At 74.4% G+C, this 57,671-nt stretch carries 43 protein-coding genes (1 of these 43 cut by a window edge); 25 read left to right on the top strand and 18 right to left on the bottom strand.

Annotated elements, in window-relative coordinates:
• Positions 1-145: 145 nt before the first annotated feature.
• Complete coding sequence (locus tag ACFVUY_RS23290) at positions 146-556, bottom strand: organic hydroperoxide resistance protein (RefSeq protein ID WP_355266881.1); 411 nt, start codon at positions 554-556, stop codon at positions 146-148.
• 169 nt (positions 557-725) lie between these two features.
• Here ACFVUY_RS23290 and ACFVUY_RS23295 point away from each other — a divergent pair, with 169 nt between their 5' ends.
• The 3 genes from ACFVUY_RS23295 (at position 726) to ACFVUY_RS23305 (ending at position 2,928) form a co-directional block, all read left to right on the top strand.
• On the top strand, positions 726-1,199 hold the full coding sequence (locus ACFVUY_RS23295) for a MarR family transcriptional regulator (protein WP_359903964.1): 474 nt from the start codon (positions 726-728) through the stop codon (positions 1,197-1,199).
• A gap of 350 nt (positions 1,200-1,549) precedes the next feature.
• Entirely contained in the window at positions 1,550-2,122 is a 573-nt protein-coding gene (locus tag ACFVUY_RS23300) for an RNA polymerase sigma factor (protein WP_387687592.1), read from the top strand.
• On the top strand, positions 2,119-2,928 hold the full coding sequence (locus tag ACFVUY_RS23305; RefSeq protein ID WP_387732737.1) for a hypothetical protein: 810 nt from the start codon (positions 2,119-2,121) through the stop codon (positions 2,926-2,928). Before ACFVUY_RS23300 ends, ACFVUY_RS23305 begins: the two co-directional genes overlap by 4 nt.
• 99 nt (positions 2,929-3,027) lie before the next feature.
• On the opposite strand, the gene ACFVUY_RS23310 is transcribed toward ACFVUY_RS23305, so the two are convergent.
• The 3 genes from ACFVUY_RS23310 to ACFVUY_RS23320 all read right to left on the bottom strand — a co-directional run bounded on the left by ACFVUY_RS23310 (position 3,028) and on the right by ACFVUY_RS23320 (position 6,172).
• The gene (locus ACFVUY_RS23310; protein ID WP_387732739.1) at positions 3,028-3,696 is read right to left on the bottom strand and encodes a GAP family protein; all 669 of its coding nucleotides are present in this window, start codon (positions 3,694-3,696) and stop codon (positions 3,028-3,030) included.
• A 192-nt stretch (positions 3,697-3,888) separates the two neighbouring features.
• Entirely contained in the window at positions 3,889-5,301 is a 1,413-nt protein-coding gene (argG, locus tag ACFVUY_RS23315; protein WP_387732742.1) for an argininosuccinate synthase, read from the bottom strand.
• A gap of 211 nt (positions 5,302-5,512) precedes the next feature.
• Positions 5,513-6,172: a rhomboid-like protein gene (locus ACFVUY_RS23320; protein WP_387732745.1), complete on the bottom strand. Its 660-nt coding sequence runs from the start codon at positions 6,170-6,172 to the stop codon at positions 5,513-5,515.
• Positions 6,173-6,476: 304 nt separating this feature from the next.
• Here ACFVUY_RS23320 and ACFVUY_RS23325 point away from each other — a divergent pair, with 304 nt between their 5' ends.
• A complete protein-coding gene (locus ACFVUY_RS23325; RefSeq protein ID WP_387687605.1) occupies positions 6,477-7,187 on the top strand; it encodes a rhomboid-like protein in 711 nt (236 codons plus the stop codon).
• Positions 7,188-7,291: 104 nt separating this feature from the next.
• On the opposite strand, the gene ACFVUY_RS23330 is transcribed toward ACFVUY_RS23325, so the two are convergent.
• From ACFVUY_RS23330 to ACFVUY_RS23360, 7 genes are all read right to left on the bottom strand, one after another.
• Positions 7,292-7,672 carry a VOC family protein gene (locus tag ACFVUY_RS23330; protein WP_387732748.1) on the bottom strand — a complete coding sequence of 127 codons (381 nt, stop codon included), beginning with the start codon at positions 7,670-7,672 and terminating at the stop codon, positions 7,292-7,294.
• Positions 7,673-7,867: 195 nt separating this feature from the next.
• Positions 7,868-8,770 carry an STM4011 family radical SAM protein gene (locus ACFVUY_RS23335; RefSeq protein ID WP_387732751.1) on the bottom strand — a complete coding sequence of 301 codons (903 nt, stop codon included), beginning with the start codon at positions 8,768-8,770 and terminating at the stop codon, positions 7,868-7,870.
• An 11-nt stretch (positions 8,771-8,781) separates the two neighbouring features.
• Positions 8,782-10,125, bottom strand: coding sequence for an STM4012 family radical SAM protein (locus ACFVUY_RS23340; protein WP_387732754.1), 1,344 nt, complete (start codon positions 10,123-10,125; stop codon positions 8,782-8,784).
• On the bottom strand, positions 10,122-10,964 hold the full coding sequence (locus ACFVUY_RS23345; RefSeq protein WP_387732993.1) for an STM4013/SEN3800 family hydrolase: 843 nt from the start codon (positions 10,962-10,964) through the stop codon (positions 10,122-10,124). The genes ACFVUY_RS23340 and ACFVUY_RS23345 overlap by 4 nt, the downstream gene beginning before the upstream one ends.
• Positions 10,965-11,011: 47 nt before the next feature.
• Positions 11,012-12,136, bottom strand: coding sequence for an STM4014 family protein (locus ACFVUY_RS23350; protein ID WP_387732757.1), 1,125 nt, complete (start codon positions 12,134-12,136; stop codon positions 11,012-11,014).
• A gap of 15 nt (positions 12,137-12,151) precedes the next feature.
• On the bottom strand, positions 12,152-13,087 hold the full coding sequence (locus ACFVUY_RS23355) for an STM4015 family protein (protein ID WP_387732760.1): 936 nt from the start codon (positions 13,085-13,087) through the stop codon (positions 12,152-12,154).
• 80 nt (positions 13,088-13,167) lie between these two features.
• A complete protein-coding gene (locus ACFVUY_RS23360; RefSeq protein WP_387732763.1) occupies positions 13,168-14,145 on the bottom strand; it encodes an STM4015 family protein in 978 nt (325 codons plus the stop codon).
• Positions 14,146-14,346: 201 nt separating this feature from the next.
• On the opposite strand from ACFVUY_RS23360, the gene ACFVUY_RS23365 reads away from it, so the two are divergent.
• From ACFVUY_RS23365 to ACFVUY_RS23380, 4 genes are all read left to right on the top strand, one after another.
• The gene (locus ACFVUY_RS23365) at positions 14,347-14,673 is read left to right on the top strand and encodes a hypothetical protein (RefSeq protein ID WP_359904002.1); all 327 of its coding nucleotides are present in this window, start codon (positions 14,347-14,349) and stop codon (positions 14,671-14,673) included.
• 127 nt (positions 14,674-14,800) lie between these two features.
• Positions 14,801-15,919: a DUF6745 domain-containing protein gene (locus tag ACFVUY_RS23370; RefSeq protein ID WP_387732766.1), complete on the top strand. Its 1,119-nt coding sequence runs from the start codon at positions 14,801-14,803 to the stop codon at positions 15,917-15,919.
• Between the two features lie 114 nt (positions 15,920-16,033).
• Entirely contained in the window at positions 16,034-16,873 is an 840-nt protein-coding gene (locus tag ACFVUY_RS23375; protein ID WP_387732769.1) for a MerR family transcriptional regulator, read from the top strand.
• Positions 16,870-18,087: a glycosyltransferase gene (locus ACFVUY_RS23380; RefSeq protein ID WP_387732772.1), complete on the top strand. Its 1,218-nt coding sequence runs from the start codon at positions 16,870-16,872 to the stop codon at positions 18,085-18,087. The genes ACFVUY_RS23375 and ACFVUY_RS23380 overlap by 4 nt, the downstream gene beginning before the upstream one ends.
• A 236-nt stretch (positions 18,088-18,323) precedes the next feature.
• Here the strand turns inward: ACFVUY_RS23380 and ACFVUY_RS23385 are convergent, their stop codons facing one another.
• Entirely contained in the window at positions 18,324-19,097 is a 774-nt protein-coding gene (locus ACFVUY_RS23385) for a class I SAM-dependent methyltransferase (RefSeq protein ID WP_387732775.1), read from the bottom strand.
• A 979-nt stretch (positions 19,098-20,076) separates the two neighbouring features.
• Between ACFVUY_RS23385 and ACFVUY_RS23390 the strand changes: the two genes are divergently transcribed.
• From ACFVUY_RS23390 to ACFVUY_RS23405, 4 genes are all read left to right on the top strand, one after another.
• Positions 20,077-21,282: a phosphatidylserine decarboxylase gene (locus ACFVUY_RS23390; RefSeq protein WP_387732778.1), complete on the top strand. Its 1,206-nt coding sequence runs from the start codon at positions 20,077-20,079 to the stop codon at positions 21,280-21,282.
• 27 nt (positions 21,283-21,309) lie between these two features.
• A complete protein-coding gene (locus tag ACFVUY_RS23395) occupies positions 21,310-22,722 on the top strand; it encodes a hypothetical protein (RefSeq protein ID WP_387732780.1) in 1,413 nt (470 codons plus the stop codon).
• Positions 22,719-23,450, top strand: coding sequence for a pyridoxamine 5'-phosphate oxidase family protein (locus ACFVUY_RS23400; RefSeq protein ID WP_387732782.1), 732 nt, complete (start codon positions 22,719-22,721; stop codon positions 23,448-23,450). Before ACFVUY_RS23395 ends, ACFVUY_RS23400 begins: the two co-directional genes overlap by 4 nt.
• Positions 23,451-23,598: 148 nt before the next feature.
• Entirely contained in the window at positions 23,599-24,360 is a 762-nt protein-coding gene (locus tag ACFVUY_RS23405) for a class I SAM-dependent methyltransferase (protein WP_387732783.1), read from the top strand.
• Positions 24,361-24,416: 56 nt separating this feature from the next.
• On the opposite strand, the gene ACFVUY_RS23410 is transcribed toward ACFVUY_RS23405, so the two are convergent.
• Entirely contained in the window at positions 24,417-26,018 is a 1,602-nt protein-coding gene (locus tag ACFVUY_RS23410; protein ID WP_387732785.1) for an ABC-F family ATP-binding cassette domain-containing protein, read from the bottom strand.
• A 272-nt stretch (positions 26,019-26,290) separates the two neighbouring features.
• Here ACFVUY_RS23410 and ACFVUY_RS23415 point away from each other — a divergent pair, with 272 nt between their 5' ends.
• Positions 26,291-27,211, top strand: a complete 921-nt coding sequence (locus ACFVUY_RS23415; RefSeq protein ID WP_387732788.1) for a RimK family alpha-L-glutamate ligase — start codon at positions 26,291-26,293, stop codon at positions 27,209-27,211.
• Between the two features lie 65 nt (positions 27,212-27,276).
• On the opposite strand, the gene ACFVUY_RS23420 is transcribed toward ACFVUY_RS23415, so the two are convergent.
• Positions 27,277-28,611, bottom strand: a complete 1,335-nt coding sequence (locus ACFVUY_RS23420; protein ID WP_387687643.1) for an NAD(P)/FAD-dependent oxidoreductase — start codon at positions 28,609-28,611, stop codon at positions 27,277-27,279.
• 540 nt (positions 28,612-29,151) lie between these two features.
• On the opposite strand from ACFVUY_RS23420, the gene ACFVUY_RS23425 reads away from it, so the two are divergent.
• Positions 29,152-30,315 carry a magnesium and cobalt transport protein CorA gene (locus ACFVUY_RS23425; RefSeq protein WP_387687645.1) on the top strand — a complete coding sequence of 388 codons (1,164 nt, stop codon included), beginning with the start codon at positions 29,152-29,154 and terminating at the stop codon, positions 30,313-30,315.
• A 199-nt stretch (positions 30,316-30,514) separates the two neighbouring features.
• Positions 30,515-30,676, top strand: coding sequence for a hypothetical protein (locus tag ACFVUY_RS23430; RefSeq protein ID WP_387687647.1), 162 nt, complete (start codon positions 30,515-30,517; stop codon positions 30,674-30,676).
• A gap of 3 nt (positions 30,677-30,679) precedes the next feature.
• Here the strand turns inward: ACFVUY_RS23430 and ACFVUY_RS23435 are convergent, their stop codons facing one another.
• Entirely contained in the window at positions 30,680-31,036 is a 357-nt protein-coding gene (locus ACFVUY_RS23435) for a hypothetical protein (protein WP_387732790.1), read from the bottom strand.
• 121 nt (positions 31,037-31,157) lie between these two features.
• On the opposite strand from ACFVUY_RS23435, the gene ACFVUY_RS23440 reads away from it, so the two are divergent.
• From ACFVUY_RS23440 to ACFVUY_RS23455, 4 genes are all read left to right on the top strand, one after another.
• A complete protein-coding gene (locus ACFVUY_RS23440; protein WP_359900727.1) occupies positions 31,158-31,754 on the top strand; it encodes an XRE family transcriptional regulator in 597 nt (198 codons plus the stop codon).
• A gap of 63 nt (positions 31,755-31,817) precedes the next feature.
• Positions 31,818-32,876 (top strand): signal peptidase I, encoded by a 1,059-nt coding sequence (gene lepB / locus ACFVUY_RS23445; RefSeq protein WP_387732793.1) that lies wholly within the window; start codon positions 31,818-31,820, stop codon positions 32,874-32,876.
• A 190-nt stretch (positions 32,877-33,066) separates the two neighbouring features.
• Positions 33,067-33,360, top strand: coding sequence for a hypothetical protein (locus ACFVUY_RS23450; RefSeq protein WP_387732795.1), 294 nt, complete (start codon positions 33,067-33,069; stop codon positions 33,358-33,360).
• A gap of 94 nt (positions 33,361-33,454) precedes the next feature.
• On the top strand, positions 33,455-34,114 hold the full coding sequence (locus ACFVUY_RS23455) for a zinc ribbon domain-containing protein (RefSeq protein WP_359900736.1): 660 nt from the start codon (positions 33,455-33,457) through the stop codon (positions 34,112-34,114).
• A gap of 82 nt (positions 34,115-34,196) precedes the next feature.
• On the opposite strand, the gene ACFVUY_RS23460 is transcribed toward ACFVUY_RS23455, so the two are convergent.
• Entirely contained in the window at positions 34,197-35,855 is a 1,659-nt protein-coding gene (locus ACFVUY_RS23460) for an LCP family protein (protein ID WP_387687657.1), read from the bottom strand.
• A gap of 225 nt (positions 35,856-36,080) precedes the next feature.
• Here ACFVUY_RS23460 and ACFVUY_RS23465 point away from each other — a divergent pair, with 225 nt between their 5' ends.
• Together ACFVUY_RS23465 and ACFVUY_RS23470 are read left to right on the top strand one after the other, a co-directional pair.
• Entirely contained in the window at positions 36,081-36,485 is a 405-nt protein-coding gene (locus ACFVUY_RS23465) for a hypothetical protein (RefSeq protein WP_387732798.1), read from the top strand.
• A gap of 220 nt (positions 36,486-36,705) precedes the next feature.
• Positions 36,706-37,914 carry a trans-sulfuration enzyme family protein gene (locus tag ACFVUY_RS23470; RefSeq protein ID WP_387732800.1) on the top strand — a complete coding sequence of 403 codons (1,209 nt, stop codon included), beginning with the start codon at positions 36,706-36,708 and terminating at the stop codon, positions 37,912-37,914.
• 145 nt (positions 37,915-38,059) lie between these two features.
• On the opposite strand, the gene ACFVUY_RS23475 is transcribed toward ACFVUY_RS23470, so the two are convergent.
• Positions 38,060-39,829, bottom strand: coding sequence for a SpoIIE family protein phosphatase (locus tag ACFVUY_RS23475; RefSeq protein WP_387732803.1), 1,770 nt, complete (start codon positions 39,827-39,829; stop codon positions 38,060-38,062).
• Positions 39,830-40,122: 293 nt separating this feature from the next.
• On the opposite strand from ACFVUY_RS23475, the gene ACFVUY_RS23480 reads away from it, so the two are divergent.
• Positions 40,123-41,346: an ROK family protein gene (locus ACFVUY_RS23480; protein ID WP_387732806.1), complete on the top strand. Its 1,224-nt coding sequence runs from the start codon at positions 40,123-40,125 to the stop codon at positions 41,344-41,346.
• A gap of 208 nt (positions 41,347-41,554) precedes the next feature.
• Positions 41,555-42,082, top strand: a complete 528-nt coding sequence (locus ACFVUY_RS23485) for a hypothetical protein (protein WP_387687667.1) — start codon at positions 41,555-41,557, stop codon at positions 42,080-42,082.
• 130 nt (positions 42,083-42,212) lie between these two features.
• Here ACFVUY_RS23485 and ACFVUY_RS23490 read toward each other — a convergent pair whose 3' ends face one another.
• Positions 42,213-42,617: a winged helix-turn-helix transcriptional regulator gene (locus ACFVUY_RS23490; RefSeq protein WP_387732809.1), complete on the bottom strand. Its 405-nt coding sequence runs from the start codon at positions 42,615-42,617 to the stop codon at positions 42,213-42,215.
• A gap of 109 nt (positions 42,618-42,726) precedes the next feature.
• Here ACFVUY_RS23490 and ACFVUY_RS23495 point away from each other — a divergent pair, with 109 nt between their 5' ends.
• Both ACFVUY_RS23495 and ACFVUY_RS23500 read left to right on the top strand, forming a co-directional pair.
• Entirely contained in the window at positions 42,727-43,407 is a 681-nt protein-coding gene (locus tag ACFVUY_RS23495) for an NADPH-dependent F420 reductase (protein WP_387732812.1), read from the top strand.
• A 708-nt stretch (positions 43,408-44,115) separates the two neighbouring features.
• Positions 44,116-57,671 carry the 5' portion of a type I polyketide synthase gene (locus ACFVUY_RS23500; protein ID WP_387732814.1) on the top strand. The gene runs 796 nt beyond the window's last position, so the window shows 13,556 of its 14,352 coding nt (coding positions 1-13,556); its start codon is at positions 44,116-44,118; its stop codon lies off the right edge, out of view.

Here is a 57,671-nt window from a genome sequence, read left to right on the forward strand (position 1 = left end):
GGGGCTCTGGGGCGGGTGGCCACCCCCCCCGCCCCCCCCGGCGGGGCCCCCGCCCCCTGGGGCGGGCGGGGGCCCTCCCCCCTCGCCGGGGGCGGGGCCGTGGTCGGCCGGTCGGGGGGGCGGTGACCGGCCGATGGCCGGGTGCCTACTCGACGACCAGCTCGACCGGGATGTTGCCCCGGGTGGCGCGGGAGTACGGGCAGACCTCGTGCGCCTGCTTGACCAGCAGCTCGCCGGTCTCGCCCGCGAGGGACTCGGGCAGCTCGACGCGCAGCACGACGGCGAGGCCGAAGCCGGCCCCGTCCTTGCCGATGGACACCTCGGCGGTCACCGAGACCTCACTGGTGTCCACCCGGGCCTGCCGGCCGACCAGGCCGAGGGCGCTGGCGAAGCAGGCGGCGTAGCCGGCGGCGAAGAGCTGCTCGGGGTTGGTGCCCTGGCCGCTGCCACCGAGCGCGGGCGGCATGGCGAGGGCGAGGTCCAGCTGGCCGTCGGAGCTGACGGCACGGCCCTCCCGGCCGTTGGCGGTGGCGGCTGCGGTGTAGAGCGCGTCCATGGTGGCGTCCCTTCAGGTCCTGGGTGTTCCTGCGGCCGGTGGTCCGGGCGGTTGCCGGTCCGGCGTGCTTCGCGGCGGCCGCTGGGTCGTCGCTGCGCTGTGACCAGTAGAGCACGCAATTCAATTGCGCACAACTCAATGGCGTGATGGTGATCGGTACCATGGGTCCATGACCACCCATTCCGGCATGGCCGACGAGGAGCTGCTCCGCCTCGACCGGCAGATCTGCTTCTCGCTCAACGCGGCCTCCCGTGCCTTCGGAGGCGTGTACCGGGTGCTGCTGCGGGACCTCGGGCTGACCTACCCGCAGTACCTGGTGATGCTGGTGCTGTGGGAGGAGGGCGAGCTGCCCGTCAAGCGGATCGGCGAGCGGCTGCGGCTGGACTCCGGGACGCTCTCCCCGCTGCTCAAGCGACTGGAGGCGGCCGGACTGGTGCGCCGCGAGCGGAGTGCGGAGGACGAGCGGTCGGTCACCGTCCGGCCGACCCCCGAGGGGTCGGCGCTGCGTGAGCGGGCCGGGCAGGTCCCGCGCCGGCTGCTCGCGGCGACCGGACTGCCGGTCGAGGACCTGGCCGCGCTGCGCGGACTGCTGGACCGGGTGACCGCCGCGCTGGACGCGGCGGAGGTGGAGCCGGCCCCGTAGGGGGGAAGCGGTCCGTGCTCGTGCGCGGGGGTGGCGCGACGGCGCGACGGCTCGCCCGGTGGGTCGGCGGGCCGGTGGGGCGTGGGAGTCGGGGGTGCGGTCGTGGGGCTTGTCAAGCCATCCGCCCGCACCCTGTGATCTGGGTCACATTGTTGCCCCTCGGGTCGGGCTCGTGAGGGCGAAGCGGCAGGTCAGCCACGCTGTTCGGAAGTGAACGGAAACGTTCGGCAATTGTCCGCCCGATCCGGTCAACAACCCGGAGCTCCCGGACGGTTACACCACGAGCCCCCAAGGGGCCGTCGGCGTGCCACCCGGTGGGCCGGCCAGCCGACCGATGAAAGGGGGGCCGCGTGAGCACTCCCGGGCCGGGCGAGGAGCGGGGCCTGCGAGCCGACCCGCTCGGCGACCTGCCGAACGACTTCGAGGCCTTCTTCACTCGCGAGAACTCCGGGTACCTCCGTTACGCCCAGCAGCGGCTGCGGCACCGTGAGGACGCCCAGGATGCCGTCCAGAACGCGGGCACCACGCTCTACAAGAACTGGCGCCGGGCCCTGGCCAGCCCCGATCCGCAGGCCTTCGCCTTCAAGATCGTCAAGGACGCGGTCGTGGACGTGCTGCGCGAGCGCCGCCGCGCCGAACGCAAACGACTGCGGGTGATCGCCCAGCGCCGTCCCGACACCAGCCAGGACGAGCTGAACGAGCTCGCCGAACTGGACGCCCTGGACTGGGCGATGGAGGAGCTCGCGCGGGCCGCCCCGGTCCAGGCCGACGTGGTCCGGCTGCGCCAGGCGGGACTGTCCTACCACGACATCGGACGGTCCCTCGGCATCGCGCACACCACCGCCCGCACCTACTACAGCCTCGGACGGCGCCACCTGGAGTACCTGTTGGAGCACCCGGACGACGACGGGGCGCGGACATGAAGGTCGTTGACCTGCTGCGCGTGCACGCCGGTGAGCTGGCCCGGGAGTTCGACGACCACGATCCGGTGGACTTCACGCGCCGGCTGGCCGAGCGGCTCGCCGCCGTTCGACGGCCCGCCCCGGCCGTGCGCGAACGCCCCGCCAGGCCGCCCGCCGGTGCCCGGCCGCCGCACGCGCCGGCCTCGGGGCCGAGCCCGGGACCGGTGGCGGGGACGGGGACGGGCGCCGGGCCGGCCACGGGCGCCGGGGCGGGCGCCGGCTCCGGTCCGGGGGCGGGACCCGTTCCCGGGGCGCTCCCCGGGCAGACCAGGTGGGCCGGAGGGCGGGCGGAGCTGCGGCGCGACCTGCGGCACCTGTGCGCGGGGGTGGCGGGCGCGGTGGAGCCGGGCGAGCTGGCCCTGGACCTCGAACTCGCGGAGAAGACCGCCTTCCGCACCCTGGGCTGCCTGCTGTACGGCATGGGCCGCACGGCGGACGGCGTCTTCTGGTGGCGGATAGCAGCCCAGTACGGGGACCAGCTGGCCGTGCACTGCCTGGCGGTGCACTACACGGCCGAGGGCGAGCGGTGCGACGCGGCCCACTGGGCGGCCCAGGCCCAGGACCTCAGCGCCCCGGGCCGGCTGCCGGAGCTGGCGCCGGACGTCCGGCCGGGCGGGGCGGCGGAGCTGGCGCGGGTGCTGGCGGAGCGCTACGACGGCGAGATCCTGCTGACCGTGCGGGAGGCGGTCGCGGCGCGGCCGAGGGCCGACCCCGGTCGGTTGGCGGTCCGGGCGGTACGGGGGCGGGGAGTGGTGCGGATCCGGTGACCGGGTGCGGCTGCCGGGGCGGCCGGGGTCGGGGGCGGGGCGTGTCCGGGAGCGCGCGGGCCGAGGCCGTCGCCGGGGCCGGGGGCCGGAGGCAGGGGGTCAGGTGAGCCCGGAAACGGCGGCGCCCAGGTACTCCGCGCCGAGCAGCAGCGGGACGACGACCATGATCGCCGCGTTGTGGGTGGCCGTCCAGGCCCGCAACTCGCCGAGGGAGCGCCGCGCGCGGTCGTCGGCCCGCAGGTGGACCGCGAAGGGCACCAGGGTGCCCAGCGAACCGAGCAGCACCAGCAGGGCGGCCGCCACCGCCGCTTCCCGGCCACCGGTCGGGGCGGCGGCGATGGAGGCTGCCCCGCCGACAGCGGGGACGAGGGTGTTCGGACGGGTCATGACCAGGACCACGGCGAGACGGGCGGACCGGGCGGCGGACAGCCGGTCGATCGAGAGCAGCCAGACCGGCGGCGCGGTGACCCGGCCGGGGCGCGGCCGCTCGCGCCACTGCCGGGCGGCCAGCAGGAGGAGCACGACACCGAGGGCGAGCTTCAGCCAGGACGGCCAGGTCGGCGTGGTGCGGGTGGGGTTCCACGCGGTTCCCGCCGTCACGACGGCGGCCACCACCGCGGTCAGGCCGAGCAGCCAGCCGGCCGTGAAGGCGATCCCGTTGGTCCGGCCGCGCGGTGAGGCGAGGATCAGGAGGAGGGCGATCAGCGGCAGCGGGGAGAGCGCGACCGCCACCGCGGAGGCCAGCATCGGGCCGATCGCCTCGCCCATCCCCGCACCTGCCCTTCCCGCCGCCGTGCGCCGTCCGCCATTCAGCTACCGACGGGCGGGCGGCGCACGGCCGGTGCCGCCGTTCGGGTGAGCGCGGAGCGGAGCGCGGGTGCGGGCGGAGGGTGCGGCGGAGAGCGACGGAGGACCGCCGCACCACCGGGGTGCGACGGCCCTCCGCGGGCACGGGCTGCGTCAGTCGGTGCCGGACTCGATCGCCGCGAGGTCGAGCGCGGTGGGGTCCTTCTCGTCACCGCTGCCGGCGGCGATGGGAGCCGCACCGCCCGGGGCGAGCTCGCCGATCAGTCCGCTCCACGGTGCCAGCTGGCCGTGCACCGCGTACTGCTCCAGCTTGCTGCGCGAGTCGGCGATGTCGAGGTTGCGCATGGTCAGCTGGCCGATGCGGTCGTCCGGGACGAAGGCGGCGTCGACGCTGCGCTCCATCGACAGCTTCTCCGGGTGGTAGCTGAAGTGGGGGCCCTGGGTGTCGAGGACCGAGTAGTCCTGGCCGCGCCGCAGCCGCAGGGTGACGCTGCCGGTGACCGGGTGGCCGATCCAGCGCTGGATGCTGTCCCGGAGCATCAGCGACTGCGGGTCGAACCAGCGGCCCTCGTACAGCAGCCGGCCGAGCCGCCGACCCTGGGTGTGGTACGTGGCGATGGTGTCCTCGTTGTGGATGGCGTTGAGCAGCCGCTCGTAGGCGATGTGCAGCAGCGCCATGCCGGGGGCCTCGTAGATGCCCCGGCTCTTGGCCTCGATGATGCGGTTCTCGATCTGGTCCGACATGCCCAGACCGTGCCGGCCGCCGATGGTGTTGGCCTCGCGGACCAGGTCGACGGCGCTGGCGAACTCCTGGCCGTTGATCCGGACCGGGCGGCCGAACTCGAACTCGACGGTGACGTCCTCGGTCAGGATCTCGACCTCGGGGTCCCAGAAGGCCACGCCCATGATCGGGCTGACGATCTCCAGGGAGGTGTCCAGGTACTCCAGCCGCTTGGCCTCGTGGGTGGCGCCCCAGATGTTGGCGTCGGTGGAGTAGGCCTTCTCGGCGGAGTCCCGGTACGGCAGGTCGCGCTCGGCGAGCCACTCGGACATCTCCTTGCGGCCGCCGAGCTGGTCGACGAACGCCTGGTCCAGCCACGGCTTGTAGATCCGCAGGTTGGGGTTGGCCAGCAGGCCGTAGCGGTAGAACCGCTCGATGTCGTTGCCCTTGTAGGTGGAGCCGTCGCCCCAGATGGAGACGCCGTCCTCCTGCATGGCGCGCACCAGCAGGGTGCCGGTCACCGCGCGGCCGAGCGGGGTGGTGTTGAAGTACGTCTGCCCGGCGGAGCGGATGTGGAAGGCGCCGCAGGCGAGGGCGGCCAGGCCCTCCTCGACCAGCTCGGCCCGGCAGTCGACCAGTCGGGCCTGCTCGGCGCCGTACGCGCGGCCACGGGCCGGGACGTCGGCGAGGTTCGGCTCGTCGTACTGGCCGATGTCGGCCGTGTAGGCGTAGGGGAACGCACCGTGCTCGCGCATCCACGCGACGGCGACGGAGGTGTCCAACCCACCGGAGAATGCGATGCCGATCCGTTCACCGACCGGCAGCTTGCTCAAGACCTTCGACATGGATGCACCCTTGACCCGCGTAGCGGGCCCCTGATCTAGCGATGTGTGACGGGAATCGGCGTAATCGATCCGATGCCCGAACTCTGGCATAGATTTGCAGAGCAATGCAAGAGCATACGAAAGCCTGGGTGGCTGCAGGGGGCTGCCCGGCCGCCGCGCGTCGGGCGGCGATCCGGCCGACTCGCTTGGCCGGACAGGTAGTTGGGGTCGATCAGGAGGTCAGGGCGGGCGCCCGGGTGCGCAGCCAGACGGTACGGGAGGCGAGCGCGCCCAGCCCGAGGGCGACCAGGTGGCCGGCGTCGGCCAGCTGCTGATCCAGCGCCCAGGCGGCGGCCAGGGCCAGGGCGAGCGCCGACAGTCCGTAGCGACGCAGCGGACGCGGGCCGAGCGCGAGGAGGCAGGCACCGGTCGCGACCAGGCCGTAACTGATGCCCACGTCCCGGGCGCGGGACAGCGCGCCCGGGATGCGGGCCGTCACCATCACCCACATGGCGCCCTCGGTGAGCAGGGTGGCGCCCAGGTGCCCGAGGACGAAGACCGCACCGGCCCGGGCCGGACCCCAGCGCCACTCGGCCAGGCCCAGGACGACGGCGACCGCCGCGATACCCGCCCAGGACGGGACCCCGTCGACCACGAGGCCGCTGGTGAACAGGGTCCACCACTTGCCCACTTCCAGGTGATGGACGTTGCTGCTGTTGTGCCGCACGAAGCGGGCCCGCTCGGCATGGCCCTGGCTCGCCAGCCAGGAGGCCGCCACGGTCAGCAGCAGGACGTACGCCGTGGTGAGGCGCAGCCGGACGGCGGCTCTCAGCGCCGGGTGCCGGGAAGCCGCGGGGCCGGTCGGTGTCCTCGTGGCGAGGCGATCGCTCATCGTGCCTGGTGCCCTTGTTCGGCGGTTCCCGGAACCGGCTCGCCCGGTGCGCGGCGGGAAAGGCCGCGGCCGGGACGGTCCGAGCGTCAGCGTACGCGAACGGCCGGAAGGCGCCGGGGCCGGAGGCGGGGGCCGGGAGGCGCGGTTCTCTCGTGCGGCTACGTCGTGGTGGCAGGACGTTGCGGGTGGCGGGCGACCCGGCGACCCGGCGACCGGTGGCGGGGTGGCGGGTGGCGGGTGGCGGGTGGCGGCGGGCGGGGGTGAGGGTGAGGGGGATGCTGAGGAGTGTCGCGAGGAGGCGTCGATGGCCGGCAGCACCGTCAAGGGCCCCGAGGCACACCGGCGGCCCCGGTGGGCGCGCGCCGCCCACGCGGTGTGGGCCTATGTCCGGCGCGCGCCGGGCACCTACATCTGGCTGGCGATCCTGCTCGTCACCACGCAGGTGATCCGGCACGTCGATCCGGCGACCGCCGACCGCATCCTGGAGCGGCGTTCGACCAACCTCCACCACCTCCAGGTCTCGCCGGTCCGTGTCCTGGTGACCAGTGCCCTGTGGATCGCGGGCGGCGGCTGGCTGTCCTACTTCCTGCTGTACAACCTCTTCCACGTGCCCGCCGAACGATGGCTCGGCACGCTGCGCTGGATCTCGGTGGCAGCGCTCGCGCACGTCGGCGCCACGTACCTCAGCGAGGGCGTGCTCGGCTGGGCGATCCACCGCGGGCTGGCCTCGCCGAGCGCCGTCTACACCCTGGACTACGGCGTCAGCTATGCGCTGGCCGGAGTGGTCGCGGTACTCACCTATCTGATCGTCCGGCCCTGGCGGTACCTGTACGCGGCCGGGGTGCTGGTGGTCTACGGGCTGGGCGTGCTGCAGAGCCGGGACTACACCAGCATCGGCCACTTCAGCGCGGCCCTGATCGGCTTCGCCTGCTACCCGCTGACCCGGGACCGCCCGGGTTCCTTCGACCCGGTCGCCTCGGCCCGCACGGTCTGGCGGCGGGCGCGCCGACGGTGACCGACGGCCGCCGATGGGACGGGTCGGCGGGCGGGTTCGCGGCGCCGTCCGCCGACCGGGCGGGTGGCGGCGGGTGGCGGGACGACTACCGGCCGGCGGGACGACTACCGGCCGATCCGCTGGGACACGCAGAGGATGTTGCCTTCGCTGTCCTTGAACCAGGCCGCGCGCATGCCCTCGCCCTCGGCGATGCCGTTGACGGTCTTCAGACCGGGGAAGTCGTACTCCTCGAAGGTGATGCCGCGGTCGCGGAGGCCGGCCATCTCGGTGTCGAGGTCGGCGACCTTGAAGCTGGCCAGGGTGTGGGCGGCCTGCCCCCCGCTGGGGGTGTGGTAGACGGTGACCTGGGTGCCGCCGGTGTCGCAGACGAACTCCTCCTCACTCTCCTCGGCGAGCTTGAGGCCGAGGGTGTCGGTGTAGAAGGCCTTGGCGCGGGTGAGATCGGCGGCGGGGATGACTGCTTGCAGCGGAGCGTCTCCAAGCATGGTGTTTCGCCTCCTCCCTGTCACCACCAGGCTAGGGATGTGCGGGCGGTACCGCCCGGTGGACGCGGAACGGCTTCGGACTGTGCGCGGGAGATTGCCGGACGTCATGCGGGGCCGGCCTCCGGAGCGAGTTGACCTCGGCGGCGCGGGCGAAGTGAGGCCTTCACCCGGGGTGGCCGGCCGGCCGCGGAGGTGTCACCGGCCCCGTGGCCAGCCGTGCGGCACACGTTCCAGTACTCCCGCACCGAACAGCTCGTACAGCGGCAGGGCCTCCAGGTGGACGTAGCCGATGTGACAGTCGCAGACCGGCAACGGACAGGCCCGCGCCCGCAGTCGGGTGCGGTAGCTGCCGTCGTACAGGTTGCCGAGGACGTCCCGGACGAAGTGGCAGCGGCGCACCGTGCCGTCGCCGTCCACCGACAGCACGGACTCGCCGGTGCGGCACTGGAGCCCGGCGCTGGGATGGGCGTGCCGGCTGTAGCCGAAGTGCGGGTCGAGAGCGGCCCATCGGGCGGCCTCGGCGTCGGTGTAGTCGAGGCCCTCGGCGGCGTTGACCCACAGGTAGACGTCCTCGGAGAGTTCGGCGCGCAGCCGGCCGGCCTCGTCGAGGTGCTCGGGCCGGCCGACGACGCCGACGCTGTACCGCACACCGAGTGCGTCCAGCTCGCGGCACTTGGCGAGGAAGCGGTCACGGGTGACCTGGCCGGGATGGAAGGTGACCCAGAGGGCGAGGGCGTCGAGGTCGGCCTCGGCGAGCCAGCCCGTGCGGCAGCTGAGGTTGGTCTGGATCGCGACGCGGCGGACGTGCGGCAGACGGCTCAGCTCGACCAGCGCGCGGCGGTACCAGGACCGCACCAGCCCCTCGCCCCAGGGCGTGAACAGCAGCGACAGGGTGTCGCCGGTGCCCGCGCGCCCGGCGGCCCAGCCGGTGAAGCGCTCCAACGCGGCCCGGTCGGCCCGCAGTTGTCCGGGGCTGTCGCGCCGCTTGGCGAACGGACAGTACGGGCAGTCGTAGTCGCAGGAGGAGAGCGGACCGCGGTAGAGCAGGGTGAGGTCCCGCGCGCCGTCCTCCTCCGGCGGCCGCGAGGCGGAGGGCATGCCGAGGAAGGTCATTTCGCCTCGTACGCCGCCATCAGGGCCCGGACCCCGGGCGAGAACAGCATCGGCCCGACGGCGTCCGAGTGCGCCAGGCCCTCCGGGCTGAGCCGCAGGAACGCCGGGTCGCCGTCGGCGAGCCAGCCGCGCTCGGCGAACCGGGCCAGCTCCGCCGGGAAGTCCTCGGCCGGGGACCCGCCGAACCGGGCACGGTAGTCCGCCAGCGGCATGCCCTCGGCCTGGAGCAGCGACTGCACCAGGTGCCGTCGGCGCGGCTCCGCACCGCCCATCCAGTGGCCCACCTCGGCACGGTGGAAGTCCTCGGTGGCGACGTAGTCGTCGATGATGCCGCGCACCTCGGTGGCGTTCACCGCGTAGTCGAAGGAGTAGTGCAGCCGTGAGGTGTAGGAGCGGGCGCCGCAGCCCAGGCCGACCATGCCGTCGGTCTGGCAGGCGTACTCGCCCGCTCCGGCCTGCGGGGAGGCGGCCCGGCGGAACATCCGCATCGACACCTGCTGGTAGCCGTGGGCGAGCAGGTGGTCGCGGCCGGCCCGGTAGAGCGCGAGCCGCCGGGTGTCCCAGGCGGACCGGCTCTCCTGCTCCCCGCGCCGGGCCAGGCCGGTCAGCGGGCGGACGTACAGCGGGTAGAGGTACAGCTCCTCGGGCAGCCAGGCGAGCGCGGTGTCCAGCGAGCGGAGCCAACTCGCCTCGGTCTGGCCGTCGATGCCGTAGATGAGGTCGATGTTGAGCACCGGGAACCCGGCCGCGCGGATCCGGCCGAGGGCGGCCTCCACCTCGGCCCGCTTCTGCGGGCGGACGGCGGAGCGCGCCTCGGCGTCGTCGAAGGACTGCACGCCCAGGCTCAGCCGGGTGGTGCCCCGGGCGGCCAGCACCTCCAGCCGGTCGGCGGTCGCGGTGGCGGGCGAGGCCTCCACCGAGAGCGGTACCGCCCGCAGGTCGGCGCCCATCCGCCGCTCGGCTATGTCGCACAGCCGTTCCAGCTCGCCGGCCGTCAGGTAGGTGGGGGTGCCGCCGCCGAAGGCGGCCAGCGCGAACCGGGCCCCGTCGTCCAGCGCGGCGCGCACCGCCGAGGCCTGGCGCTCCAGGGCGTCCAGGTAGGCCGTGGTCAGGCCCTCCGGGCTGCCGATCCGGGTGAACAGGTTGCAGAAGCCGCAGCGGACCTCGCAGAACGGGATGTGCAGGTAGAGCGAGAGCGCGTGCTGCGGTTCGCCGGCCCACAGCTCGCGCAGCGGCGGACGTCCGGGCAGCGGGCGGTAGGCCGTCTTGTGCGGGTACGCGTAGACGTACGACTGGTACGGCGAGTCCGGGCGCGGGGGCGCGGTGGGCGCGGTGGTCATGAGGGCTCCTCGGAGGTCGCGGCGGCGCCCGCCGGTCGGGCGGGGAGGGTGAAGTGCGCGTACGGGACCGTCCAGACCACCTCGTGGCCGATCCGGTGCCCGATGTAGCCGTCCTCGCCGTAGGCGGTGCCGTGGTCGGAGCAGACGATCGCGAAGCAGGGGCGGCGGGCGCTCATCGCGGCGAACAGCCGGCCGATGTGCGCGTCCACGTACTCCAGGGCGGCGGCGTGGCTGGCCCGCGAGTCCCCGTGCTCGCGGGTGGCGCCGGGCAGGTGGAACCAGTTCGGCTGGTGCAGCGCCGAGACGTTCAGGAAGAGGAACAGCGGCTGGTCGGCGGGCTGTTCGGCGGCGACCCGCTCGGCCCGGGCGACCTGCACCTCGAAGGACGTCGGCGAGGCCACGCCGGACTCGGGTGCCCAGTGGCTCTCCTGGAAGAGGCCGGGGAGCACCGAGCCCAGGGGGCCCTGCTTGTTGAAGAACCCCACGCCGCCGATGCACACCGTGCGGTACCCCGCCGCGGCCAGGGCCGTCGGCAGGTCGGGGGCGTCGAAGACCCAGGTGCGCGGGGCGGTGCTCTCGGATCCGGCGAAGCGGGCCGCGAACAGGCGCGGGTGCGGTCCGTCCGGGGAGGCCGGGGTCGGCAGGAAGCCGGCCAGGATCGCCTGGTGGGACGCGTAGGTGAAGCTGCCGGGCGCGTGCCGGCGCTCCCAGCGGCCGCCGGGGAGGACGGCGGCGAGGTGCGGGATGCGGCCGGCGGCGGCCAGTTCCTCGGCGACGTCGAAGCGGAGCGTGTCGAGGGTGACGAGCAGCAGGTCGTGGCTGCCGACGACGGCGTTCATGTCGGGGGTGGGAGTGTGGGCCGGGGCCGGGGTGGTGGTCAGGTGGTTCATCGAGCGGGTTCCGTGATCTGGTGGTCCGTCGTCGCGGGCGACGACGGGGAGGGGGCGGTGAGGGCGGCCAGCTGGGCGCCGTAGGTGTCCAGGCCCTCGGCGGGGCCGCCGGGCAGGCCGGTGAGGCGGGGGAGCAGGTCGCCGAAGGCGTTCACCTCGCCGACCAGGGCGCGCCGCCAGCCGGCCGTGGGCAGCACGTCGACGCCGACCATCGGCGAGCCGGGGAAGCAGGCCGCCGCGCGCTCGGCCGTCTCCAGCAGGGCCGGCCAGGCAGGCCCCGCGGCCTCCCGGACCTGGTCGATGCTGCCCCGGGCGCCGCCGAGGTGCAGGTTGGTCATCGGCTGGGTGCTGGTGCGCACCACGGCGTGGGTGGCCCGGCCGGCGACCACCACGACCCGCAGGTCCGCCGAGCGCCCCGACTGCGAGGCCTTCGGGATCCACTGCTCGACGTGCAGGCCGTCCGGTGCCAGGCCGTCGACGATCGCGGCGACCTCCCGCTCGCCGCGGTAGCGGCGCACCCGCAGCGAGTTGTGCAGGCCGCCGTCGGTGAGCTCCACCGAGGTGGTGGCCTGCACTTGCCCGCGCGGCCCGAACTCCAGGGCCATCACCCCGGAGGCGGAGGAGCCGTGCGCCGGCTTGACGAAGACCCGGTGCAGGCCGGCCGTGGCGAGGCGCTCGCGCAGCTGCTCCCAGCCGGTGACCTCGCCGCCGAGAGCCCTGGGCACCGGCACCCCGGCGGCGGTGAGCAGCGCGTGCGCCCGGCGCTTGTCGAACATCACGGCGATCTCCTCCGGATCGCCGAGCAGCCGTACGCCGGGCCGGGCGGCCAGCCCGCGCAGCGCGGCCATGACCCCCGCGTACCAGACGGCCGTGCCCTCGACCCTGGTCGGCGCGTAGCCGGGGCCGAGCGCCGGGCCGCGCAGCAGCCGGTCGACCTCGGGCTCCTCGCCGGGAGACTCGATGCGCAGCAGGCCGTCCTCGGGCAGCCGGTACCGGCCGCGCAGCACGTCCAGCCAGGGCAGGACGGCGGGCTCGGGCAGTCCGGCGGCCCGGGCGGCGTCCGCGAACAGCGTCACCCGTCGGTGCCCCGGGTTGCCGAGGACGGTCAGTCGCACGGTCATCGCCTCCGTGTCCGGCTACTCGGAGACCGAGACGTAGCGGTCGTCCTCGTCGTCCATCTCGTCCGCCTCGGCGTCGTTGAGGTCGAGCTCGACCCCGGGCAGGGCCTCGTGCAGACGTTCCTGCATCGCGTCGCTCAGGTAGTGGTGGTGCAGGTCGAGGGAGCGCAGGTGGGTGAGCGGCTGGCCCTCCAGCAGGGCGGTGGCGCCCTCGTCGGAGAGCACGCCCATCGAGATGTCGAGCGACTCCAGCCGGGCCACCACGGGGGCGTGAGCGAGGGCGGCGGCGATCTCGTCCTGGAGTTCGCTGTTGGCCAGCCCGAGGTGGCGCAGCTTCGGCAACCGGGAACCGTCCAGGAACGGTGCCAGGTCGTCCATCGTCGCGTCACCGCCGTACTCGTCCACACCGAGCCAGAGGGTCAGACGCTCCAGCGCGGGCAGTTCGGAGCCGGCCACCGCGCGCACCACGGTGGCCGGAAGGCCGCCGGACTCGAAGCGCAGGCTGGTCAGCCGGTCGTGCCGCACCGGCTCCAGGGCGAGGTCCGTGCCGCCGCGCACGGCCAGCGACCGCAGCCCGGGGAAGGCGTTCAGCAAGGGGGTGACGTCGTCCATCTCCAGCCAGGAGATCTCGCACTCGTCGAAGGTCACCTCGCCGAGGAACAGCGCCTCCAGGGCGGGCAGGCGCTGCGCCTCGGCCGTGACGGCCTCGACGGCGGAGCGCACGGGCGTGTAGCCGTCCTGCCACCAGGCGCCGATCACCACGGCGCGGACACCGGCCGGGTCGACCTCCTCCAGGAAGGACTGCCAGAGCTGGACGAAGTCCTGCTTGGAGCCGTACTCGAGGGACAGCCGCCAGGCGACGGCGCCCGCGGCGGGCCGCGGCCGGGCGTCGGCGGGCGTGAACTCGTGGACCGGCAACTCGTGGAAGCGTTCGATGTGGCGGGAGACGGTCATGGAGGATCCTGGTGGGTCGAGTGGTCGAGTGGTCGAGTGGTCGAGTGGTCGGGTGCGTGCGTACGTACGGGAGGTGACGGTTACTCGGCCACGGCCACGTAGCGCCACCGGTCGTCGGGCTTGCCGGGCTCGGAGAGGTCGACCTCGACCCCGGCGAGGGCCTGGCGCAGGCACTGCTGCATCTCCTCGGTCAGGTAGTGGTGGTGCAGGTCGAGGGAGCGCAGGTGGGTGAGGGGCTGGCCCTCCAGCAGGGCGGTGGCGCCCTGATCGGTCAGCACGCCCATCGAGAGGTTGAGCGACTCCAGCCTGGCGACGACGGGCGCGTGCGCCACGGCGGCCGCGATGTCGTCCTGGAACTCGCTGTTCTGGAGGCCGAGGTGGCGCAGGTCGGGGAAGCGGGTGCCGTCCAGGAACAGCGCGACGTCGGCCATCGTCGCGTCGCCGCCGTAGTTGTCCACGCCCAGCCAGAGCTCCAGCCGCTCCAGGGCCGGGAAGTCGCAGCCGGCCACCGAGCGCACGACCGAGCCCGGCAGGCCGCCGGCCTCGAAGCGCAGCGCCTTGAGCGCCTCGTGCCGCAGCGGCCGCAGGGCCAGACCGCCCTTGCCGTCCCAGTCCTGCGAGGCGCCGCGCACCACCAGCTCGGCCAGCCGCGGGAAGGCCGTCAGCAGCGGTGTGATGTCGCACTGCTGGATCCAGGAGATCTCGCACTCCTCGTAGGTGATGTCGCCGACGAACAGCGCGCGCAGGGCGGGCAGCCGGCCGGCGGCGGCGACGATCGCCTCCATCGGCTCCTGGAAGCCGTCCGGCTCGTCCGGGGACCACTGGCCGATCACCAGGGCGGTGACCCGCTCGGTGTCGACGGCGCCGAGGAACTGCTCCCAGCGCTCGGCGAACGTCGCCTCGGACTCGTAGTCGAGCTTGACCCTCCAGGCGGCCGAGGCCGCGTCCGGCAGCTCGACGGCGCCGGATCCGCCCTTCTCCTCGGCCTCCTCCAAGGCCTCCACGAAGTCGAAGACGGGGAGACCGTGGAACCGCTCGATGTGGTCGTTGACAGTCATGCGCTGCTCCTCCGGGATCTGGGCCGAACAACTGTCTACCAGCCGGGACTGACAATCCGGCGGCCGGGTCGCCGCCCGGGCGCGTTGTCAGACCCTTGCTCTATGTTCGGGTCCTGGCTCCGGAGAGTGACCGCGGCAGACGCGGCGGAGCCGTGGGTTCCGGCGTCCGCCGGGGTCCGGCCGTACGGCGAGGGAGGACTGATGTACCGCCAGGGCGATGTGCTGATCGTGCCGGTAGAGGAGAGCGCGGTGCCGCCGCGGGTGGCGGGGCTGGCCGTGCAGCCCCGGGACGCGCGGGGCCGGATGGTGCTGGCGCTCGGTGAGGTCACCGGGCACGCCCACGCCGTGGTCGGCCCCGGCGAGCTGCGCCGCGAGACCGGGCCGTTCGGCGCGGGCTGGCTGCACCTGCCCGAGGGCGGCCGGGTGGTGCACGAGGAGCACGCGGCGATACCGCTGCCCAAGAGCTGGTACCGGGTGGTCCGCCAACGCGAGTACGCGCCCGGCGCGGTGCGGGTGGTCGCGGACTGACGACCGCTCCGCCCGCCGTACGGGGGCGGCACGCGGGTGGGGCACGAGGGCAGGGCGCGGCCGGGGCCGCGGCACGGGAACGGGAACGGACGGCCGGGCGGGGAGCCCGGCCGGGAACGGAGCAGGGATGGAAACGGTGATCCACGACGAGGCCCGCGGCGACCGGGCGCAGGCGCGGGAGCTGCCCGGGCCGGCCGAGGCGACGGCCCGTTGGCGGGCGGCCGGGGCGGCCACCGGGCCGGCGGACAGGGCGGCGGCCGAGCGCGCCGTCCGGGCCGCCTACCGGGCGGCCGGACTGCCCGAGCCCGCGGCCGTCCGCTGGTTCGACTCGCCGCTCGCCGCGACCGAGGCGGCCCTGGGCTTGCGGGCCGCCGGCGCGCAGAGCGTGCGTGAGGCCGTGCGCACCCGGCCCTGGGAGGAGGCCCGCCGGCGGGCCGTCGAGCAGGTCGGCACCAGCGGGTGGGCGGGCCACTGGGCGCTCACCGGTGGCGAGCTCGGACCGGTCACCACCCCGCTCGCCGACCGACTGCGCAACGCCGTGCTCGACCGGCTCGCCCCCGAGGCCGACCGGGAGGCCGACGCCGCCGTGGCCGAGGAGGCGCGGGACCGCCGCACCACCGTCCGGCTCGCCCTGCTGGACGCCGTGCGCGGCCAGCACGACGCGCCGTGGTTCGCCGCCTTCGAGGCCGCCGGGGCGAGCGCCGACGCCGTCGCACCGCTCGCCGAACTGGCCCGGGAGGCCGGCTGGTGGTGGCCGTACCGGGAGGTGGTCCTGCTCAGCGAGCGGCCGGCCGTCCTGCACCGCGACGAGGCCGGACGGCTCGACCGGGCGGACGGGCCCGCCCTGGAGTACGCCGACGGCTTCGCCCTGCACGCCTGGCGCGGCATGCCCGTCCCGCCGGAGTTCCTGGCCGGCCTGGCCGAGGTGACCGTCGAGCGGATCCGCACCGAGGAGAACGCCGAGCTGCGCCGGGTCCTGCTGGAGCACTACGGCTACGAGCGCTACCTGGCCGACTCCGGCGCCGAGCCCGTCCACCGGGACGAGACCGGAGTGCTCTGGCGGATCGTCCTGCCCGACGACGAGCCGGTGGTGATGGTCGAGGTGGTCAACTCCACCCCCGAACCGGACGGCACCCACCGCACCTACTGGCTGCGTGTCCCCCCGAGCACCCGCACCGCGCGAGCCGGGGTCGCCTGGACCTTCGGCATACCCGAGAGCGCCTACCACCCGCAGCGCGAGACCTGATCCGGGGTGCCTCCAGCCATCCGGAGCAGGCCCCTGGGCTGCGCGTGTTGACCCTCACCCCACGTCAGGCCGCACGGTGGGGCGCAGCGAACGAACGGATGATCGGAGGGACGCATGAGCTGGTCGGTCGGCCAGGTCTCCGGCTTCGCCGGGGTCACGATCCGGACCTTGCACCACTACGACCGGTCCGGGCTGCTCGCGCCCAGTGAGCGCAGCCCGGCCGGCTACCGGCTCTACAGCGCCGCGGACCTCGCCAGGCTCCAGCAGATCCTCTTCTACCGGGAGCTCGGCTTCCCGCTCGACGAGATCGCCGACATCCTGGCGGACCCGCAGGCCAACGCGCTCGACCACCTGCTGGCGAGGCGGCAGGCCCTCACCGAGCAGATCGGACGCCTGCAGAAGCTGGTCGACGTCGCCGAGCGGGCCATCGAGGTCCGGCGCACCGGGGTCGAGCTGACGCCGCAGGAGCGCTTCGAGGTCTTCGGGGACGTGGTCTTCGACCTCAGCTACGCGGCCGACGCCCACCTCAAGTGGGGCGAGCGGGACAGCCACCGGGAGGCCCTGGCCCGCGCCGCCACCCACTCCAAGGAGGACTGGCAGCAGCTGATGGCGGAGGCCGCCGAGTGGCGCGGCCGGCTGCTGGAGGCCTTCGACGCGGGGCTGCCGGTCGACCACCGGACGGTGCTGGACCTCGCGGAGCGGCACCGGCAGCACATCACCCGGTGGTTCACGCCCTGCCCGCCGGAGATGCACTGCCGGATCGCCGACGACTACGAGGCGGACGCCCGGGCCTTCGCCCTGGTCGTCCCGCCGGCCGAGCAGCGCCCGGGCCTGGCCGGTTACCTCCGTGCGGCCATCGGCGCCAACGCCGAGCGGCGTGACGCGAACGACCTCGACGGCAACGACGGCAACGACGGCAACGACGTCGACGACGTCGACGGGGCGGCCCGATGAGGATCCTCGTCATGGCCGCCGGATCGCACGGCGACGTCGCCCCCTACACCGGGCTCGGGGCGCACCTGCGCGGTGCGGGGTACGAGGTCGCGCTCGCGGCGCCCGAGGCCTTCCGCGAGCTGGTGGCCGGCAGCGGCCTCGACTTCCGGCCGCTCCCGGTCGATCCACACGGCGCGGGTGCCGGGCCCGCGCGCGGGCGCTCCGAACTGCTCGCGCGGGCCGCGGCGTTCATCGGGCAGCTGGGCGACGGGCTCGCGGACGCCACCGCACCCGGCGCCGATCTGCTCCTGCTGAGCACCACCACCGCGCCGCTGGGCTGGCACCTCGCGGAGGCGATGGACGTTCCCAGCCTGGGGGTCTACCTGCAACCCACGCTGCCGACACGGGAGTTCCCGCCGGTCGTCGGGGGCGTCCGCTCGTTGGGGAGCTGGGGCAACCGGGCGGCGGGGGCGCTCGGCCAGCGGGTCGTCGATCGTCTGCACGCCGAGGCCGCCCGCCGGATGCGGTCGCGGCTCGGACTCCCGGCGCTCTCCCAGACCGCACGCCGGCGAGCCGTGGAACGGGCGCGCTGGCCGGTGTTTCACGGCTTCAGCCCGACCGTCGTACCGCGCCCGGCCGACTGGCGGGAGGGGCTGCGGGTGGTCGGCAACTGGTGGCCGTACGTACCGGACGACCACCGCCTCCCGGCCGAGGTCGAGGACTTCCTGCGGGAGGGACCGCCACCGGTGTTCATCGGCTTCGGCAGCATGGCGGCCGGGCAGGGCGAGCGGCTGAGCACCCTCGCGGTGGAGGCCCTGCGGCGGGCGGGCGTCCGGGGCGTGCTGCAGACCGGCCGGGCCGGAATCGCGGGGGAGGGCGACGACGTGCTGACCGTCGGCGAACTCCCGCACGCCCGGCTGTTCCCGCACATGGCGGCGGTCGTGCACCATGCGGGCGCGGGCACGGCGGCCGCGGCCCTGCGCGCGGGCGTGCGGAGCGTCCCCGTCCCGGTGACGGCGGACCAGCCGTTCTGGGCCGGTCGGCTCGCCCGGCTCGGTGCCGCCACCACGCCGGTGCGGTTCGCCGACCTGACCGCCGACCGGCTGGCGGAGGCCGTCCGGCAGGCCGTCGAGGAGCAGCGGCTGAGGGAAGGGGCCCAGGAGGCGGCCCGCGCGATGGCGGAGGAGGACGGCGCGGCCCGGGTCGCGGAGGCGGTGGCGGCATTGGACCGGTAGGGGAGGAGCGGACGGGCCGTCGCGGGGCTCGGGCCAGGGCCCGCTCCAGTCGGTCGAGCACCACGGCGGTGCGCAGTCGCGGCGCCACGGGAGCGCAGTGGTCCCCGGCGCCCCGGACCGGCGCTCGGACCCGCGGCCACTGCCTTGAGGCGGGGTTCGAGGCCCGAGCGGCGCGGATGGTCGGGATGCCGCTCGTGCTGCGGCCGCGGGGACCGTGCCGAAGTCTTTTCGGGAGGTCAGGATGCCCGGGCGATCAGGACGGGCTGGAAGAAGCCGGTGTCGACGGGCTGCTCCCAGCGGATGCCGGACAGGCCCGCCTCGGCGGCGAAGGCGCTCAGCTGGTCCTGGGTGAGCGCCCAGTAGGTGGAGCGGCGAACCGCGACCTGCCACTCGCCGGCGTCGTCCGGAAGGAGGCGGAAGAGCTCCAGGTCGTACCGCTCGCCGTCCTCCCGCCACTGCCAGAGCTGGAAGAGGACCGACCGTCGGCCGTCGTAGTCGGCGGTCTGCGGCGACGTGGAGGCGGGCCGGGTGCGGCGCAGCTCGTCGTACGGGCGGGTGGTGACCAGCAGCAGTCCGTCCGGACGCAGGACCCGTCGCATCTCACCGAGCGCGGCGCGGACGTCCTCGGCCGTGAGCAGGTGGGGCAGCGCGTTGTCGGCGCAGACGACGACGTCGAACCGTCCGTCCGGGAAGGGGAGTTCTCGCATGTCGGCGGCGGCGGTGGGCAGCCGGACACCGCGCTCGGCGGCCTCGGCGGTGGCGCGGGCGGCGGAGACCGGGCTGAGGTCGCTGCCGGTGACGTGGTGGCCGAGCGCGGCCAGGCCGATCGCCTGGGTGCCGATGCCGCAGGCGCAGTCCAGCACCTCGGCCGGGCGGTCACCGAGGTGCCGGCGGATCAGGGCGTCCAGCGCGGCGCCCTGGCGGGCGACGGAGGCGTTCCAGTCGGCGTAGAGGAGGTGGTAGTCGTCGGCGAACGCGTCGTAGAAGCGGCCGAGGGCGGAGTCGGTCATGGCGTCAGGGTCTCCATGGAAGGCGGGAGGTGGGAGGCGGGATGCGGGCGGCGCGCGGGCGCGGCGACCGGCACGTCCGCCACGGCGCTATCCTCGCCCGGGCACGCCGGCGCGGAGTACCGGTTTTCCGGAGCCACCGAGGGGCGGGCAGGGTACGGACACCGGACGGTGACGCCCGGTCGGACGGACCGCCGCCGGTGCAGCCGCTCAGGCCGTCGGTGAGGTTCTCCAGCGCGCCGAGCCGCACGCCCCACTGGTCGTCCGGCCAGGCGGGCCCGGGTGGATCGGTGCTCGGGTGCAGGGCAACCAGGCCCACTCGGGCATGCCGCAGCCACAACGGCAGCCCGCACCAACGCCCTTGCCTCACGTGCCTCGGCGTGCACGCCCGGCGCGGGGACTGCCGCAGCGCATCTGGAGCGTGCGCGGATGGTGACGGAGTGGTGCGAGTCCGGCTGATAGGCATCGTCTGCGGCCGAGTTCGACAGGTGTCCTGAGACGCGTTCGGGTCGCCGGCGGCGCGAGTTCCTGGAAGCCGAGGGGGAGGGACGCCGCTCGGGGAGGTGGTGATCGACTCGGTGTGCCCTTCCGCCGGGGCCCGTGCTGCTGCGGGCCCCGGCGGACGACGGGCCGGCGAGGAGGGGCGAGGACGGTCAGGGCCCGCGCTGCCGCAGTGGCGGCCGGCTGGGCGGCGCGGATCACGGTCGCTCCGCATCGGGCGCCAGGTGGGCCGTCGGGGCGCCCGTGGGCGCCCGAGACGGCCGGGCGCGTTCGCCACCGGTACCGGCCTTCCGTGCCGAAGTGCCCTTGTGGATCTGCTGCTTCAGGGCCGTCCGCGGCCGGGAGCGACACGCGGCGTACCGCCGGGCGGAGGTGGTTTTTAGACGAACGGCGTAGCTGCGGGCGCGGTTCTTCGTGGATCGGGACGTACTGGTGAGGGCGCAGCGCCCGGGGGATCCCATCGCACGGAAGGAAGCGGGACATGGCCTCGCAGAACATCAAAGAGCTCAAGGAGAAGGTCGAGAAGCTCTACGATGACGAGGAAAGCGATTTCAGGCGCAAGTTCGACGCGGCGATCAGGGGTTTGACGCCGCCCACGGTGTACCCGGACTCCGACGTCTACAAGGACTGGCGAGGGGCGACCGGAATGACCCTGGCGGAATTCTTCGTCGAATGGTACGACTGGGGTTGGAAGCAGCCCATCTCCGACGGGCTGAAATACATCCGTAAATTCAGCTGGATCAGCTACGAGAACGCCGCGGGGCTCGCGTTCGTGACCAGCGAATCAGGACGTGAGGTGCTGGCTGACTTCACGCAGCTGCAGGGCCGGCAGATGGACTCAACGGATTCCGAGAAACTGGTCCAGCAGTGGATCGATGAACTCGGCCCGAAGCGGATGGCCGATTTCAAGAAGGGGGACTGGTCGACCCTCAACAAGTTCTTCATCAGGGAACTAAAGCCCGGCAAGCGGCCGATCGACTACCCCGACGACCCCAGCGTCGTGACCGCCCCGACCGACTGCATCGTCAACATGATCGTCGACAATCTGGCGCCCGACACGCCGCTCCCGATCAAGGCGGCCGTGACCATGAGTGTCAGCAGGCTGCTCGACGGCTCCAAGTACGCCGAGAAGTTCATCGGTGGCACGGCCGTGTCGTGCATCCTCATGCCCGACACCTACCACCGCTACCACGCCCCGGTCGGCGGCCGGGTGGTCGAGGCCCGCGACGACATCGGCGGCGTCTACTACGGGATCCGGGACTTCCCTGACCTGCTCAACAAGGGGAACGTCGGCTACGGGTACGACTACAGCCTGTTCGAGGACTTCCGCCGCGGATACGCCATCATCAAGACGCCGTACGTGGACCACAACGGGGATCCGGACGGTGAAGGCTTTGTCGCCCTGGTGCCCGTCGGCCTCAACTCGATCGGCTCCGTGAGGTTCCTCGATCCGTTCCGGAGGATCACGGAGGAGTCGACCCCGGTCGAGGTGAAGAAGGGCGACGAGATCGGCTACTTCCAGTACGGCGGTTCACTGAACATCCTGCTGTTCGAGGAGAAGCGGTTCCCCGCACTCCAGCTCCTCCTGGGCCAGCGCATCGGAGTCCTCCAGGAGGTCGCGCACACCGAGCGCTACATCGAGCGCTACGTCCGCCCGCTGCCCGGGCGCGTTACGCCGACGTCCTGACCTCCCTCCCGAAACGGAAGGTGAACCATGCCCCGTCAGCCCGTCTACGCGATCCCGGCGAACGCCTTCAACACGCAGACGATCCACTTCTGTCCCGACCCCGGGAAGAAGGAGGAGGAAGGAGCCCCGAAGACGGTCCGGTCCTACGCCGGGTACGCGGACGTCGACGGCCCCGGCACCGAAAAGAGCCGCTTGTTCCACTGGTTCTTCGAGAGCCAGACCTGCGACCCCCACGTCGACGCCGACGAGCAGAAGGACCTGATCGAGAAGACCCCTCTGTTGATCTGGCTCAACGGCGGTCCCGGCGCCTCGTCGCTCCTGGGCCTGTTCCTGGAGAACGGGCCGCTGCGCGTCGGTGACGACGCCGCCGGGACCATTTCGGTCAGCCCCGACACCTGGAACCAGGAAGCCCACGTCCTCTACTGGGACCAGCCGGTCGGCGCGGGATACAGCTACTGCAGGACGTCGGAAACGTACGTCGAGGACGAGGACGAACTCAGCGAGATGTTCCACCGGGCGCTGGTTCAGTTCTTCGAAACGTACCCGGAGTACCAGAAGTGCCCCCTCTACGTCTGCGGTGAGAGCTACGCGGGCAAGTACGTGCCGTACATCGCCCGGAAGATCCACCAGGAGAACCTCAAGAGGCCCAAGAAGCACCTCAATCTGCAGGGGATCGCCGTAGGCAACGGCTGGATCAGACCGGAACTCTCGATCCGCGTCATGATCGACTACGCCTACGCGTCCGGATTCCTCGGCAAGGGCCAGAAGGACGTCCTGGACTCCTCGTACAGGCACTTCCAGGACGTCCTCAGGGCCGGCGAGATGAAGAAGGCCACCGATCTCGGCAACGGCCTGGTCAACGCGATCCTGGCCTACGGAGGCGACTTCGACGTCTACGACGTACGGCGCTGGGAGGACCTGTCCGCGGGTGCGCTGCCCGTCTACCTCAACACCCCCGCCGTCAAGGAGGCCCTGCACGTCGACCACGCGTGGGAGTCCGCGGACAACTCCGGTCCGGTGGCCACCGCACTGAAGGCCGACAACATGGCGGATGCCTCGTCGCTGTACGCCGAGCTCATCCACGCGAAGGAGAACTACAGGGTCCTGCTCTACACCGGGGACTTCGACACCGCCTGCGGCTACCAGAGCACCGAGGAGATCCTCGACGAGATCATGAAGGACGGCTGGCAGGAGGTCCCGCGGTTGATCTGGAAGCAGGCGCAGGGCAACCCGAAGGGCTTCGTCCGCAGCCTCAACAACGTCACCCAGGTCGCGGTGCCCGACGCCGGGCACGAAGTTCCGGCCTACCAGCCGCGGATCTCCCGGGAGATGCTCTACAACTGGCTGTTCGACCGCCCCTTCCACGGCCAGGACCCCGAGAGCGTGGCCCGGGCCATCCTGGCCAAGGCCCTGGAGGACGCCAACGAGGAGACAGGATGAGCGGTCACTTCAAGAGGACGAAGGAGACGGCCGACCTGGCGGCGGCCACAGCCGTCCTCAAGCAGGGCTACGTCTGCACCCTCGCCCACGTCGACCCCGAAACGGGCCGGCCGAGGTGCGTGCCCATGGTCTACGCGTACCACGAGGAGGGGGACGAGCGGCTCCTCTATCTGCACGGCTCCATCTACTGGCCGCCGCAGACCGAGCTGGCGCCCTCGCTGCGGCAGCTGTGGAACGACGCCGGGGTCCACGTCTGCCTGGCCGTCACCCTGCTCGACGGCCTCATCGTCGGGCGGGCGGCGATCAGTACCTCCCTCAACTACCGCTCCGTGGTGGTGGACGGCATCGCGCGGAAGGTCGATCCGGCGGACCGGGCGAAGGCGTTCGAGGCGCTCAGCAACCAGGTCATCCCGGGCCGGTGGCCCGAACTGCGCCCGATCAAGGACGGCAAGGGCGGCGAACTGGACTCGGACGGGGAGCACACCCCCACCACCGGGGTCCTCTCCGTCAGCCTGACGGAGGACGCGACGGTGAAGGTCAAGCGGCACCACGCCGCCGAGCCGGAGCACGAGAACCGGCAGGACTGGGACTGGGACCACGGCAACGCCTGGGGCGGTGTGCTCCCGATGCGCCAGGTGTACGGGCCGGCGGTCCCCGACTCGCACGTCAAGGACAAGGACGCCGACCCGCCGGACCCCGTCCAGCGGGTCATCGGCAGGACCACCTAGGTTCTCTTCGTTCCGGTCACGTCGGATCAGCGGGCGTCGTTGGAATGCGTGCATTCGCGGTGCGGAGGAGGGGGTCCACGCGGTCGGGGGGACGGCCCGGGCGCGAAATCCGCTGGCCGGAGGGCATCGTCGCCGCGATGATGCGGACATGCGCACCTTCGAAGAGCTGATCGCCGAGGCCGGGGCCGTGTCCGTGGACGGCTGGGACTTCTCCTGGCTGGACGGCCGGGCCACCGAGGAGCGGCCCTCCTGGGGCTACCAGCGGCTGCTGGCCGGGCGGCTGGGCACGGCGACCGCGGCCCTGGACGTCCAGACCGGTGGCGGCGAGGTGCTCGCGGGCGCCGTACGGCTCGGCGGGCGCCCGCCCGTGCTCGCGGCCACCGAGTCCTGGCCGCCCAACGTGGCCCGCGCCACCGACCTGCTGCACCCGCTGGGCGCGGTGGTGGTCGCGGACCCCGACGAGCCGCCGCTGCCGTTCGCCGACGGGGCCTTCGACCTGGTCAGCAGCCGGCACCCGGTGCGGGCCCGGTGGACGGAGATCGCCCGGGTGCTGCGCCCCGGCGGCACGTACTTCGCCCAGCACGTGGGCCCGGCGTCGGCCTTCGAGCTGGTCGAGTACTTCCTCGGGCCGCAGCCGGAGGCGCGCGAGGGCCGCCGCCCCGAGCGGGAGAGCGCCGAGGCGCGGGCGGCCGGGCTGGAGGTGGTGGATCTGCGGTCCGAGCGGCTGCGGATGGAGTTCCGGGACATCGGTGCGGTGGTGTACTTCCTGCGCAAGGTGATCTGGATGGTCCCGGGCTTCACCCTGGCCGGGTACCGGGACCGGCTGCGCGAGCTGGACGCCCGGATCCGGGCCGAGGGCCCGTTCGTGGCCCACTCGGCGCGCTTCCTGATCGAGGCGCGCAAGCCGTAGCCGGCCCACCGGACGCCGGCCCACCGGGCAGGAGTCCGGCGGGCCGGCGTCGAAGCTCAGGACTGTGCGACCAGGTCCAGGTACGCGTCGTGCCAGAGGTCCTCGTCGCCGTCCGGCAGGAGCAGCACGCGGTCGGGCCGGAGGGCCTCGATGGCGCCGGGGTCGTGGGTGACCATCACGATCGCGCCCGGGTAGCTGCCCACCGCCGTCAGGACCTCCGTGCGGGAGGCCGGGTCGAGGTTGTTGGTCGGCTCGTCCAGCAGCAGGACGTTGGCGCCGGAGTGCACCAGGGCGGCCAGGGCGAGCCGGGTCTTCTCGCCGCCGGACAGCACCCGGGCCGGCTTGTCGGCGTCGTCTCCCCGGAAGAGGAACGCGCCGAGCACGTGCCGCAGTTCGCCGTCGGTGAGGCCGGGTGCGGCCGCGGCGAGGTTGCCGCGCACGCTGAGTGCCGGGTCGAGGGTGTCGTGCTCCTGGGCGAAGTAGCCGAGTCGCAGACCGGAGCCGGGGACGACGCGGCCGGAGTCCGGCGTCTCCCGGCCGGCCAGGATGCGCAGCAGGGTGGTCTTTCCGGCCCCGTTCGGGCCGAGCACGACCAGCCGGCTGCCGCGGTCCACGGCCAGGTCCAGTCCGGTCAGCACCGGTCGGCCGCCGTAGGACTTGGCGAGGCTGATCGCCCCGAGCGGCATCCGGCCGCACGGGGCGGGCTCGGGCAGCCGGATCCGGGCGGTGCGTTCGGCCTGCCGGACGGGTTCGAGTTCGGCGAGCATCCGGTCGGCCCGGCGGGCCATGCTGCGGGCGGTGGTCGCGGTGGCGACGTTGGCCCGCATCCGGTCGGCCTGCGCGTGCAGGGAGGCGGCCTTGCGTTCGGCGTTGGCCCGCTCCCGGGTGCGACGGCGCTCGTCGGCGGCGCGCTGGGTCAGATAGGTCTCCCAGCCGGTGTTGTGGATGTCGATCGTGGCGCGCCGCGGGTCCAGGTGGAAGACCCGGTTGACGGTCTCCGCGAGCAGCCGCTGGTCGTGGCTGATCAGTACCAGCCCGCCCCGGTGGGTGGCGAGGAAGCCGCGCAGCCAGGCGACGGAGTCGGCGTCCAGGTGGTTGGTCGGCTCGTCCAGCAGCAGGGTGCCGTGGTCGGCGAACAGGATGCGGGCCAGCTCGACCCGGCGGCGCTGGCCGCCGGAGAGCGGGCCGACGGGCGAGCCCATCAGGTGGGCGGGCAGGCCGAGCCCGGCCGCGACCCGGGCAGCCTCGGCCTCGGCGGCGTAGCCGCCGCGGGACTGGAACCCGGCCTCGGCCCGGACGTACGCGTCCATCGCCCGGCGTTCCTCGGCCGGCGATCCGGCGCGGGCCATCGCCGCCTCGGCGGCGCGCAGCGTGCGGACGGCGGTGTCCAGGCCGCGGGCGGACAGGATGCAGTCGGTGACGGTGACCGACGGGTCGGCGGCGCGGGAGTCCTGCGGAAGGTAGCCGACGGCTCCGGTTCGGGTGACGGTGCCGGCGGCGGGTGCCAGCTGCCCGGCCAGGGTGGCGAGCAGCGTGGTCTTGCCGGCACCGTTGCGGCCGACCAGGCCGATCCGGTCGCCGGGGGCGATGTGCAGGGTGACGTCGGACAGCAGGAGACGGGCGGCGACGCGCACGTCGACACCACGGGTGGTGATCACGGGATAACGCTCCGAAACGGCTAGCGAACAGACGGGTGGCGTGGAAGCGGTCCGTCGGCTAGGAAATTCGGGGCGTGGACATGGGGCCACGGTAGCGGGAGGGGTGGACCGGACGCATCCGGATTAACGGGGCGGCGCGGGGTGGTCGGCCGCGGCGGGGCCCCGGGTGCCACCCCGTCCGCCCGGGGGCGGTTCGGTTTCGGCCATGCCGGAGGCGGATGGCGCGCGGGGCCTCCTTGTCATGGTCGCGGCGCAATCGCTTGCATGTCCGCATGGGCCGACGCGATCTCGTACTCCTGACCGACCACAGCTCGACCGAAGGCAGCCGGCAGGTGCTCGCCGCCGCCGCGCGGACGCTGACCGGCCGGGAGCCCGTCCAGCTGGACGCCCGGCACTTCATGACCGGCGGCAGCGGTCTGATCGAGGCCGACGACGCGGGCGGAATCCGGCTGGAGGCGGGCGGCCGGGCGGTGACCGCCGACACGGTGATCGTCTACGAGATCCCGCCGCACCGGCGCCGCGCGTTCGAGGACTGCCAACGGCGGCTGCGCGGCTTCGGCGCCCACTCGCTCGGCACCGACGCCGAGGCGTGGCGGGCGGCCACCGAGAAGGACGCCACGGTCGCGAGCTTCGTCCGGGACGGCGTGCCGCACATGCCCAGCATCGCGCTCTCCGGGCCGAGCCCGGAGGCCGCCGCCGACGCCTTCGCGGCACTCGGCGGCGACGTCTGGGCCAGGCCCTGCATCGGGATGGGCGGCGACGACGTCTTCCACCTCACCACCCGCGCGCAGCTCGACGCTGCCGCGCGGCACTACGCCCGGGCGGGCGCGGACTGGCTGATCGCCCGCGACGCCCGGAACATCCTCCCGGACGGGCGCCGCCACCAGTACCGGGTGGTGGTGCTGCAGGGGCGCGTGGTCCGGGTCGTCGAGCACGTCCAGGCGGACCCGGACGCGCCCTGCAACGAGAGCCGGGGGGCCGTCTCCACGCTGCTCGACTACACCGAACTGCCGGACGGACTCGCGGAGTCGGCCATCGCGGCGGCCGCCTCCACGGGCCTCGACCTCGCCGGGGTGGACCTCGCCGCCGAGAGCGGGGGCGTGGTCTTCGAGGTCAACGTCCACCCCGCCTTCGGCCGGCGCGGCCTGGAGCAGGTGGCACTGCCGTACGTCGCCGCGCACCTCGGCGAGTAGCGCCGGGGGCATCCCGCCGGTGCCCGGAACACCCCACCGGTGCCCGGAAGGCCCCGGTGCCTGCCTCAGGCCCGCAGGACCGCCGCGAGCACCGACGGCCGGAACAGCGCCGACGGGGGCGCCACCAGCGACATCACCTCGTGGAACACCGCGGTGACCGCCGTGTCCAAGGTGCTGGCCGCCAGCACCTTGTCGAAAAAGCTGTGCTGGAGCCCGATCAGGGCGCCCGAGGGCGCGCCGGTGGTGGCGGGGAAGCGGGCGTCCTCGGCGCAGGAGATCACCCAGGGGATCTTGGACGCCACGGCGACGGCGCGCCGTGCGGCCCGGGCGGTGGCGTGTCCGATGCCGCCGTGCCGCTTCGCGGTGCGGCGGAGCTCCCGGGCGCAGAACAGCGCGACGGTGACGCCCTGCCCGTACACCGGGTTGAAGGTGCTCGCGGCGTCGCCGACCACCACCAGCCCGTCCGGGCAACTGCGCTCGTAGTGCCGGCGCACGCCCGGGCCGGGGTGGAAGCCGCGGACCTCGCCCGCGGGTTCGGCGTCCCGCAGCATCTCGTGCAGGAGCGGGTCGCGCAGCAGGCGCAGGTGTTCGGTGAACCCCTCCTCGCCGGCCGCCGGCTCGGCGCCGCGCATCCCGGCGAGGCTGACGATCCAGCGGTCGCCCTCGACCGGCAGCAGCACGCCCATGCGCTGTGCGTCCGGCGCCTTGGTCTGGAGGTAGGCCGCCCGGCCGACGGTCTCGGACCCGTCCGGGCGGTGGAACATCCGGGAGACGTACGCGACGCCCGCGTCCACCCGCTCCTCGGGCACCGGCGGGCAGCCCAGCTCGGCGAGCCACTTCGGCACCGAGGTCGAGCGGCCCGTCGCGTCCACCACCAACTCGGCGGGTATCTCCCGGACTTCGCCGCGCTCCTGGCCGCGCTCGCGGACCTTCACCCCGGTCACCGCGGTCGCCGTGCCGAGCAGTCCGACCGCGTCCGTGCCCTCCAGGAACTCGATCGCGGGATGGGCGCGGACCCGGTCCAGCACGAACGAGTCCAGCAGCGACCGGGTGCAGGAGAGGAAGCTCACCTGCGCCGGGTACTCGGCCAGCCACCCGGCGGAGCAGAGCCACTTGACGTCCGAGGCGGCGACCCGCTGCGCGCCCGCGGCCACCAGCTCCTGCTTGATGCCGGGCATCATCTCCTCCAGCAGCCGGTGCCCGGCCTCCAGCACCAGGTGCGCGTGCCGGCCCTGCGGCACCCCCGCCCGGAACTCCGCCCCCGCCGGGTACCGGTCCCGCTCCACCACCACGATCCGCTCGGCGAATCCGCGCAGCGCCCACGCGGCCGCCATTCCCGCGAGCCCGCCGCCGATCACCACTGCCGTACCCCGCCCCGGGGCCCTGTCCGAAGAAGTCATGACACGTAGCGTAGTGGCGTGCTCGCCTCCCCGTGATCACTTCGCTGCCGACGAACAGCCCTGCCCGGCGGGGCCGTTGACGGCGCACGGCGGCACCGGACGGTCCGCGGGGCGTGCATGGGGCGTGCGCGGGGGCGGCATGCGCGGGCGGCGGACACGGTCCGGGGGCACGGGCCACGGCGGGCCCCGGCCGTAACCCCGACTGTGACCCCGGCCGTAACCCCGGTCGGGGCCCGGGTCGTGCGGGTACTAGACTCGACGGGATTGTGCTGGCGCCCCTCCCGGTGCGCAGGCGCGCGGAGGCGAGGAGGTGAGGGCCGTGGAGTGCAGTAGTACGGGTCGAAGTCGGCCCCGCCCCCGGTTGTCCCGCACCACTCGCGGCCCCCGGCACACCTCCTCCCGTACGGCTCCCGCGCGGCACTGACCTCGTCCTCCCGGCGAGGCGCCGCCGGTCGCGCCGTGCGCGTGGCGGCCGGCCGGGCGCCTCCGGTCCGCCGTGTCCCCTCGCGGCGGCCGGGCATCCACCGTGGAGGTCCCGCCATGTCCGACTGGCGTGTGCGCGCCGTGCGCGCGAGCAAGCGTCCGTTCTCCCGTTCCGTCGTCCGGCCCACGGACACCCAGCCCGCGCCCGAGCACTCGATGGACCCCCGGCCCGACCAGCCCGTCGAGCCGGTGACGCTGGAACGCTCCGTGGTGGACGCGGCCGTCTACCGGGACGGCCGCCGGACGGACGCGCCCACCGACCTCGCCGACATCTACCGCACGCTGCCCGACCGGCCCGGCACGATGGCCTGGATCGGGCTCTTCCGCCCCGCCGAGGCACAACTGCTGGAGGCCGCCGACCGGTTCGACCTGCACGAGCTGGCCGTCGAGGACGCCATCGTCGCCCATCAGCGGCCGAAGCTGGAGCGCTACGGCGACACCCTGTTCGTGGTGCTGCGCGCCGCCCGTTACCTGGACGAGGCGGAGGAGGTCGACTTCGGCGAGATCCACCTCTTCGTCGGCCCCGACTTCGTGCTCACCGTCCGGCACTCCCAGGCCCCGGACCTGTCGGCGGTGCGCCGCCGGCTGGAGGCCGACCCGGAGCTGCTGGCGCTCGGCCCGGAAGCGGTGCTGTACGCGGTGCTGGACGCCGTGGTCGACGGCTACGCGCCGGTGATCGCCGGCCTCCAGCACGACATCGACGAGATCGAGACCGAGGTGTTCGGCGGCGACCCGCAGGTCTCCCGCCGCATCTACGAGCTCTCCCGCGAGGTGATCGAGTTCCAGCGGGCCACCCGCCCGCTGCTGGAGATCATGAAGAGCCTGGAGGCGGGCTTCGGCAAGTACGGCACCGACGAGGAGCTCCAGCGCTACCTGCGCGACGTCGCCGACCACGCCACCTACGCCGCCGAGCGGGTGGACGGATTCCGGCAGATGCTCCAGAACATCCTGACCGTCAACGCGACACTGGTCTCGCAGCGGCAGAACGAGGAGATGAAGCAGCTCGCCGAGGCGGGGCACGCGCAGAACGACGAGATCAAGAAGATCTCCTCCTGGGCGGCCATCCTCTTCGCGCCGACACTGATCGGCACGGTGTACGGGATGAACTTCGAGACGATGCCGGAGCTCAAGTGGGTCTTCGGCTACCCGTTCGCGATCGGGCTGATGGCGCTGGTGTGCACCGGACTGTACCTGGTGTTCAAGAAGCGGGACTGGCTGTAGGCCGGAGCCCCGGGCCCCGCTGACCCGGGCTCCGCTGACCCGGGGCCCGCGCCCCCGGGGCCCGGGGCCGCTTCTGCGCGTCGGCCCCGCACTCCGCTTTCCTCACCGGACGGTGACGACTCGGCCTCGTTCCAAGGACGTTCGGTGCCGACCCGGGATCGGAGGGGGACCCTTCCCCGGGAGCGGGGAGGGGGTCCGGATGCGGGCGATCGCGGGGATGATGACGGCGGCCGTGGTGATGGGGTTGCTGCTGGGCGGGGCGGTGAGCCTGCTGCTGTTCGCCTTCACGGACTGGTTCGACCCGATCGCGCGGTGGGTGCACGTGCACGGCTTCCTCCTCTGGGGCCACGGCAGAACCTAGGCATCAGCCGGGCAGCAGCCGCTCGTACTCGGCTTCCGGGTCCAGTTGGCGCCGGTACTCGACGTGCAGCCGGACGGTGCCGTCCGTTCCGGCCAGGCGGTCGAGCGGGCCGTCGCCGGCCGGGAGCGGGTGGGGCTGCGGCCACTGCTGTGCGAGGACGGCCAGCGGGGTGCCGTCGGCGGTGCGGACCACCCAGGTGGCGCGGCCGCCGCCGATCAGCGGGAGCCGGGGCCGGGGGAGGCCGAGGGCGGTGAGCGCCGCCGGGGTGTCGAGGTGGTCGGGGAGGCTGAGGGTCTCGGCGTGCGGGGCGTCGGCGTCGTCGCCGGCCGCGACGCTGTCCCGGGTGAGGAGGATGCGCATGGCGGGAGGATAGGCCGGAGCCGTGGGCGAGCGCCCGGAGTGTGGCCCGCGTGGGTGGCGGCGGGGCCTCACCCGTGTGCCGGATTGACAATGGGCATTGCCGTACCGGCAAATGGCAGGCATGGCCGACGAAGACTTCGAGAACGTCCTCACCACGGTGGGCCCGCGGCTGCGGGCGCTGCGGCGGGAGCGCGGCACCACGCTCGCCAAACTGGCCGCCGTCACCGGCATCTCGCTCAGCACGCTGTCCCGGCTGGAGTCCGGGCAGCGCAAGCCGACGCTGGAGCTGCTGCTGCCGCTGGCCCGGGAGTACCGGGTGCCGCTGGACGAACTGGTCGGCGCCCCGGCCACCGGCGACCCGCGGATCCACCCGCGCCCGGTGACCAGGAACGGCCAGACCATCGTCCCGCTCACCCGCCACCTGGGCGGCCTGCACGCCTACAAGCACATCGTGCCGCCGGGCCGGAACGCCGGACCCGAGCTGGAGCTGAAGGTCCACGAGGGGTACGAGTGGCTGTACGTGCTGTCCGGACGGCTGCGGCTGGTCCTCGGCACCCACGACCTGGTGCTGACGGCGGGTGAGGCCGCCGAGTTCGACACCCGCACCCCGCACGCCTTCGGCAACGCGGGGCAGCAGCCGGTGGAGTTCCTCAGCCTGTTCGGGCCGCAGGGGGAGCGCATCCACGTCAGGGCGCGCCCGGGAACCTCTGTTCGGTAGGTTCGTTCCTGACAGGGGGTCTTCCTACCGGCTCCCGCCAGGCCATCGGGAGGGGCCGAGGAAATGACTGTGCAGCAGAGCGCGGAGTCCGGCGAGAGCGGCGGAGCCGGGGAGCGTGCGGAGGCCGGGTACGGCCGGGCGGAGCCGGGTGCGGGCAGCGCGGTGGCGGAGGGTGCGGACGCGGGCGCCGGTGCTCCCGGCGGGATCGGTGCACCCGGGAGCGCGGGTGCTCCCGGGAAAGCCGCTCCCGGGGAGGGCGGTGCCCCCGGGACGACCGTCGCTCCCGGGGAGGCCGACGCTCCCGGGACGGCCGACGAGGAGGCCGAGCGCCCCCGGAAGAAGCGCCCGTTCTGGCAGGAGCTGCCGATCCTGCTGGTGGTAGCGCTGCTGCTCTCGCTCGGGATCAAGACCTTCTTCGTGCAGGCCTTCTCCATCCCCTCCGGCTCGATGGAGCAGACCCTCGCGATCGGCGACCGGGTGCTGGTCGACAAGTTCACCCCGTGGTTCGGCGCCAAGCCCGAGCGCGGCGAGGTGGTGGTGTTCCGCGATCCGGGCGGCTGGCTGGAGGGCACGCCGACGGCCTCGGGCGACTCCGTGATGGGGACCGTCCAGAAGGCGCTCAGCACCGTCGGCCTGATGCCCTCGGCGGACGAGAAGGACCTGATCAAGCGGGTGATCGCGGTCGGCGGTGACACCGTGGAGTGCGAGGCGGGCTCGCCGCTGAGGGTGAACGGCGTCGCGCTGGACGAGCCGTACCTGTTCCCGGGTGCGACGCCCTGCGACAACGACCCGGTCGGCACCGTCACCGTGCCCAAGGACAAGCTGTGGGTGATGGGCGACCACCGCAACAACTCGCGGGACTCCCGGTGGCACCACAACGAGACCGGCGACGGCTTCGTGCCGGTGGACAACGTGGTCGGCCGGGCCTTCGTGGTCGCCTGGCCGTTGTCCGACTGGTCCACGCTGCCGGTCCCGGACACCTTCGACAAGGTGCCGGCCGGGGCGGCGGGCGCGGCCGGAGCGCCGTTCGAGGCGCCGCCGGCGCCGGAGGCCGCCGCACTGGCCGGCGTCGTGCCGCTCGCCCTGTGGCAGTGGCGGCGCTGGGCGCGGAAGGACCGCTGAGGCCGGCTCGCCCTCCCGGAACCCGGCCGATCGGCTTCGACCGGCTTCGATCGGGTTCGATCGGCCTCGACGGAACTCCTCCCACTGACATCTACACGCCTGTAGAGTTCAGGAGGTGAGCTGAACGCCCGGCCGTCGGCCGCCCCGAGCGGGGCGCCCGGCGGCCGGGTCCGGGTCGGGAGGCGGAGCCGTGATGGAGAATCAGTGCAGCCCCGGGGACGCCGGAGGTCCGGCGGGGCCGGCACCGGCGGGAACGGATCAGGCAGGACCGGAAGCGGCGGCCCGGGACGTCCGCTGGGTCTACCAGCCGGTCGAGGTGGACCTCGGGGACGGCGGCTGGGCGCTCGGCCGGATCAGCGCGTGGTGGCAGGACGCGGCCGGGCAGCGCTGGTGCCGGCTGCGCATCGGCCGCGGCGGACAGCCCGCGCTCTGGCAGCCGTTCGACCCGGCGCGGGTGCTGCTGCTGCCGGTGTCCGGGCTCTGAGCAGGCCGGTCGGACGTTCCCGGTGGAACCGTTCGGCGGGCCCCGTCGTCCCTGGGATCGACCGCTGACAGGCCATTTAGCGACCGGGGACGATGTGACGTCGGAGATCTACTTCAGCAGCAACTACCGCGACCTGTGCGAGCAGCACGGCACCGGCGCGGGTTTCCAGTTCGAGTTCTCCTGCTACCGCTGTTCGGACACCTGGCGTTCGGCGTTCGAGCCGTTCCGGACCGGTCAGGTGGCGGGCTGGATAGGCAAGGGCGTCAGCGCGGCCTGGAACCTCATCGGCGGCAACGCCAACACCATCAGCAACGCCGCCGACGGTCTGGCCGGCCAGACCTGGGGCACCTCGCGGGACGAGGCCTTCCAACGGGCCATCACCAACGCCCAGTCCCACTTCAACCGCTGCGCCCGGTGCACCCATTACGTCTGCGGCCGCTGCTTCGACCCGGCCCAGGGCCTGTGCCACACCTGTGCCCCGGACACCGCGGCCGAGGCGGTGGCGGCGCAGCACCGCGGCCTCAACGACACGGTCACCGAGCGCGCGTACAAGTCCGGTCAGCAGTCCGGGGCCGAGTTCGACGTCAACGCGCCGCGTCAGCTGGTCTGCCCGCAGTGCCACACCGAGACCCACGGCACGCCGTTCTGCCCCGGATGCGGCTTCCGACTGGCGCAGCCCGTCCAGTGCACGAGCTGCCACAAGGACGTCCCGGACGGCGCCGCGTTCTGTCCGTCCTGCGGGACGAGACGCTGACACCTCGTCCGCAGGACGGCGGGGCGCCCCCGGAGCGACGGTCCGGAGGCGCCCCGCCGTCGTGTGCGCGGGACGGACCGGCTCAGCCGTACGAGAGGTTGGCGCAGGGATCGTCGTCGGCCGAGCGGGCGGCGCCGCTGACGCTGGTGGGCAGCGGGGCCGGGGCGGTGGGGGCGCCGCCGGGGGCCGCGGTGGCGGGGCCGGCCGGGTTGGCGGCGGCGAAGTCGTGGCCGAGGACGACGCTGACGCCCCGGCCGCCGGGCTGCACGGTCGCGCCGGGGAACAGCTTGGCGACCGCCTCGGCGGCGGTGCGCTCGCCGGTGCCGTACTCGACGACGGTGGTGCTGCGCGGCTTGCCGACCGCGTTGCCGACGCCGGCGACGGTGTAGCCGGCGCCCTTGACGGTCTCCGCGGCCCGGCCGCCGAGCCCGGACTCGCCGGTGCTGTTGAGCACGGAGACCTTCACCTCGGCGGCCTTGGCGTCCGGGGCCGGGGCCGGCGCGGGCGCGGCCTCGGCGGCGGGAGGGGCGGAGGGGGTGGCGGCGTCGGCCGGGGCGCTCGCGTCCTGGCCGTCGATGGTGCGGTCGGCCTTGAGCGCGGCCCACAGCTGGTCCACGTCGGGGTGCACCAGGGCGACCCTTGGGCCCTCGTAGCGCCAGGGCACGGTGAGGAACTTGATGTCGTGCAGGTTCACGTCCTTGAGTTCCATGGCGAAGGAGAGCAGCTTGGCGGCCGAGCCGAGGCCGGGGTCGACGGTCAGTGACCTGGTGGCCGCGTCGGCCAGTGGCAGCAGCGTGGTCGGGTCCATGCCGCGGGACTTGACCTCCTTGATGAGGGAGGACATGAAGGCCTGCTGGCGCTTGGTGCGGCCGATGTCGGAGCCGTCGCCGATGCCGTGCCGGACCCGGACGTAGTCCAGCGCGGCCTGGCCCTCGACCTTCTGTTTGCCCTTGGGGAAGAGCAGCTTCCCCTTGTGGCCGAGGTTGGGGTTGAGGTCCCCCTCGTGGATGTCGTTCGGCAGGCAGACCTCGACGCCGCCGACCGCCTTGGTCATCGCGGCGAAGCCGTTGAAGTCGACCACGATGGTGTGGTCGACGCGCAGGTTGGTCAGCTTCTCGACGGCGTTCTGGGTGCAGGCCGGGTTGCCCTGGTCGCTGTCGCCGACCGAGAAGGCGCTGTTGAACATCACATTGGTCTGCTCCTTGGTCCACTTGCCGTTGGGGAGCTTGCACGGCGGGATGGTGACCAGGGAGTCGCGGGGGATGGAGATGCCGACGGCGTGCTTGTGGTCGGCGTAGACGTGCAGCAGGATCGCGGTGTCCGAGCGGGCGCCGCCGTCCCCGCCGCCGCCCAGGTCGCTGTTGCCGTTGCCGCGGCTGTCCGAGCCGATCATCAGCACGTTGACCGGGGTGCGGCCCTGGGCGTCCGGGGTCGCGGCCTCCGGGCGGTCCTTGCTGAGGGCGTCGCCGTCGAAGGTGTTGATGTTGCTGTTCAGCCGGTAGTAGAGGCCGGCGCCGCCGAGGACGGCGAGCGCGGTGCAGCCGGCGGTCGCCCAGAGCACCTTCTCCTTGGTGCTGCGCTTGGGCTTCTTGCGCGCCCGGGCCGCTGAACGGCCGTCCGATATGCTCGCACTGTCCGGGTTCCGGTCGTTCTTCTGGCCGGTTCTCCGGCCGGTGGCCCGGCGTCCGCCCGCACGGTGCGGCGAATTCTCGGCTTCGGGGGAACCCTTTCGGCCAGACACGTCGTCATCCTCCACAGTTGCCACGCGAGCCCCCGTCGAAAAGCGGCGGGTTCGCGTGGCCCGGGGCCGGAGCCGATCCGGGCGTGACCCGTCGCTAAACTTTTACACCGCTGTAGAACTTCAGTGGAGCATACTAGGCGCGGATGGGAAAACCAGCTGGTCAGACCATGAGAAATTGGTCAGAGCGGCTGTTCCGCGCTGCTCCGGACCCGTACGAGGAGCACGATGACTGATCGGATAGCACGTTCGATAGCCGGCGCCCTGGTGGCCCTGCTGGCCGCCGCCGGCCTCACCGCGGCGGCATCGGGCGCGGCGGCGGTGGCCGCACCCCGAACCGTCGCGGCCGCCGCCGCGCATCCGGGAGCCCCCGCGGGTGCCGCCGCCGCGGACGGCGGCGCGCAGATCGGCACGGAGGCGCGCGCCGCCTCCGCGATCGCCGCCACGGCCGCCACCTCCTCCGCCGCCGATGTCGCGCACCTCGCGGCCAAGGACGAGAAGAAGAAAAAGGGCTTCTTCGCCAAGCTGGGCAAGTTCCTGCTGGTCGTGGTCATCCTGCTCATCCTGCTCGTCGTCCTGCTGATCGTCGGGATCGTCTACGCCGCCAAGCGGATCTTCAGCCGCCGCAAGTAGCCGCGCGCCGCCAGCACTGGCCGTGCACCGCTGTGCACCGGCCGTGCACCGCTGTGCACCGGTCGTTTACTGGCCGAGCGCACCGCGCAGCGCGCACGGCCGCGACCCGGGCGTTCGCCGCCGCCAGCCGGGCGGTGGAGCCGGAACGACCGCCCGGGGCGGGCCACTTGACGCCGATTGGCCCTGGCCGGGGTGCCGGGGCCGCCCGAGGATGAGCGCCATGAGCGACTTCCGCACCCAGGAGAGCCCCGAAGGGCTGCGCCCCGAGAGCCGGGTCGTCCACCCGCCGCTCGCCGACGTCACCGGCAGCCGTCCGCTCGGCGTCCCGCTGCACCAGGGCCACCTGTTCGCCTTCGACACCGGCGACGCACTCGCCGGGGCCCACGACGGACCGGACGGCGCCTTCCTCTACAACCGCTTCGGCAACCCCACCGTCCGCTCGCTGGAGCAGGCCGTCGCCGGACTGGAGGGCGGCACCGGCGCCCTCGCCACCGCCTCCGGCATGGGCGCGATCAACACCGCGCTGCTCTCCCTGCTGCACGCCGGCGACCACGTGATCGCCCAGCGCAGCCTCTACGGCGGCACCGTCGGCGCGCTGACCGACCTCACCGAGCGCTGGGGCGTCGAGGTCGACCACGTGAGCGGCGACGACCCCGCCGGGGTGGCGGCCGCGCTGCGGCCCCGCACCCGGGTGCTGCTCCTGGAGACCGTCTCCAACCCCACCACCCGGGTCACCGACCTGCCCGGGCTGATCGCCGTCGCCCGGCGGGCCGGGGTGGTGAGCGTCGTGGACAACACCTTCGCGACCCCGCTGCTGTGCCGCCCGATCGAACACGGCGCGGACATCGTGATCCACTCCGTGACCAAGTACCTGGGCGGGCACTCGGACGTGCTCGGCGGGGTCGCCGTCTTCGCCGACCCGGAGCTGCACCGGCGGGTCTGGCGGCGCTCGCTCGAACTCGGCGCCTCCGCCGACCCGTTCGCCGCCTGGCTGACCCTGCGCGGCATGCAGACCCTCGCCCTGCGGGTCCGCCGCCAGTGCGAGACCGCGCTCGACCTGGCCGGCCGGCTCGCCGCCCACCCCGCGGTCACCGCCGTCCACTACCCGGGCCTGCCCACCCACCCCGATCACGACCTCGCCCGACGGCTGCTGCCCGACGGCCACGGCGGCGTCCTGGCCTTCGACCTGGCCGGGGGCCGGAAGGCGGCCGGCACGTTCACCGAGTCCGTCCGGCTCGCCTCGCTGGCACCGTCCCTGGGCGACGTGCACACCCTGGTGATCCACCCGGCCAGCACCTCCCACCGGCAGCTGTCGGACGAGGAACTCGCGGCGGCGGGCATCGGGCCGGGGACGGTGCGGCTGTCGGTGGGCATCGAGCACCCGGAGGACATCTGGGCGGACGTCGCGCGGGCGCTGGCGAAGGTGTGAGCCCGAGCGGTGCGGCCGCCGGCGCGGGTGGGCGCGGGCCGGCCCGGGCCCCGTGCTCGACGTCCGGGGCGCCGCCCGGGTCCGGAGCGCGGTGGAGGCGGGCGCGCCGCCCGGCCCGTCAGCGCTGCCGGGACCGCCCGGTCGGTCAGCGCTGCCGGGGCCGGGCCACCAGGAGCGCGATGTCGTCCTCGGCGGCCGGGGCCGGCGGCGGGGCGAGGGAGCGCAGGACGGCGTCGAGCAGGTCGTCGAGGTCTCCGGCGGCGGGCAGCCGCAGCGCCGCCAGCCGCTCCAGCGAGACATCGATGTCCTCGCCCCGGCGCTCGACCAGGCCATCGGTGTAGAGCAGCAGGGCCTGCTCCGGCAGGAGCGGGTGGGCGGTCTGCTCGTAGCCGCCGAGACCGGTGCCGAGCGGCGGGCCGGTGGGGACGCGCAGCAGCTCGGTCGGCCGGCCGGGGGTGATCAGGGCGGGCGGCAGGTGGCCCGCGCTGGAGAGGGTCCAGCGGCCGCGGCCCGGGTCGGCGAGGGCCAGGAGGCAGGTGGCCGGACGGGCGGAGTCGTCGGCGGAGATGATGTTGTCGAGCTGACGCAGGATCCGGTGCGGGGGCAGGTCCATCCCGGCGAGGTCGCGCAGTGCCGAGCGGTAGTGGCTCATGTCGACGGCGGCCTCGACGCCGTGCCCCATGACGTCGCCCATGGCGAGCAGGGTGCGCCCGAACGGCAGCCGGACCGTCTCGAACCAGTCGCCGCCGACCACCGACGCGCTCCCGGAGGGCAGGTAGCGGGAGGCGAGGACGAGGTTCTGGTGCGGGTTGCCGGGTTCGCTCAGCAGCGCCCGCTGGAGTTCGAGGGCGATCTCCTGGGAGCGGGCGAAGCGCCGGGCGTTGTCGAGGGCGGTGGCGGAGCGGGCGGCGAGGTCGCCGAGCAGGGCGGCCTCGTCGGGGGTGAAGGCCGGGCCGGCGGCGGTGCGGCCGAGGGTGAGCAGCCCGATCAGGCGGCCCCGGGCGGCCAGCGGCAGGACCAGCAGCGAGGCCGTCCCCGCCGGACAGCCGTCCTCGGGGCCGGGCTCGGTGAGCACGGCGACACCGCCGGCCAGGCTGCGGGCGGCGGCCGAGCCCTCCCGGTGGCGGATCGATTCTCCGGACCGGGGCAGCTCGGCGAGGGCGGCGGCCAGCGCGGGCACGGACCGGGCGCCGGCGCGGCGCAGCCGCTGGGGCGCGCCGTGGCCGGCCCGGGCGGGTTCGGCCTCGGGCGGCAGCAGGTCCACGACGGCGAGTTCGGCGAGCCGGGGCACGGCGAACGCGGCGAGTTCCGCGCCGGTGGTGGCGATGTCGAGGGTGGTGCCGATCCGTTCGGTGGCGGCGTCCAGCAGGGCGAGCCGGGCCCTGGCGCGTTCCAGCTCGCGCAGTTGGTCGCGGGCGGGGTCGGGGTCGTCCAGGACGACGACGACCACCCCGGTGGTCCGCCCGGAGCGCCGCAGTGCCCGGTAGCGCACCCGCAGGCCGGGCGGCACGGGGGCGCCCGCGCCGTCCGGGCCTCCGGTGGCGTGCTCGCGGGCGAGCCCGTCGGCGAGCACCCGGCGCAGGATGCCGAGGGCCCCGGCGAAGGCGGTGGTCCCGGCGGCCCGGCCGAGCAGGTCCGCGCGGCGCAGCCCGGTGGCGGTGGTGAACGCGGCGTTCAGGTACTGCCAGCGCAGGCGCTCGTCGAGCAGCGCGACACCGACGGGGGCGGCGGCCAGGACCTCGCGAAGCCGCTCCGGATCGTCGCCGCCGGTGTCACCGCCGCTGTCACTGCCGCTGTCACCGCCGGTGATCGCGCCGAGCCGGGCGGCGAGGGCCGCCGCGGTCGCCGCCAGGGACCGGGTGTCCGGTGTCGCGGGCCGCGGACCCTCTGCTCGGTTGCCGTGCCGGAAGTGCATACGCCCATGATCACGCGCCCGCGCGCGGCACGCCCACAGGTGGGTGAAACGTTGACCGGCCGGAGACGGTGCTGTAACGGAACACCCGGACGGCCCGGACGGCTGCGGGGCCGACCGCGCGGACATCCGCGCCGCCGTACGGATACGGCAGGCGAACGCCGGATGATCACCGGTCATACTTGGGCGGCGGCGCCCGACCCCGGACGCCGCGGGCCGGGCCGGGCCCACCCGGCCGTACCGACCCGGCCGTACCGACCCGGCCCGTGCCCGAGCACCCAGACCGGAGGAACCCGATGAGCCCCCACCAGCCGACCAGTCGCCCGGCGGCCGGGGCCCCCGGGGTGCCGTGGAACCGGCAGCGGCTGCGCAGCAACAACGAGTGGCTCCTGCTGGAGCTGCTGCGCACGGGCGGCGGCTCCTCGCGCGCCCAGCTGGCCCGGGACACCGGGCTGTCCAAGCCGACGGTCTCGGCCGCCCTGGCCGAGCTTGAGCGGGCGGGCCTGGTCCGGGAGGCCGGGCGACTGGCCCCCGAGCGGGGCCGTACCGCCGTGCTGTACGAGGTCGACCCGACGGCCGGGCACGTGCTCGGCGTGGACATCGGCCGGGCCCGGCTGCGGGTGGCGGTGGCCGACCTGGCCGGGACGGTGATCGCCCGCCGGGACGTCGCCAACCGGGGCCGCTCGGCGAACGCCGTCGCGCACGCCGTGGTCGCCGCCGCGCACGAGGCGATCGCCGAGGCGGGCCTGGCCGCCGGGGACATCGTGCACGCGGTGATCGGTACCCCGGGGGTGTGGGACGAGCAGCGGCGCGGGGTGCGCTACGCCAGCAGTCTGCCCGGCTGGGGCAGGCCGGGACTGTTCGACCGGATAGGGGAGGGCCTGGGAACGGCCGTCTCGGTGGCCAACGACGCCAACCTGGCGGCGCTCGGCGAGTACACCCTGGGTGCCGGCCGGGGCAGCCGGATGTTCGCGTACCTGCTGGTCGGCACCGGCCTCGGGCTGGGCGTGGTGAAGGACGGCGAGCTGCTGCTCGGCGCGCACGGCGCGCTGGGCGAGATCGGCCTGGTCCCGCTGCCCGGGCGGCCCGGCGAGCCGGGCGCGACCATCGAGCAGGATGCCGCCGCGGACGCCGTGGTGCGTGCCGCCCGGGACTTCGGGCTGGACGGGGAACCCGCGACGCGGCAGCTGACGGCGAAGCAGGTGTTCGAGCGGGCCCGGGCCGGGGAGCCCGCGGCGGTCCGGGCGGTGGAGCGGGAGGCCGAGCGGCTCGCCTACGCGGTGGCCGTGCTGTCGGCCGTCCTGGACCCGGACCTGGTGGTGCTGGGCGGCGGGATCGGCAGCAGCGCCGACCTGCTCCTGGAACCGCTGGAGCAGGCCCTGCACCGGCTCGCCCCGATGCGTCCGACGCTCGCGCCGAGCCTGCTGGGGGAGGAGGCCGTGCTCCTCGGCGCGGTCTCCACGGCTCTGGAGACCGCCCGCCCCGAGGTGTTCGAGCGCCGGACGGCGGGGCTGCGCTGACGGTCGATCGGCGGGGCCGGCCGGGCGGCCGCCGCGTTCGGCCGGGTTGTCCGGCCGCTGTCTTCGGCTGCTGTGTTTCGGCCGTTGCGCCCGGCCGGTGGCCGGAAGGTCTCGATCTGCCAACGAGTGGGGGTTCGGTGGACGGTGCGTGTGCGGTTCCTGCTTGAATCGCACGACTCATCCATACGGAACGGAGCGTTCTCCTCCCATGCCTTCACGGATAGCCGGTCGCCGTCGGGCCGGCCTGGCCGGATTCGCCGGACTCGTCCTCACCGTCGGTCTGGCACTGACCGGGTGCGACCCGTCGGCGGCCGACGGCGGTGCCACGGCCTCGGCCACGCCGACCGTCGCCACCACCACGACCGCGGTGACCACCCCGCCGGCGGCACCCGCCGCCCCGGCCCCTGCCCCGGTCAGCAGCCCGCCGGCCCAGCCGACGCCCGCGGCGCCGGTGGCCACGCCCCCGCCCGTCGCGCCTCCGGCCCAGCCGAGCGCCCCCGCGCAGCCACCCGTCACCAAGGCGCCGCAGCCGAAGGTGACCACCGCCCAGCCGCCGACCGACCCGGAGCCTCCGGCGGCGGCCGGCGCCGGGTGCGACATCCGCTCGGCCGCGGGCAACTGCTACGAGGCCGGGCAGTTCTGCCGCACCGCGGACCTGGGCAAGAGCACCCACGAGGCCGGCGGCCGGGTGATCTACTGCCGGATGGTCAGCGGGAAGCCGCACTGGCAGGCCTGAGGCCCCGCGGGCCCGGGGCGCTCCGGGCTCAGGCGCCGATGACGCCCAGGGTGTCCCGGAACAGGTGCTCGTAGGCCTGGAGCAGCAGCCCGTACTCGTGTGCGGGCCTGGGGTGGTTGGGGTGCGAGCGTCAGCTGGGGTCGGTGGTGAAGCGGTCCTGGGCGGTGAGGACGGCGTCCGCGTAGGTGGCGGACCAGGCGCCGAGGGCGCGGATCGGGGGGAGGAGGGCGGCGCCGGCTTCGGTGAGGGTGTAGTCGACGCGGGGCGGGCTCTCGGCGTAGCGGTGGCGGTCGACCAGGCCGTTGTACTCCAGCCGGCGCAGCGCCTCGTTCAGCACCTTCGGGCTGATGCCGCCGATCCGGTCGAGCATCGTACGCGGACGCATCGGGCCGTTCTCGCCGAGGATGTAGACCACCACGCTGTCCCAGCGGTTGGCCAGCACCTCGAAGGCGACCCGGGCGCGGCAGTCCGCGGCGAAGTCGTCGCCGCCCAGCTCGGGCAGGTGTGCGTCGGTCGCGTCCACGGGTTCCGCCATGGGGACATCCTGCCCGGTCGATGCCTACCGGATGGTGTGCAACGGACTGTCTAGCGTTCGGGGCGCGGCGGTTGCGCCGGACGACACGACATGGAACGGGGGACGCATCATGCGGATCGGGATTCTGGGTACGGGTGCGATGGCGGCGGCGCTGGGCGGGTCCTGGGTGCGGGCCGGGCACGAAGTGATGGTCGGCGGGCGGGACTCGGGGGCGGCGGCGAAGCTCGCGGGTGAGCTGGGGGCCGCAGGGAGCGGGGGATTGGCGGAGGCGGCGCGGTTCGGGGAGGCGGTGCTGGTCGCGGTGCCCGCCGAGCAGGCGGTGGCGGTGGTCGGGCCGCTGGCCGGGGAGTTGGCGGGGCGGGTGCTGCTCGACTGCACCGTCCCGATGGCGCCGGGCGCGGCCGGCGAGGGTGGGCCGGTGCTGACGACGGCGGGGGCCGGTGACTCGGTCCCGGCCCGGCTCGCGGTGGTTGCGCCGGAGGCGCGGGTGGCGAAGGTGTTCGGCTTCTGCCACGAGAGCATCTGGACGCTCCCGCGCCCCGCCTTCGAGGGCGGTGTGCCGCTGGCCGTCCCGTACTGCGCGGACGACGCGACGGCGGCCGAACTGGTCGCCGGGCTGGTCGGGTCCATGGGCTGCACGGCCGTGCCTTGCGGCGGCCTGGCGCGCGCCGGCCTGCTGGAGGCGGCGGCGGTCTTCGCGATCGGCGTGTGGTGGGACGGCAGCGAGGCCCGCCACGTCTTCCCGTCCCCGGCCCTGGCCCCTGGCGCGGTGGACGACACGGAGCAGTAGCGATGGGGGAGCGGATGGTGCCCTTCCCGATCAACGGCCGGGAAGGGGCACCCATGTCACCGGCTTGAGGGTTGCGGCAGTCGGATGCCTCGACCCTTCCGGTCAGCTCACCTGGGCCTCGGCGGACCAGCACTGGTTCGCGTTGTGTTGCACTGCCAAAGTCCGATCGGCGTGCGAGTTCGTCGTTCGTGGGGCGCCCAAGTGAGGTGACGGACCGTCAGATCATCGCGCTGAGCCACCCATCCCGCTTTTCGGCCAGACTCCCTGGCGGCCCTTCGCGTGCCGTCTGCGTGGCGTGGACTGGTACCGGATGCCCCGGGAGAGCTTTCGGGCCGCATCGATGACCACGTGGGGCGTTGCCTCGGCACTGTTCATCGCGGCACTGGACGGGATCCGGCGGGAGCTGGGGGTGGCGCGAACTCCGGGCCCGCAGCGGTCCGCCGGAACGGACGGTTGACCCGGCCCACGGGGTGCGCGCGGCTCTCCCGCTGCGCCGCGAACCGCCCGTTCCCCGTACCCGCACCGTGTCGCGGCCTGCGCTATCGGGACGCTATGCGACTTGGGCAAGATCGACGTCGCACGTCCGGTGGCGGTACACGCCGGGCATGACGAAGGCGTCCCGGTCGGCGCGCGACCCGTGGGAGCGGGCGCCCCGCCACGGTCCGGCGACTGATGGTCCTGATCGCCGTGAAGGAGTCCGAAGTCACGATGACGCACCCCGACGGTACGGAAGCACCGCTGCTGTGGACACTGGCCGGCAGCGGCAAGGAGTCGCTGGCGGCCGGCGCTCGCGGCCTGCACGCGTACCTGGCCGGTCGTGACGACTGGAGCCCCCAGGACATCGCGTTCACCCTCGCGCGCACCGCTTCCGAGGGGAGCCGGCGGGCGGCACTGGTGGCGGACGGCCGTGACGGATTCCTGCAGCGGCTGGACGCGCTCGCCGACGGCAGGAGCATGCCCGGCCTGCTGGAGGGCGCGGCAGGGGCAGGCGGGCGGGTCGCCTTCGTGTTTCCCGGGCAGGGCGCGCAGTGGCCCCGGATGGCGGTGGACCTGTTGGACACCTCCACGGTGTTCCGCGACCGGATGGACGCGTGCGCGCAGGCCCTGGAACCGTTCGTCGACTGGTCGCCGATCGACGTGCTCCGCGACCCGGACGCGTCGGGCGCACCCGCGGGGGACCGGGCCGACGTGGTGCAGCCCCTGCTGTTCGCCGTGACGGTGTCGCTCGCCGCGCTGTGGCGCTCCCACGGTGTGGAACCGGCCGCGGTGCTCGGGCACAGCGTCGGCGAGGTCACCGCCGCCGCGGTCTGCGGCGCGCTGTCCCTGGACGACTCCGCGCGGGTGGTGGCCCTGTGGAGTCAGGCCCAGGCGACCCTGGCCGGGCAGGGCGACATGGTCTCCGTCATGGCCCCGGCCGGCGAGGTCGAGCCGCGGTTGCGCCGCTGGGACGGCCGCCTCGTCGTCGCCGCGCACAACGGCCCGCGGTCCGTGATCGTCTCCGGCGACCGCGACGCCGCGGCCGAACTCCTCGCCGACCTGGCCTCGGACGCGGTGCACGCACGGCGGATCGCGGTGGGCCTGGCCGCCCATTCCCCCCACATCGACGCGATCGTCCCCCGGATGCGCGCCGACCTCGCACCGATCCGCCCCCGCACACCGCATCTGCCCTACTACTCCGGACTGACCGGGGGACGACTGGACGTCCCGGTCCTGGACGCCGACTACTGGTGCCGCAACCTGCGCAACACGGTCAGGTTCCATCAGGCGGCCGGGGCCCTGCTGCGGGACGGGTACGGGGTCCTGCTGGAGGTGAGCCCGCACACCGTGCTGACCTCTGCCCTCGCGGACTGTGCGGAGGAACACGGCGCGCAGGCCGCCGTCCTCGGGACGCTGCGCCGTGACCAGGGCGGTCCGGGCCGGTTCCTGACCTCGCTCGGTGACCTGTACGTGCACGGGGTCACCCCGGATCGCGAAGCGCTGTTCTCCGGGCAGCACGCCCGGGTGCGGGAACTGCCGGCGGCTGCCCTGGCGGCGCTCGCGGAGCCCGGCCCGGCGGAGGTGAACGGGCCGGACGGCGCGGGCGGCGCGGGTGGTGACCGGGATGCCGGCGCCGCGTTCCGCGCGGAGCTGGCCGGATCGGACGTACCGGAGCGGCGTGCCGCGCTGGCACGGCTGGTGGGCGAGGAGATCGCCGCGCTGACCGGCCGGTCCGGTCCGGTCCCCGCCGACCTGGCGTTCCTCGACCTGGGATTCGACTCCGTCACCGCCGTGGAGCTGCGCAACCGGCTGAGTGCGGCGACGGCGCTGCGCATCCCGGCGACGGTTGTCTTCGACTGCCCGACCCCGGCGGCCCTGACCGAGTATCTCTGCGCCGCGATCGGCGGCGGCCGAGCCGACAGGAGCACGGACGCGGACGAGCCGGTGCGGCGGGCCGAGGACGACGACCCCGTGGTGATCGTTGGCATGGGCTGCCGCTACCCCGGCGGGGTCGGCAGCCCCGACGAGCTCTGGGAGCTGGTGTCGGAAGGTGCCGACGCCGTCTCCGCGCTGCCCGACGACCGCGGTTGGGACACCGCCGGTCGGTACGACCCCGTACCGGGGACGCCGGGCCGGTACTACCAGCGAGAGGCGGGTTCGCTCGCCGGCGCGGCGGACTTCGACGCGGAGTTCTTCGGCATCTCGCCGCGCGAGGCCCTGGCCATGGACCCGCAGCAGCGGCTGCTGCTGGAGACGACCTGGGAAGCGCTGGAGCGGGCCGGGATCGACCCGGCCACCCTGCGGCGGACCCCGACGGGCGTCTATGTCGGGGCGATGACCATGGACTACGGGCCCACTCTCGAACAGGGCGCCGACGAGGGCGGCCACCTGCTGACCGGCAACACCGGAAGCGTCGCGTCGGGCCGACTGGCCTACACCCTCGGTCTGGAGGGAGCGGCGGTCACCGTCGACACGGCGTGCTCGTCCTCGCTGGTGGCCCTGCACCTCGCGGTACGGGCGCTGCGGTCCGGCGAGTGCTCGCTGGCGCTGGCGGGCGGCGCGACCGTGATGTCCACGGTCGGCATGTTCGTGGAGTTCAGCCGTCAGGGCGGTCTGGCCCCGGACGGCCGCTGCAAGGCCTTCTCGGCAGCCGCCGACGGCTTCGGCCTGGCCGAGGGCGTGGGGATGCTGCTGCTGGAGCGCTTGTCGGACGCGCGGCGCAACGGGCATCCGGTGCTGGCGGTGGTGCGGGGTTCGGCCACGAACCAGGACGGTGCGAGCAATGGTCTGACCGCGCCGAACGGTCCGTCGCAGCAGCGGGTGATCCGGGCGGCGCTGGCGGACGCGGGGCTGGTGGCGTCGGACGTGGACGTGGTGGAGGCGCACGGTACGGGGACGCGGCTGGGCGACCCGATCGAGGCGCAGGCACTGCTGGCGACGTACGGGCAGGACCGTCCGGCGGACCGTCCGGTGTGGATCGGCTCGCTGAAGTCGAACATCGGCCATGCCCAGGCCGCGGCGGGGGTGGGCGGGGTCATCAAGTCGGTGCTCGCCCTGCGGCACGGCGTGATGCCCAGGACGCTGCACGTGGACGGGCCGACGCCCGAGGTGGACTGGTCGGCGGGCGCCGGGCGACTGCTGACGGAGGCCCGTGCGTGGGACGACACGGGCCGCCCGCGCCGGGCGGGTGTGTCCTCCTTCGGTATCAGCGGGACCAACGCTCACGTGATCTTGGAGTCTGCGCCGGCCGAGGCACCGGCCGGGGCGGTGGAGGATGCCCGGCGTCCTGGGCCGGTGGTGTGGCCGGTGTCGGCGCGCAGTGCGGAGGCCCTGCGGGCGCAGGCGGGGGCGTTGGCGGCGCGGGTGGTGGCGGAGCCCGGGCTCGACACGGCGGACGTGGGTTATTCGCTGGCGGTGGGGCGTGCGTCCTTCGAGCACCGTGCCGTGGTGGTGGGCGGGGACCGGAGCGAGTTGCTCGACGGCGTGAAGGCGCTGGCGGAGGGGCGTTTGGCACCGGGGTCGGTGTCCGGCGGCGGGTTGGTTTCCGGTCGTTCGGTGTTGGTGTTCCCGGGGCAGGGTTCGCAGTGGGTGGGGATGGCCGCGGAGCTGTTGGCGGAATCGGCTGTGTTCGCGGGGCGGATGGCGGAGTGCGGGCGGGCTCTGGCGCCTTACGTGGATTGGTCGTTGGGGGAGGCGCTGGGTTCGGAGGCGCTGCTGGCGCGGGTGGACGTGGTGCAGCCGGTGCTGTGGGCGGTGATGGTGTCGCTGGCGGAGGTGTGGCGGTCGTTCGGGGTCGTTCCGGACGCGGTGGTGGGCCACTCGCAGGGCGAGATCGCGGCGGCGGTGGTGGCGGGTGGTCTGAGTCTGGAGGACGGGGCGCGGGTCGTCGCGCTGCGTTCCCGTGCGGTGGGTGCGCTGGCGGGGCGTGGCGGGATGGCGTCGGTGCCTTTGCCGGTGGAGACGGTGCGGGAGCGGATCGCGGGCCGGTTGTCGGTGGCGGCGGTGAACGGTCCGTCGTCGACGGTGGTGTCGGGTGACGCGGACGCGGTGGCGGCACTGGTCGAGGACTTGGTCGGGGAGGGGGTGCGGGCGCGGTTGATCGAGGTCGACTATGCGTCGCACTCCGCGCACGTGGAGGAGGTCCGCGAGCAGCTGCTCTCCGATCTCAACGGGATCACCCCGGTCTCGGGTTCTGTGCCGTTCTTCTCGACGGTGACGGGCGGCTGGTTGGACACGGAGGTCCTGGACGCCGAGTACTGGTACCGCAACCTGCGGGGGACGGTGGAGTTCGGGCGGGCCACGGCGGCGTTGCTGGCGGAGGGCTTCCGGTTCTTCGTCGAGTCCAGTCCGCATGCGGTGCTGGGTGTGGCGGTGGGGGAGTCGGTGGAGGCCGCGGGTGTGGACGCGGTGGTGCTGGGGACCTTGCGTCGCGGGGAGGGCGGTCCGGCGCAGGTGTTGCGTGCGGTGGGTCGTGCGTGGGAGTGCGGGCTGGGGGTGGACTTCTCGGGTGCGTTCCCGGGGGCGCGGCGGGTGGACCTGCCGACGTACGCCTTCCAGCGGCGGCGTTACTGGCTCACGGCCCCCGCCGCCGTCCCGGCCGCCCCCGCCGAGGACCGCTGGGACGACCCGGAACTGCAGGACCCCGCCCAGCTCGCCGAAACCCTCGGGGTCGGCCGGGAAGCCCTGGACGAAGTCCTGCCCGCGCTGGCCACCTGGCGCTCCGTCAGAAGCCTTGAACGGAGGGCGGACTCCTGGCGCTACCACGTTGCCTGGGCGCCCCTGTCGGTCGCGCCGGCGGACGGCCTTCCCGGTCGCTGGCTCGCCCTGCGTCCCGAGGGCGACGACGCGGCGGCCGTCCTGGACACCCTCGGCGAGGCCGGAGCCGACCTCCTCCCGTGCGTCGTCGACGATCCGGGCGCGACCCGCGAACAACTGGCCGCCCTGCTCACGAAGACCGTCGGGGAGCAGCCGATCGCCGGCGTGCTGTCCCTGCTGTCCTGGGAGGAGCGCCCCCATCCCGACCACCCCGACCTGCCCGGTGGCCCGGCGCTGACCCTCGCGCTGGCCCAGGCGCTGGAGGACGCGGGCATCCAGGCCCGGCTCTGGACGCTGACGAAGGGAACGGCGGTCCTGGGCGGCGCGGAGCGGCCCGGACACGTCGGTCAGGCCGCGTCCGCCGCCCTGGGCCGGACGCTGGCACTGGAGCACCCGCATCGCCGCGGCGGTCTGATCGACCTGCCCGAGGTGCTGGACGTACGGGCCGCCCGCCGCTTGTGCGCGGTGCTCGCGGGAGCCGCGGCCGACGAGGAACAGGTGGCGGTGCGCTCCACCGGGGTCCACGGACGCCGTCTCCGGCCCGCGTCGTCCGTGTCGCCGAAAGCCGGTCAGGGTGGTGCGGCCGTGCGGAAGCGACCGCGATGGCGGGGCACGGTCCTCGTCACCGGTGGCACCGGTGGCGTCGGCTCGCACACGGCGCGCTGGCTCGCGGGCCAGGGCGCGGAGCGGCTGCTGCTGGTCAGCCGCCGCGGCGCCGACGCACCCGGTACGGACGCGCTGCGGACGGAACTGACGGCGCTGGGCGCCGAAGTGACCTTCGAAGCCTGCGACGTCGCAGACCCGGCCGCACTGGCGGCGCTGATCGCCGACATCCCGGCGCGATGCCCGCTGTCCGCCGTCATCCACGCGGCAGGCGTCCTCGACGACGGTGTGCTCGACGCGCTGGACCCCGCGCGGCTCGCCGTGGTGCTGCGCGCCAAGCTGACCGCCGCCCGGAACCTGCACGAGGCCACCGCGGGTCTCGACCTGTCGGCCTTCGTGGTGTTCTCGTCCGTGATGGGCGTCGTGGGCAACGCCGGGCAGGGCAACTACGCGGCCGCCAACGCGGCCGTCGACGCACTCGTCGCCGCCCGCCGGGCCGCCGGGCTGCCCGGCACGTCCGTGGCCTGGGGCGCCTGGGCCGGGCCGGGCATGCTGGCGGACGAGGTCGCCGCACGGCTGCGGGACTTCGGTATGCCGGTGATGGAGCCCGAAACGGCCGTCACCGCGATCGGCCGGGCACTCGCGGAGGACGACGAGCTGGTCGTGGTCGCCGATGTCGACTGGAGGCGCTTCACCACGGGCAGGGGCCTGTGGTCCGCCGCCCTCCTCGACGGGATACCGGACCCGGCTGCCGAGAGGCCCGTCCCGGATGCCACCGCACCGTCGGCGGCCCGGGAAGGCGGCGACTCCGCCGACGTCCTGCGGCAGCAGATCGCCGTACTGCCGCGGCACGAGGACCGGGTCAGGACCCTCACCGAACTGGTACGCACCCACGCGGCGACGGTCCTGCGCCACCCCGACGTCGACACGGTCCAGCCCGGAAAGGCGTTCTCCGCGCTCGGCTTCGACTCGCTGACGGCGGTGGAGCTGCGCAACCGGCTCGCCGCCGTCACCGGACTGGCCCTGCCCGCCACCGTCCTGTTCGACCATCCCACGCCGTCGGCACTGGCCGACCGGCTGCTCGCGGACCTGGACCTGCCGGATGCCGCGAGCGGCACCGCCGGGCCCGCCGGCTCCGTCGATGCCGGGGCGAGCCGGGCGGCGGCACCCGGCGGCAACGAGCCGATCGCGATCGTCGGCATGGGCTGCCGCTTCCCCGGCGGGGTCGCAGGGCCCGAGGACTTCTGGCACCTGCTCTCGAAGGGCACCGACGCCGTCGGCGACTGGCCGTCGAACCGGGGCTGGGACACCGAGGGGCTGTACGACCCCGACCCCGACCACGCCGGCACCACGTACAGCATGCAGGGCGGCTTCCTGCACGACGCCCCCGAGTTCGACGCGGAGTTCTTCGGCATCTCGCCGCGCGAGGCCCTGGCCATGGACCCGCAGCAGCGGCTGCTCCTGGAGACCGCCTGGGAGGCGGTCGAGGGCTCCGGGCAGGACCCGACCGCGCTGAAGGACCGGCAGGTCGGCGTCTACATCGGTACCAACGGCCAGGACTACTCCGCGCTGCTGCAGGGCGCCGAGGGCGTGTCCGAGGGTCATCTGCTGACCGGGAACACGGCCAGCGTGCTGTCCGGGCGGCTGTCCTACGTCCTCGGCCTCCAGGGACCCTCGCTCACCGTCGACACCGCGTGCTCCTCGTCGCTGGTGGCACTCCACCTGGCCGTGCAGGCACTGCGGCGCGGCGACTGCGAGCAGGCCCTCGCGGGCGGGGTGACGGTGATGAGCACCCCGCGGCTCTTCGTGGAGTTCAGCCGGCAGCGCGGGCTCGCCGCCGACGGACGGTGCAAGGCGTTCTCGGCGGACGCGGACGGCACGGGCTGGGGCGAGGGTGCCGGAGTGCTGCTGCTGGAGCGCCACAGCGACGCCCTGCGCCACGGCCACCCCGTACTCGCGCTGATCAGCGGCACCGCCGTGAACCAGGACGGCGCCAGCAACGGGCTCACCGCCCCCAATGGCCCGTCCCAGCAGCAGGTCATCCGCGCCGCGCTGGCCGACGCCGCGCTGCGCGCCGACCAGATCGACGCGATCGAGGCCCACGGCACCGGCACGAGGCTCGGCGACCCCATCGAAGCGCAGGCGCTCCAGGCCGTCCACGGGCCGGCGCGCCCGGCGGACCGGCCGCTGTGGCTCGGCTCCGTGAAGTCGAACATCGGGCACACCCAGGCGGCGGCCGGGGTGGCCGGGGTGATGAAGATGGTGCTGGCCATCCGCCACGGCGAACTGCCGGGAACCCTGCACGCCGGGACGCCGAACCCGCACGTCGACTGGTCCGACGGTGCCGTCCGCCTGCTCACCGCGCACACCCCGTGGCCGGAGACCGGGAACCCGCGCCGGGCGGGCGTGTCGTCGTTCGGCATCAGCGGCACCAACGTGCACGCGATCATCGAGCAGGCACCGGCCGTCGCGCCCGCCCCGGAGCGGACCGACACCTCGGCCGTGCCCGCCCCGGACACCGCCACGACGGCCACCGCTACGACGGCCACCGCGCACCGGGACGCCTCGCCCGTGCCGCTGCTGCTCTCGGCCGGCACACCGGAGGCCCTGCGGGCACAGGCCGGCCGGCTGGTGAGCCGGCTCGATGCCGACCCGGGCGCCGAACTGGCGGACGTCGCCTACTCGCTCGCCACAGGACGGGCCCCGCTCGAACACCGGGCCGCCGTCCTGGGACGGGACCGGGCATCCGTCCGACGCTCGCTCACCGCACTCGCGCGCGGCACGGCAGCGGGCCACCTGCTCACCGGAGGCGCCGTACGCTCCGGCCGGACCGCTTTCCTCTTCCCGGGACAGGGCAGCCAGCGGGCCGGAGCCGGCGCGGAGCTCTACCGCGACGACCCGGTGTTCGCCGACGCCCTCGACGAGGTGCTGACCGGCCTGGACCCGCACCTCGACCTGCCCCTGCGCGACATCCTGTTCGCCGAGCCCGGAACCCCCGGTGCGGCGCTGCTCGACCGCACCCGGTACACCCAGCCCGCGCTGTTCGCCCTGGAGACGGCGCTGTTCCGGCTCGTGCGGCACTGGGGTGTGCGGCCCGACCTGCTGATGGGGCACTCCATCGGCGAACTCGCCGCCGCCCACGCGGCGGGCGTGCTGGACCTGCCCGATGCCTGCGCGCTGGTAACGGCCCGGGGCCGGCTGATGGACGAACTACCCGAGGGCGGGGCGATGGTGGCGGTGGAGGCCACCGAGGAGGAAGTGCGCCAGGCCCTGCTGGACGACCGCACCGGGCACCCCCTCCCGGAGACGGAAGCGGACCGCGACCCGGGCCGGGACGCGGTGGACATCGCCGCCGTCAACGGGCCCACCTCCGTGGTCCTGTCCGGTGACGCGGACGCGGTGCTGCGCCTGGCCGGGGCGTTCCGCTCCCGCGGACGGCGCACCCGCCGGCTGAGCGTGAGCCACGCGTTCCACTCCGCCCGGATGGACGGGATGCTCGACGCGTTCCGGGACGTGGCCGAGTCGCTGACCTACCACGCGCCCGGCATCGAGATCGTCTCCAACCTGACCGGGCGCACGGCCACGGCCGCGGAACTCCGTTCCCCCGAACACTGGGTGCGCCACGTCCGGGGCACCGTGCGCTTCCTGGAAGGGGCCCGCCGGCTGCGGGCCGAGGGCGCGACGACGTACCTCGAACTCGGACCGGGCGGCGTGCTGTCCGGCATGCTCCACGCCTGCCTCCCCGACGCCACCCCCACCCCCGGCGGCCCCGGCGGCCCCGGGACGGTGCCGCTGCTGCGCGACGGCCGCGGCGAGCCGGACGCGGTCCGCACCGCACTCGCCTCGCTGCACCTGCGCGGCGTGGCGGTGGACTGGTCGGCGGGCTGGAGCGGCACCGACGTGCGGCGGGTCGACCTGCCCACCTACGCCTTCCAGCGCAGGCGCTTCTGGCCGGTGGCCGCGCCGGACCCGGCCCCCGCCGCCCGGCGCTCCCGGGAGACCGAGGTCCCCGCCGGCCCCCGCCGCTACCGCATCGCGTGGGAGCCGCTCACCGCGCCCGCGGAGCCCCGCCTCTCCGGCCGCTGGCTGCTCGTCACCCCGGACGGGCCCGGTGCCGAGGACACCGCACTCGCCTGCGAACAGGCGCTCGCCGGACACGGCGCCGACGTGGCCGTGATCCGGGTCGGTGCCGCCGCCGAACGCGCCGAACTGGCCTCGCTGCTCCCGGAGTTCGGCTCCTTGGAGGGCGTCCTGTCGCTGCTGGCCCTGGCCCGGGGCCCCCGCCCGGGCCTGCCGATGCTCGACGCCTGCCTGAGCGGGACCCTGCTGCTGCTCCAGGCCCTGGGCGACAGCGGCATCGACGCACCCCTGTGGTGCGCCACCCGCGGCGCGGTGGCAGCCGACGGCACGGAGGAGGTCCGCCCCGAGCAGGCCCAGGTGTGGGGCCTGGGCCGGGTGGCGGCACTGGAGCACCCGCTGCGCTGGGGCGGCCTGGTCGACCTGCCGGACCTGCTGGACGGGCCCGCGCTGGACGGGCTGTGCGCGGTGCTGGCCGGACCGGACGGCGAGGACCAGGTGGCCGTACGCGCGCCGGCACCGCTGGGCCGCCGGCTCGTCCCCGCGCCGGAGCCCGCGACACCCGCGCCCGCACCGTGGACGCCGCGCGGCACGGTCCTCGTCACCGGCGGCACCGGAGGCCTCGGCGCCCAGGTGGCGCGCTGGCTCGCGGAGCGCGGCGCGGAACACCTCGTCCTCCTCGGCCGGCGGGGCCCCGAGGCCCCCGGAGCCGACGCGCTGGTCGACGCCCTGGCGGCGCTCGGCGCCCGGAGCACCCTGCTGGCCTGCGACGTCGCCGACCGCACCGCGCTGGAGCGGGTCCTGGAGCGGCTGCGCGACGAGGGCGACACCGTACGGGCCGTGGTGCACACCGCCGGACTCACCTCGGACACCGCGCTGATGGACTGCACGCCGGAGGAACTGGCCCGGCGGACGGCGGCCAAGACGCGTGGCGCGGCCCACCTCGACGCCCTGTTCGAAGACCGCCCGCTGGACGCCTTCGTGCTGTTCTCCTCGATCTCGGGCATCTGGGGCAGCGGCGGCCAGGGCGCCTACGCGGCAGCCAACGCCTACCTGGACGGCCTCGCCGCGGCGAGGCGCGGCCGGGGCCTGACGGCGACCTCGGTGGCCTGGGGCCCCTGGGCCGGCGCGGGCATGGCCGAGGGCGCGGTCGGCGACGGCCTGCGCCGCCACGGGCTGGTGCCGATGGCCCCGGCAGCGGCGCTCTCCGCGCTCGGCCTGGCGCTGACCCTGGACGAGGGCGAACCGGTCGTCGCCGAGCTGGACTGGAGCCGCTTCGCGCCGATCTTCGGCTCGGTCAGGGACAGTGCGCTGCTGCGCGGCCTGTCGGCCGCCCCGGAGCCCCGGGCGGCGGACGGCGACCCCGCGGACGCGGACACCTCCGCCGGGTCCGGACCCGGCACGGGCGGCGACCCGTCGTGGTTGCACCGGCTGCACCGACTGTCCGAGCCCGAGGGCCGCAAACTGCTGACGGAACTGGTGCGGAGCGAAGCGGCCGCCGTGCTGGGCCACGAGTCGGCCGCCGGCCTCACGACCGACCGCCCGTTCCGCGAGCTGGGCTTCGACTCGCTCACCGCCGTCGAACTCCGCAACCGGCTGGTCGCGGCCACCGCTCTGCCGCTCGCGTTCACCACCGTCTTCGACCACCCGACGGCAGCCGCCCTCGCCGCCCACCTCTTCGCCGGGCTGGGCGGCACCGAACCGGACGCCGACGGCACGACCGGCACGGCCGCGACGGACTCCGCGGCCGCCGCCGGCGGCGCGGCCGGGCCCGCGACGGCCGACGAACCCCTGGCGATCGTCTCGATGGCCTGCCGGTTCCCGGGCGGCGTCCGCTCGCCCGAGGACCTGTGGCAGCTGGTGGCCGACGGAGTGGACGCGGTCGCCGCGCTGCCCGCCGACCGCGGCTGGCCGCTGGACACCCTCTACGACCCGGACCCCCTGCACCCGGGCACCTTCTACACCACCGGCGGCGGCTTCCTGGACGGCGCGGCCGAGTTCGACGCGGAGTTCTTCGGCATCTCCCCGCGCGAAGCACTGGCCATGGACCCGCAGCAGCGACTGCTGCTCGAAACCAGCTGGGAGGCACTGGAGCGGGCCGGACTCGACCCCGCGTCGGTCCGCGGCAGCGAGGGCGGCGTCTACGTCGGCGTCGCCGCCCAGGGCTACGGCACCGGCCCGCAGAATCCGTCAGACGAGATCGAGGGGCACCTCCTCAGCGGCACGGTCACCAGCGTCGCCTCCGGCCGCGTCGCCTACACCCTCGGACTCGGCGGCCCCGCCGTGACCGTGGAGACGGCCTGCTCGTCCTCGCTGGTGGCACTGCACCTGGCCGGCCAGGCACTGCGCGCCGGCGACTGCTCGTTCGCCCTGGTCGGCGGCGCCGCGGTGATGGCGAGCCCGGACGTCTTCGTCGAGTTCAGCCGTCAGCAGGGCCTGTCGCCCGACGGCCGCTGCCGCTCCTTCGCCGAAGGGGCGAACGGCACGGGCTGGGGCGAAGGGGTGGGCGTCCTGCTCGTGGAACGCCTCTCCGACGCGCGCCGCCTCGGACATCCGGTCCTCGCCCTCGTACGGGGCACCGCGGTGAACCAGGACGGTGCCAGCAACGGCCTCACCGCTCCGAGCGGCCCCGCGCAGCAGCGGGTGATCAGGACCGCGCTGGCCGCGGCAGGACTGTCCGGCGCCGATGTCGACCTGGTCGAGGGGCACGGCACCGGCACCGTGCTCGGCGACCCCATCGAGGCGCAGGCCCTGCTGGCCACCTACGGCCAGGACCGGCCCGCCGACCGCCCGCTGTGGCTGGGATCGCTGAAGTCCAACATCGGGCACACCCAGGCCGCCGCCGGGGTCGCCGGCGTCATCAAGACGGTGCTCGCACTGCGCAACGGCGTACTCCCCGGCACCCTGCACGCACAGGAGGCGTCCAGCCGGGTGGACTGGTCGGCCGGCGCGGTCCGGCTGCTCGCGGACGCCCGCCCCTGGGACGCCCCGGACGGGGACCGGCCGCGCCGGGCCGGTGTCTCCGCGTTCGGCATGAGCGGCACCAACGCCCACGCCGTCCTGGAGGAAGCACCCGCCGCCGACGCCGGCCCGCTGCCCGAAGGTACGGACGGCGAACCCTCCGAGGACACCGGGACCACCGTTCCGTGGCTGCTCTCCGCCATGACGCCCGCGGCCCTGCGCCGACAGGCGCGCCGACTGGGCGAGCACCTGCGGGCCGGCCCCGACGGGGGCGCCGCCGCCCCGGCCCGTGCGCTCGCCACCACCCGGCCCGCCCTGCCCTTCCGGGCAGCAGCCGTCGGCCGCGACCGCGACGCGCTCCTCGGCCGGCTGGACGCCCTCGCGGCGGGCGAACCCGCGCCCGACGCCGTGCAGGACCGGGCGCGCGGCGGCCGTACGGCCTTCGTCTTCCCCGGCCAGGGCTCGCAGTGGGCCGGCATGGCCGTGGCGGCGCTCGACGCCTCCGCGCCGTTCGCCGCCGCCATCGCCGCCTGCGAACGGGCGCTCGCCCCGCACACCGACTGGTCCCTGACCGAGGTGCTGCGCGGCGCGCCCGGCGCGCCGACGCTCGACCGCGTGGACGTCGTCCAGCCGGTGCTGTTCGCCGTGATGGTCGCGCTGGCCGCGCACTGGCGCGACACCGGGGTCACCCCGGACGCGGTCGTCGGACACAGCCAGGGCGAGATCGCCGCCGCCCACGTCGCCGGGGCGCTGTCGCTCGACGACGCGGCCCTCGTGGTGGCGCGGCGCAGCCGGGCGCTGCTGAGGCTGGCGGGACGCGGCGGCATGGTGTCGGTCGCCGCCTCCGCCGAGCGGACCACGAGCCTGATGCCCGCCGGCGGACGCCTCTGCGTGGCGGCGGTGAACGGCCCCGACGCCGTGGTCGTCGCCGGGGAGCCCGAGGAGCTGGCCGCCCTGCTCGCGGCCTGCGACCGGGAAGGTGTACGGGCCAAGGCGATCCCGGTGGACTACGCGGCCCATTCGACCCAGGTCGCCGAGATCGAGGACGAACTGCGCGAAGCCCTCACCGGGATACGCCCCCGCGCCTCGGCCGTCCCGCTCTACTCGACGGTGACCGGCGAACCCGTCGCCGGAGAATCGCTCGACGCCGCCTACTGGTATCGCAACCTGCGCGAGCAGGTCGACTTCGTCGGAGCGACCCGCGCCCTGCTCGACGCGGGCCACACCCTGCTCGTCGAGATCAGCCCGCATCCGGTGCTGCTCGCCGGGATCGAGGCGGTGGCCGCGGAGGCCGGGCGGGAGGTGTCGGCGGTCGGCACGCTGCGGCGCGG

It is taken from the genome of Kitasatospora sp. NPDC058063 (assembly GCF_042885395.1).
In the GTDB taxonomy this organism is placed as follows: domain Bacteria; phylum Actinomycetota; class Actinomycetes; order Streptomycetales; family Streptomycetaceae; genus Kitasatospora; species Kitasatospora lactacystinica.

Excerpts from the sequence above, each read along its gene's own strand:
- ACFVUY_RS23290 (WP_355266881.1), bottom strand. The coding sequence starts at position 556 with ATGGACGCGCTCTACACCGCAGCCGCCACCGCCAACGGCCGGGAGGGC.
- ACFVUY_RS23295 (WP_359903964.1), top strand. The coding sequence starts at position 726 with ATGACCACCCATTCCGGCATGGCCGACGAGGAGCTGCTCCGCCTCGAC.
- ACFVUY_RS23305 (WP_387732737.1), top strand. The coding sequence starts at position 2,119 with ATGAAGGTCGTTGACCTGCTGCGCGTGCACGCCGGTGAGCTGGCCCGG.
- ACFVUY_RS23310 (WP_387732739.1), bottom strand. The coding sequence starts at position 3,696 with ATGGGCGAGGCGATCGGCCCGATGCTGGCCTCCGCGGTGGCGGTCGCG.
- argG (WP_387732742.1), bottom strand. The coding sequence starts at position 5,301 with ATGTCGAAGGTCTTGAGCAAGCTGCCGGTCGGTGAACGGATCGGCATC.
- ACFVUY_RS23320 (WP_387732745.1), bottom strand. The coding sequence starts at position 6,172 with ATGAGCGATCGCCTCGCCACGAGGACACCGACCGGCCCCGCGGCTTCC.
- ACFVUY_RS23325 (WP_387687605.1), top strand. The coding sequence starts at position 6,477 with ATGGCCGGCAGCACCGTCAAGGGCCCCGAGGCACACCGGCGGCCCCGG.
- ACFVUY_RS23330 (WP_387732748.1), bottom strand. The coding sequence starts at position 7,672 with ATGCTTGGAGACGCTCCGCTGCAAGCAGTCATCCCCGCCGCCGATCTC.
- ACFVUY_RS23335 (WP_387732751.1), bottom strand. The coding sequence starts at position 8,770 with ATGCCCTCCGCCTCGCGGCCGCCGGAGGAGGACGGCGCGCGGGACCTC.
- ACFVUY_RS23340 (WP_387732754.1), bottom strand. The coding sequence starts at position 10,125 with ATGACCACCGCGCCCACCGCGCCCCCGCGCCCGGACTCGCCGTACCAG.
- ACFVUY_RS23345 (WP_387732993.1), bottom strand. The coding sequence starts at position 10,964 with ATGAACGCCGTCGTCGGCAGCCACGACCTGCTGCTCGTCACCCTCGAC.
- ACFVUY_RS23350 (WP_387732757.1), bottom strand. The coding sequence starts at position 12,136 with ATGACCGTGCGACTGACCGTCCTCGGCAACCCGGGGCACCGACGGGTG.
- ACFVUY_RS23355 (WP_387732760.1), bottom strand. The coding sequence starts at position 13,087 with ATGACCGTCTCCCGCCACATCGAACGCTTCCACGAGTTGCCGGTCCAC.
- ACFVUY_RS23360 (WP_387732763.1), bottom strand. The coding sequence starts at position 14,145 with ATGACTGTCAACGACCACATCGAGCGGTTCCACGGTCTCCCCGTCTTC.
- ACFVUY_RS23365 (WP_359904002.1), top strand. The coding sequence starts at position 14,347 with ATGTACCGCCAGGGCGATGTGCTGATCGTGCCGGTAGAGGAGAGCGCG.
- ACFVUY_RS23370 (WP_387732766.1), top strand. The coding sequence starts at position 14,801 with ATGGAAACGGTGATCCACGACGAGGCCCGCGGCGACCGGGCGCAGGCG.
- ACFVUY_RS23375 (WP_387732769.1), top strand. The coding sequence starts at position 16,034 with ATGAGCTGGTCGGTCGGCCAGGTCTCCGGCTTCGCCGGGGTCACGATC.
- ACFVUY_RS23380 (WP_387732772.1), top strand. The coding sequence starts at position 16,870 with ATGAGGATCCTCGTCATGGCCGCCGGATCGCACGGCGACGTCGCCCCC.
- ACFVUY_RS23385 (WP_387732775.1), bottom strand. The coding sequence starts at position 19,097 with ATGACCGACTCCGCCCTCGGCCGCTTCTACGACGCGTTCGCCGACGAC.
- ACFVUY_RS23390 (WP_387732778.1), top strand. The coding sequence starts at position 20,077 with ATGGCCTCGCAGAACATCAAAGAGCTCAAGGAGAAGGTCGAGAAGCTC.
- ACFVUY_RS23395 (WP_387732780.1), top strand. The coding sequence starts at position 21,310 with ATGCCCCGTCAGCCCGTCTACGCGATCCCGGCGAACGCCTTCAACACG.
- ACFVUY_RS23400 (WP_387732782.1), top strand. The coding sequence starts at position 22,719 with ATGAGCGGTCACTTCAAGAGGACGAAGGAGACGGCCGACCTGGCGGCG.
- ACFVUY_RS23405 (WP_387732783.1), top strand. The coding sequence starts at position 23,599 with ATGCGCACCTTCGAAGAGCTGATCGCCGAGGCCGGGGCCGTGTCCGTG.
- ACFVUY_RS23415 (WP_387732788.1), top strand. The coding sequence starts at position 26,291 with ATGGGCCGACGCGATCTCGTACTCCTGACCGACCACAGCTCGACCGAA.
- ACFVUY_RS23420 (WP_387687643.1), bottom strand. The coding sequence starts at position 28,611 with ATGACTTCTTCGGACAGGGCCCCGGGGCGGGGTACGGCAGTGGTGATC.
- ACFVUY_RS23425 (WP_387687645.1), top strand. The coding sequence starts at position 29,152 with ATGTCCGACTGGCGTGTGCGCGCCGTGCGCGCGAGCAAGCGTCCGTTC.
- ACFVUY_RS23430 (WP_387687647.1), top strand. The coding sequence starts at position 30,515 with ATGCGGGCGATCGCGGGGATGATGACGGCGGCCGTGGTGATGGGGTTG.
- ACFVUY_RS23435 (WP_387732790.1), bottom strand. The coding sequence starts at position 31,036 with ATGCGCATCCTCCTCACCCGGGACAGCGTCGCGGCCGGCGACGACGCC.
- ACFVUY_RS23440 (WP_359900727.1), top strand. The coding sequence starts at position 31,158 with ATGGCCGACGAAGACTTCGAGAACGTCCTCACCACGGTGGGCCCGCGG.
- lepB (WP_387732793.1), top strand. The coding sequence starts at position 31,818 with ATGACTGTGCAGCAGAGCGCGGAGTCCGGCGAGAGCGGCGGAGCCGGG.
- ACFVUY_RS23465 (WP_387732798.1), top strand. The coding sequence starts at position 36,081 with ATGACTGATCGGATAGCACGTTCGATAGCCGGCGCCCTGGTGGCCCTG.
- ACFVUY_RS23470 (WP_387732800.1), top strand. The coding sequence starts at position 36,706 with ATGAGCGACTTCCGCACCCAGGAGAGCCCCGAAGGGCTGCGCCCCGAG.
- ACFVUY_RS23475 (WP_387732803.1), bottom strand. The coding sequence starts at position 39,829 with ATGCACTTCCGGCACGGCAACCGAGCAGAGGGTCCGCGGCCCGCGACA.
- ACFVUY_RS23480 (WP_387732806.1), top strand. The coding sequence starts at position 40,123 with ATGAGCCCCCACCAGCCGACCAGTCGCCCGGCGGCCGGGGCCCCCGGG.
- ACFVUY_RS23485 (WP_387687667.1), top strand. The coding sequence starts at position 41,555 with ATGCCTTCACGGATAGCCGGTCGCCGTCGGGCCGGCCTGGCCGGATTC.
- ACFVUY_RS23490 (WP_387732809.1), bottom strand. The coding sequence starts at position 42,617 with ATGGCGGAACCCGTGGACGCGACCGACGCACACCTGCCCGAGCTGGGC.
- ACFVUY_RS23495 (WP_387732812.1), top strand. The coding sequence starts at position 42,727 with ATGCGGATCGGGATTCTGGGTACGGGTGCGATGGCGGCGGCGCTGGGC.